39 protein-coding genes and 1 pseudogene are annotated in these 40,905 nt (G+C 37.0%); 26 read left to right on the top strand and 14 right to left on the bottom strand.

The window, feature by feature from the left end:
• The 4 genes and pseudogenes from VJJ03_RS10750 to VJJ03_RS10765 all read right to left on the bottom strand — a co-directional run.
• A pseudogene (locus VJJ03_RS10750) lies at positions 1-1,027 on the bottom strand (DNA-binding protein); the annotation flags it as partial.
• Positions 1,028-1,215: 188 nt separating this feature from the next.
• Entirely contained in the window at positions 1,216-2,778 is a 1,563-nt protein-coding gene (locus VJJ03_RS10755) for a DNA-binding protein (RefSeq protein ID WP_323975562.1), read from the bottom strand.
• 11 nt (positions 2,779-2,789) lie between these two features.
• Positions 2,790-3,620: a DUF5689 domain-containing protein gene (locus VJJ03_RS10760; protein WP_009744533.1), complete on the bottom strand. Its 831-nt coding sequence runs from the start codon at positions 3,618-3,620 to the stop codon at positions 2,790-2,792.
• Positions 3,621-3,635: 15 nt separating this feature from the next.
• Complete coding sequence (locus VJJ03_RS10765) at positions 3,636-6,383, bottom strand: carboxypeptidase-like regulatory domain-containing protein (RefSeq protein ID WP_323975564.1); 2,748 nt, start codon at positions 6,381-6,383, stop codon at positions 3,636-3,638.
• A 320-nt stretch (positions 6,384-6,703) separates the two neighbouring features.
• On the opposite strand from VJJ03_RS10765, the gene VJJ03_RS10770 reads away from it, so the two are divergent.
• The 3 genes from VJJ03_RS10770 (at position 6,704) to VJJ03_RS10780 (ending at position 9,035) form a co-directional block, all read left to right on the top strand.
• Entirely contained in the window at positions 6,704-7,240 is a 537-nt protein-coding gene (locus VJJ03_RS10770) for a GNAT family N-acetyltransferase (protein ID WP_323975566.1), read from the top strand.
• 122 nt (positions 7,241-7,362) lie between these two features.
• A complete protein-coding gene (locus VJJ03_RS10775; protein ID WP_323975568.1) occupies positions 7,363-8,049 on the top strand; it encodes a hypothetical protein in 687 nt (228 codons plus the stop codon).
• Between the two features lie 38 nt (positions 8,050-8,087).
• Positions 8,088-9,035 carry a DUF4300 family protein gene (locus VJJ03_RS10780; protein WP_323975570.1) on the top strand — a complete coding sequence of 316 codons (948 nt, stop codon included), beginning with the start codon at positions 8,088-8,090 and terminating at the stop codon, positions 9,033-9,035.
• Between the two features lie 59 nt (positions 9,036-9,094).
• Here the strand turns inward: VJJ03_RS10780 and VJJ03_RS10785 are convergent, their stop codons facing one another.
• The 4 genes from VJJ03_RS10785 to VJJ03_RS10800 form a co-directional block, all read right to left on the bottom strand.
• The gene (locus tag VJJ03_RS10785) at positions 9,095-9,379 is read right to left on the bottom strand and encodes a winged helix-turn-helix domain-containing protein (protein WP_009744528.1); all 285 of its coding nucleotides are present in this window, start codon (positions 9,377-9,379) and stop codon (positions 9,095-9,097) included.
• Complete coding sequence (locus VJJ03_RS10790) at positions 9,369-9,968, bottom strand: hypothetical protein (protein ID WP_009744527.1); 600 nt, start codon at positions 9,966-9,968, stop codon at positions 9,369-9,371. The genes VJJ03_RS10785 and VJJ03_RS10790 overlap by 11 nt, the downstream gene beginning before the upstream one ends.
• A 110-nt stretch (positions 9,969-10,078) precedes the next feature.
• Positions 10,079-10,699 carry a sodium:proton antiporter gene (locus VJJ03_RS10795; protein WP_323975572.1) on the bottom strand — a complete coding sequence of 207 codons (621 nt, stop codon included), beginning with the start codon at positions 10,697-10,699 and terminating at the stop codon, positions 10,079-10,081.
• Between the two features lie 95 nt (positions 10,700-10,794).
• A complete protein-coding gene (locus VJJ03_RS10800) occupies positions 10,795-11,220 on the bottom strand; it encodes a cation:proton antiporter (RefSeq protein ID WP_323975574.1) in 426 nt (141 codons plus the stop codon).
• A gap of 365 nt (positions 11,221-11,585) precedes the next feature.
• On the opposite strand from VJJ03_RS10800, the gene aspA reads away from it, so the two are divergent.
• The 23 genes from aspA to VJJ03_RS10915 all read left to right on the top strand — a co-directional run bounded on the left by aspA (position 11,586) and on the right by VJJ03_RS10915 (position 35,073).
• Positions 11,586-12,980: an aspartate ammonia-lyase gene (aspA, locus tag VJJ03_RS10805; RefSeq protein ID WP_323975576.1), complete on the top strand. Its 1,395-nt coding sequence runs from the start codon at positions 11,586-11,588 to the stop codon at positions 12,978-12,980.
• A gap of 441 nt (positions 12,981-13,421) precedes the next feature.
• Positions 13,422-13,652, top strand: coding sequence for a DUF2007 domain-containing protein (locus tag VJJ03_RS10810; RefSeq protein ID WP_009744523.1), 231 nt, complete (start codon positions 13,422-13,424; stop codon positions 13,650-13,652).
• The gene (locus VJJ03_RS10815) at positions 13,649-14,452 is read left to right on the top strand and encodes an HAD family hydrolase (RefSeq protein WP_009744522.1); all 804 of its coding nucleotides are present in this window, start codon (positions 13,649-13,651) and stop codon (positions 14,450-14,452) included. Before VJJ03_RS10810 ends, VJJ03_RS10815 begins: the two co-directional genes overlap by 4 nt.
• Before the next feature lie 198 nt (positions 14,453-14,650).
• Positions 14,651-15,316 carry a hypothetical protein gene (locus VJJ03_RS10820; protein WP_009744521.1) on the top strand — a complete coding sequence of 222 codons (666 nt, stop codon included), beginning with the start codon at positions 14,651-14,653 and terminating at the stop codon, positions 15,314-15,316.
• A gap of 294 nt (positions 15,317-15,610) precedes the next feature.
• The gene (locus VJJ03_RS10825) at positions 15,611-16,633 is read left to right on the top strand and encodes a DUF4434 domain-containing protein (protein ID WP_009744520.1); all 1,023 of its coding nucleotides are present in this window, start codon (positions 15,611-15,613) and stop codon (positions 16,631-16,633) included.
• A 209-nt stretch (positions 16,634-16,842) separates the two neighbouring features.
• Positions 16,843-17,358, top strand: coding sequence for a PAS domain-containing protein (locus tag VJJ03_RS10830; protein ID WP_009744519.1), 516 nt, complete (start codon positions 16,843-16,845; stop codon positions 17,356-17,358).
• 347 nt (positions 17,359-17,705) lie between these two features.
• Positions 17,706-19,091 (top strand): gliding motility lipoprotein GldK, encoded by a 1,386-nt coding sequence (gene gldK / locus VJJ03_RS10835; protein WP_009744518.1) that lies wholly within the window; start codon positions 17,706-17,708, stop codon positions 19,089-19,091.
• Between the two features lie 50 nt (positions 19,092-19,141).
• The gene (gldL, locus tag VJJ03_RS10840; protein ID WP_009744517.1) at positions 19,142-19,840 is read left to right on the top strand and encodes a gliding motility protein GldL; all 699 of its coding nucleotides are present in this window, start codon (positions 19,142-19,144) and stop codon (positions 19,838-19,840) included.
• Positions 19,841-19,877: 37 nt separating this feature from the next.
• Positions 19,878-21,437, top strand: a complete 1,560-nt coding sequence (gene gldM / locus VJJ03_RS10845) for a gliding motility protein GldM (RefSeq protein ID WP_009744516.1) — start codon at positions 19,878-19,880, stop codon at positions 21,435-21,437.
• Positions 21,438-21,451: 14 nt separating this feature from the next.
• Positions 21,452-22,354 carry a gliding motility protein GldN gene (gldN, locus tag VJJ03_RS10850; protein ID WP_009744515.1) on the top strand — a complete coding sequence of 301 codons (903 nt, stop codon included), beginning with the start codon at positions 21,452-21,454 and terminating at the stop codon, positions 22,352-22,354.
• A gap of 45 nt (positions 22,355-22,399) precedes the next feature.
• Entirely contained in the window at positions 22,400-22,960 is a 561-nt protein-coding gene (locus tag VJJ03_RS10855) for a Crp/Fnr family transcriptional regulator (protein WP_009744514.1), read from the top strand.
• 76 nt (positions 22,961-23,036) lie between these two features.
• Positions 23,037-23,732, top strand: coding sequence for an L-2-amino-thiazoline-4-carboxylic acid hydrolase (locus VJJ03_RS10860; RefSeq protein WP_009401265.1), 696 nt, complete (start codon positions 23,037-23,039; stop codon positions 23,730-23,732).
• 108 nt (positions 23,733-23,840) lie between these two features.
• Positions 23,841-25,130, top strand: coding sequence for a hypothetical protein (locus VJJ03_RS10865; RefSeq protein ID WP_323975578.1), 1,290 nt, complete (start codon positions 23,841-23,843; stop codon positions 25,128-25,130).
• A 518-nt stretch (positions 25,131-25,648) separates the two neighbouring features.
• Positions 25,649-26,176 carry a Crp/Fnr family transcriptional regulator gene (locus tag VJJ03_RS10870; RefSeq protein WP_009401262.1) on the top strand — a complete coding sequence of 176 codons (528 nt, stop codon included), beginning with the start codon at positions 25,649-25,651 and terminating at the stop codon, positions 26,174-26,176.
• Between the two features lie 82 nt (positions 26,177-26,258).
• On the top strand, positions 26,259-27,329 hold the full coding sequence (locus VJJ03_RS10875; RefSeq protein ID WP_323975580.1) for an Acg family FMN-binding oxidoreductase: 1,071 nt from the start codon (positions 26,259-26,261) through the stop codon (positions 27,327-27,329).
• A gap of 21 nt (positions 27,330-27,350) precedes the next feature.
• Positions 27,351-28,211: a DUF6268 family outer membrane beta-barrel protein gene (locus VJJ03_RS10880; RefSeq protein ID WP_323975582.1), complete on the top strand. Its 861-nt coding sequence runs from the start codon at positions 27,351-27,353 to the stop codon at positions 28,209-28,211.
• Positions 28,212-28,582: 371 nt separating this feature from the next.
• A complete protein-coding gene (locus VJJ03_RS10885) occupies positions 28,583-29,365 on the top strand; it encodes a hypothetical protein (RefSeq protein WP_323975584.1) in 783 nt (260 codons plus the stop codon).
• A gap of 57 nt (positions 29,366-29,422) precedes the next feature.
• Positions 29,423-30,124 carry a peptide chain release factor H gene (gene prfH / locus VJJ03_RS10890; protein WP_323975586.1) on the top strand — a complete coding sequence of 234 codons (702 nt, stop codon included), beginning with the start codon at positions 29,423-29,425 and terminating at the stop codon, positions 30,122-30,124.
• 48 nt (positions 30,125-30,172) lie between these two features.
• On the top strand, positions 30,173-31,564 hold the full coding sequence (locus VJJ03_RS10895; protein ID WP_323975588.1) for an RtcB family protein: 1,392 nt from the start codon (positions 30,173-30,175) through the stop codon (positions 31,562-31,564).
• A 123-nt stretch (positions 31,565-31,687) separates the two neighbouring features.
• The gene (locus tag VJJ03_RS10900) at positions 31,688-32,545 is read left to right on the top strand and encodes an ankyrin repeat domain-containing protein (protein ID WP_323975590.1); all 858 of its coding nucleotides are present in this window, start codon (positions 31,688-31,690) and stop codon (positions 32,543-32,545) included.
• A gap of 47 nt (positions 32,546-32,592) precedes the next feature.
• The gene (locus VJJ03_RS10905) at positions 32,593-33,327 is read left to right on the top strand and encodes a hypothetical protein (protein WP_323975592.1); all 735 of its coding nucleotides are present in this window, start codon (positions 32,593-32,595) and stop codon (positions 33,325-33,327) included.
• A gap of 11 nt (positions 33,328-33,338) precedes the next feature.
• On the top strand, positions 33,339-34,049 hold the full coding sequence (locus tag VJJ03_RS10910; RefSeq protein ID WP_323975594.1) for a DUF4272 domain-containing protein: 711 nt from the start codon (positions 33,339-33,341) through the stop codon (positions 34,047-34,049).
• A 499-nt stretch (positions 34,050-34,548) separates the two neighbouring features.
• Positions 34,549-35,073: a hypothetical protein gene (locus VJJ03_RS10915; RefSeq protein WP_323975596.1), complete on the top strand. Its 525-nt coding sequence runs from the start codon at positions 34,549-34,551 to the stop codon at positions 35,071-35,073.
• Between the two features lie 37 nt (positions 35,074-35,110).
• On the opposite strand, the gene VJJ03_RS10920 is transcribed toward VJJ03_RS10915, so the two are convergent.
• Genes VJJ03_RS10920 through VJJ03_RS10945 form a run of 6 tightly spaced genes read right to left on the bottom strand, consistent with a single transcriptional unit; the run spans position 35,111 to position 40,709 of the window.
• Complete coding sequence (locus VJJ03_RS10920) at positions 35,111-35,953, bottom strand: ChaN family lipoprotein (RefSeq protein ID WP_323975597.1); 843 nt, start codon at positions 35,951-35,953, stop codon at positions 35,111-35,113.
• Between the two features lie 13 nt (positions 35,954-35,966).
• On the bottom strand, positions 35,967-36,851 hold the full coding sequence (locus tag VJJ03_RS10925; protein WP_323975599.1) for a DUF4835 family protein: 885 nt from the start codon (positions 36,849-36,851) through the stop codon (positions 35,967-35,969).
• Between the two features lie 23 nt (positions 36,852-36,874).
• Positions 36,875-38,086 (bottom strand): bifunctional phosphopantothenoylcysteine decarboxylase/phosphopantothenate--cysteine ligase CoaBC, encoded by a 1,212-nt coding sequence (gene coaBC / locus VJJ03_RS10930; RefSeq protein WP_009401249.1) that lies wholly within the window; start codon positions 38,084-38,086, stop codon positions 36,875-36,877.
• Positions 38,067-38,414: a DNA-directed RNA polymerase subunit omega gene (locus VJJ03_RS10935; RefSeq protein ID WP_009401248.1), complete on the bottom strand. Its 348-nt coding sequence runs from the start codon at positions 38,412-38,414 to the stop codon at positions 38,067-38,069. Before VJJ03_RS10935 ends, coaBC begins: the two co-directional genes overlap by 20 nt.
• Positions 38,411-39,211 (bottom strand): outer membrane protein assembly factor BamD, encoded by an 801-nt coding sequence (locus tag VJJ03_RS10940; protein WP_009401247.1) that lies wholly within the window; start codon positions 39,209-39,211, stop codon positions 38,411-38,413. The genes VJJ03_RS10935 and VJJ03_RS10940 overlap by 4 nt, the downstream gene beginning before the upstream one ends.
• Positions 39,212-39,248: 37 nt before the next feature.
• Positions 39,249-40,709: an aminoacyl-histidine dipeptidase gene (locus VJJ03_RS10945; protein ID WP_009401246.1), complete on the bottom strand. Its 1,461-nt coding sequence runs from the start codon at positions 40,707-40,709 to the stop codon at positions 39,249-39,251.
• Positions 40,710-40,905: the final 196 nt, after the last annotated feature.

Below are 40,905 nucleotides of genomic sequence, written 5' to 3' on the forward strand. Positions count from 1 at the left end.
CGTCTTTTTTGTAGTCAGTAAATACCCCTGTTACGGTCACCTCTTGACCGACTGTTTTAAGTTTATCACTTATTTCAACAGGGAGTTCTTTGAACTTAGGCGTGAATATTTGTATGAGTGTATTGTCAGAGAGTTTGAAGAAGGATTTGTTTCCTTGTATTTCAGCTATATTTCCATGTAGTTTCACCTTTTTACCGAGATGAGCGGTATAATCAGCTATTTTAGCTGTAGAGGTTTCTAAGGTAGGAATTTCTTCTGGGGTAGGAGGGGTTATATTTCCGAAAAGTAAGTCCTCTGTAGCATTTTGGTAGATAATTTGTCGTACTACAGGGGAGGATTCATCTTTTTTATAGTCAGTAAATACCCCTGTTACGGTCACCTCTTGACCGACTGTTTTAAGTTTATCACTTATTTCAGCAGGGAGTTCTTTGAACTTAGGCGTGAATATTTGTATGAGTGTATTGTCAGAGAGTTTGAAGAAGGATTTATTTCCTTGTATTTCAGCTATATTTCCATGTAGCTTTACCTTTTTACCGAGATGAGCGGTATAGTCAGCTACTTTGGATGTAGAGGCTTCTAAGGTAAGAATTTCTTCTGTCTCAGGAGATTTCCCGAAATTGAGGTCTTCCTTGCCTTCGTAAACAATTTCCTTAATAGTTTGTCCATTCTTTAGCTTATAATTGGTAAAGGTTCCTGTTACACTTACTTCTTGTCCTTCTGTGTTGAGCTTAGTGATTATCTCTTGAGGGAAGCTCTGAGTGTTATATGAGAAAATCTTTATAAGAGTACCATCAGAGAATTTGAAGTAAGGAATGTTGTTTTGCAGTGTGATATTCCCGTGTACAATGAGTTTTTTCCCTTCTACAAAATCAGCCTCCTTGGCAGTAGAAGCCTCTAATGTAGGGAGTTCTTGAATTTTTGGAATTTGTCCTTTTTTTACAGGAGGAACTCCATCTTGTTCTTCTTTTTCGCAAGAGACCCATAATAGGCCTATCAACATAAAACTGAGTAAAAGTAATCTTTTCATAAATATAGTATTTAAATTCTTGGTTGATAGAATAGTTTTTTGTTTTCTGATAGGAAATTTTGATACCTGTTCAGTGCTACAAAATTAACAATATTTTCGTTATTTTCAAAATATTTTTATTGGAAAATATAAATTAAAAAAGGTCTACTCCCTAAGAAAGTAGACCTTTAGATTATGATACTAAGAAATTAGTTTGTCCATTTGATATTATCAAAAATAACTTGTTTACTAGGGTTAGAAAGTTTTATAGTAATTGTATAACTACCAGTTTTGTTAAACTCTTTAGAGTAAGTAGCTTTAGGCGTATCGTAAGCAAATTTTTTCTTATCAAGTTCTGTTGTACTGTTCTCATCTCCCTCGTAGATAATGAATTCCCTACTCTTTGTATTGGTGTAGAAAGGCTTGTAATCAAAAGAGAAATTCTTTACTCCATTAGGGAAAGTTATTTTAATGTAGCCTTTTTTATACCCATTAAGTACCAATCCCTTACCATCAATAGCATAATCTATATCTTCTTTTGTTTCTGTACGACCTTGAGCTTCCAATTTTACCCCATCAGAACTTTCTTTTTCAACAGCGTTTCCATAACTCTTGGAGATATTAGTGATCCATTCAAAATCAAATATCCCTGATGGTGAAGGATTAGGATTAGGTTGAGGGGTGGTACCTTGTCCGAATTTTAAAGCATCTTCACTTTCATAAACAAGTTGCTTAATTACAGTGGTAGAATTCTTAGGAGTAAAATCCTTGAAAGTACCTGTTGCAGTGAGTTCCTGACCGTTTGTTTTGAGTTTTGTTTTGGTATCTGCAGAGAGTGCATCAAATACACTTTTTGGTGAATAGAGTAGGATTTTTGTTCCATCTTTGAATACAAAGTAGGACTTTGTTCCATCCACACTAATGTTTCCGTGCACAGTAGCTTTCTTCCCTACAACATAATCACTTGCAGTTGCATTGGCAGCCTCGATGGTGTCTGAAGGTTGAGGTTGAGGGGTGGTACCTTGTCCGAATTTTAGATCATTTTCACTTTCATAAACAAGTTGCTTAACTACAGTGGTGGAATTCTTAGGAGTAAAATCTTTGAAAGTACCTGTTGCAGTGAGTTCCTGACCGTTTGTTTTGAGTTTTGTTTTGGTATCTGCAGAGAGCGCATCGAATACACTTTTTGGTGAATAAAGCAGGATTTTTGTTCCATCTTTGAATACAAAGTAGGACTTTGTTCCATCCACACTAATGTTTCCGTGCACAGTAGCTTTCTTCCCTACAACATAATCACTTGCAGTTGCATTGGCAGCCTCGATGGTGTCTGAAGGTTGAGGTTGAGGGGTGGTACCTTGTCCGAATTTTAGATCATTTTCACTTTCATAAACAAGTTGCTTAACTACAGTGGTGGAATTCTTAGGAGTAAAATCTTTGAAAGTACCTGTTGCAGTGAGTTCATGTCCATTTGTTTTGAGTTTTGTTTTGGTATCTGCAGAGAGCGCATCGAATACACTTTTTGGTGAATAGAGTAGGATTTTTGTCCCATCTTTGAATACAAAGTAGGACTTTGTTCCATCCACACTAATATTACCGTGTACAGTAGCTTTCTTCCCTGATACATAATCACTTGCAGTTGCATTGGCTGCCTCAATAGTATTTGAAGGTTGGGGTTGAGGCTGAGGAGTTATAGGAGGAATACTCTCTGGATCTTTTGCACAAGAGCCTATAAGTAAGCCAAGTGCAAGACTAAATAATAATAACTTTTTCATAAGAATAGTTTTTAATTTGTTGTTTGTATGTCATTAATAGCATTAATATAAAATTGATAATTGTTTCCGTACTTGGTCAGTACACCTGTAATACGTAATTTCCCTGCAGGGACAAGGTCTTTGATGTAAGAAGCATAACTACTGGTTAAAAAAGGAAGAGTACCACTTGCACCATCTGTAAGAGTATAGGTAGTATTATACTGATCACGAGGATTGTGAAAAGGTTTTCCTACATCAGCGGATTGGAAAGAAACATTGTTTAGAATAAGTAGTTTATTCTCTTGCGTAGACTTGTCAAAACTTAGATTATCAAAGCTTGTAGCAAGTTGTGACATAGGAGCCTTTTCAGTGGTAGGTATGATGATATCTTCATACATAGCTGAAGGGAGATTACTTATCTTAGTGTTTCCTCCAGCAGTTTTTCCATGTCCATAGCCTACTTCAAGTAAGGAATAGCGACTGCTGAACCATACGGTAGTTCCCTGAAGGCGAACTTGTACCTTAGTACCTATAGGATATTCGCCATAAAGCCCTTTTTTATCAATGGCTACAGCTATTGTTCCTGATTTGTCAGGAGCTTGTACATAGACCTTTTTATAAAAATTTCCTGCTTCGTCACTGGAAATTACATATCCTTCAAAAGCTTCATTATCATTATATTGAGTAAAAGAAGTGCTGACTTTTGCTCTTAGCTGTGCATAAGTAATTAAGGTGCCTGTGAAGGCTTTGGCTTTGGCATCTTGTTCTTTGGCAAGGTCTCCTGTATTAGGCTTGTCATAATTGGAAACCTTACTACAAGAAGTAAGGAGGCTGAGCCCTATAAGAAATATTATTTTTTTCATGCTGTTATTTTTTAATTAAAGACTTAAGGTTAGATTCAGATAGTAGGTAGTACCATAACCAATGAAATACTTGTTACCAAAAGTAGGATAACCGCTTTTGCGATCCTTAAGCATTGCTTGATAATCTCCCTTACGAGCCTGTTCAAAACCATTGGTTTTGTATTGAGTATTGAGTAAATTGTTTACACTGATAAAGGCATTAAGGAAGTGTCCCTTTATTCTCCATGATTTTCCTGCGGAAGCATTCATAAGAAATAGAGTAGGCAATTTTTCTTGTCGTAACAATCCTCGAACAGCATTCTCATCAACATTAGTATAGCGACTACCTGTATTAGGATCAAGATAGATATTCTCTGTACGAAGACTTGGAGCAATACCAATATAATTATTGTTGAACAAGTTGGCAGTAACTCCTATCCACCAGTAGTGAGGGCTCTGGTATTCTAATCCTAAGGAGTATACTTGCTCAGGTGCTTGTCCAGCATGGTAATCTTTCAAGTATGCTACTAAAGGATCTCCTACAAGTCTCTTGTCGGAGGATTGGAAAAGAATGGGATTATTTGTGTAAGTATATTGATTGATAGAAACGACTCCTGTAGCTTTCCATGAGGCAGTGATTTGCACTTCTGCTCCTAATTCTCCTCCAAAGTGGAGTTTTTCAATATCTGCCATCGTTTGAGTGAGGAACCCTGCGGACTCATCACCAAGACGAGACTGAGTAAAGAAATAGCTTTTTTCAGTAGCATTTTCGAACTTAGTTACATATCCTGTAAGGCGAGCCTTTATATAAGGCATGCGTATAATATAGCTCCCATCGGCAGTAATTTGGGTTTCTGGTTTTAATCGGAAAGGAATAATAGAGTTGGAATTACGGATATTCACAAAAACATTATTCAAAGGTTGTGCTTCTTCAAAGTAACCAGTGTTAAATTGTAAAATATGACGACCAGTGATACTATAGGTAAGTCCTGCTTTAGAACTGAAAGTATTAAAATATTTTACACCACTCTTACCTTTAGAGTCCACATATACAGAGTTATTAGCAAAGAGTCCTTCTCGCTCATAATTGGTACGATTCACACGACCTGCCACATAGAAGTCCGCCTTTCCGTACTTAAAGCGTAACTGTCCAAATACATTAGCTCTTTGTACAGTAGCTTTATAGTGATATTGATATTTGTCCCCTTCTCCAAGTCGTAGGTTTTCAGTAGTGTCATAATTCTCACCTGAATAATAACTCTTATTAAGGAAATATTGTCCTCCTAGTAGGTCATTGATCTGTTGAAAGTTCTCTGTCCCAATGTGTTGATAAGAAACACCTCCGTTAAAAGTAATGTTTGAGGCTATTTTAGTAGTCCCTATTACATTAGCAGTAAGAGTTTTGGTATCAATAATATCTTCATTAAGAGAGAACATGCTTTCTCCTCCTGTATTTGCATTTATCTGATAGAGCTTATCCCAATTAAGTTGTTTATTGGCTTTGAAATAGTCTATTTGCCTTGCTGCTTTATCCCATGCAAAAGGATCTCCTTCGCCTGTGGATGCATCATACATATTATAATAATAGGTAGGCATATTAGTGTAATAGGAGGGGTCAGGGTTTTGTGATTTTACGTATTGAATACGAGTATCTCCTACTTGTCCAAACTGGTAACCTAAGTGGGCGGTAATTTTGGTGTCTCCTTTATGGTAAGTATTAGAAAGAACAAAAAGAGGTTCTGCAATGCGTTTCATTTTGGAATTACGAACATAGTCTCCTTGCATACCCCAATTAGGATTGTAGTTTCTCCCTCCTAAGGAAATAGTCTCTTGGGTAAGAGGAGCTGATTTTCCACGATTGTTATAGGAGTAAATTCCCATAAGATTAGTGGAGAAGTAAGGACTTGCCTTGTATTCCACTGCAGCAGAAACTCCATAGGACTGATATACCATCCCTTCTATGGAAGGGATGAGCCATGTTTTCCCATTTCCTCCACGATAGGATGCAGATACCATATATCCCCAATTGCTAGGAGTAATCCCTGAATTATAAGTAACCATCGCACGTCCAAAGTAGTTTCGGTTGGTAGTAGTCCCTGAAATACGGAGTCCATTACGAAGCTCAGAAGGGGCAATAGTAATAGAATTACTACCAAAGACTCCCCCAAAGTCATTCTCTGAGGCACCTACCCCAGTAACAATTACTTGACTACGAGTAGCATCATTCAACCCTCCCCAGTTGCTCCATTGAGGGCGACCAGTCTCTACTTTGTTCATATTTACTCCGTTGACAAGTACCGTTGCGGTGCTACTTTGGTAACCGCGAGGTCGGTAGAATACAGGACTGAAATCAAAGGAAGAACGACGAAAATATAAGTCCTGAGAGGATTGTAGGAATCCAGAAATCATTTCTGGACTGCCTTCTTCATCATCCAGTTCTTCATCAGCTATACTAATAGTGGTACCCACTTGTTCTTCAGTGGAGACATTCTCTCTTTGTAGAACAACAGCAGGCAATGAGGTGGGTGCCTGTAAGTCCACTCGTACTTTCTGAAGTTGATATCCATTAGCATGGATACGCAGGATGTAATTTCCCTGTGGAAGGGATAACTCAAAAACTCCTTTTGAGTTCGTTTGTGTGCTCTGCTCCTGTCCTTCTATGGAAACAGTAGCCTCAGATAATGGAGCTTTTCCATCACTGACTTCTCCCTTAAGTGTAATGTTCTGTGCAAGAACAGTCGCACTTCCTAAAAGGAGAAAAAAAGAAAAAATCAAAGATTTCATTGTGCTTTTTTAAAATGAGTTTTGTTTAAAGTATATAAAATTTCCTTCTGCAAATTTACTCTTTTTTTTCTAAAAAAATACTTTTCAAATGTTAAAAAATGAAAGGAAAAAGTTTCTTCTTATAAGAGAGATTTTTATCAATAGGGAGCCTTGATATATCTTTCTAGAAAATTCTTTTGAAGGAGATGGATATATAAATTATAATTAAAAAAATAATGTATATTTGCAAAATAAAAACAGCAATCTTAAGAATCTCTCTTAAATTATGTATAAGGAAGATCTGTATATTACTGTATTGTTAACTATAATAATTCTGTATAATGAGTACAATAGTAATACTTAGAACCCCTCACCTTTTACTCCGTCCTTGGGAAGTTTCCGATGCCGAAGCACTATATACACAAGCACACAACCCTATTATAGGCAAAATGTGCGGTTGGCAGCCTCATAAAAGTGTAACAGAGAGCCGAGAGATTATTGAAATTGTACTTCGCAAGTCTCATTCTTTCGCTATTTGTCTGTCTAACAATACTCCTATAGGAAGTATCGGATTGAATTTGCAAGGAGAAAGCAACCTTCCTGTGGGCGAAAATGAAGCTGAAATAGGCTATTGGCTGGGAGAAGACTTTTGGGGCAGGGGTTATATGACAGAAGTCTCACTATGCATCATACAATATGCCTTTGATAACTTACACCTTACCCAGCTGTGGGCAAGCATATACAAGGAAAATATTGCCTCACAGCGGGTACTTGAAAAATGTGGTTTTCGCTATCATCATACCCTTGAAGATTTCTTGTTTCCGCTTATAGGAGAACGACATACGATTTTGGTGTATACATTAAATAAAGAAAATTGAAGATGAGTACTCAAGAGATCGACGCTCAAAGTCTGCAAAATGCCTATCGTCTTTTTAGGTATAGAACAATCTTATTATGAGAGTCATTAATCATTGAACATTAACCATTAACCACTCACATTATGTACTCTGTAAATACTTGGCATAAAAAATTTAATTTTGTAATCACTCCTGAAGAGTTTGAAGCTATATTCAGTAGAGAAGATTATGAGTTTGTAACTAACAATATGCGAGTTGATATGGATTATATCAGCACAGAAAAGCAGGAAATTTTTACTGCTTATCAGCAATATTATGAAAAAATACTGCTTCGTGAGGAAAAGTATAATCACAAAATCCTGTGCCCTTTTGAAAATAAGATGCGTCAAAGTATGATTGACCAAACTCAGAAACTTATTTTCCCTGAGGTAATACTCAATGGCAAGGTGTCCGATAAGTATAAGTTGGTGCGCTCAAAAGAACCTTTTATGAATATTGACCCATTTCATCTTCTCTACATAAAGGAAAAAAAATTGCTCTCTACCATCTATTTCGAACCTGAAAGTACGTTTGGGTTGAGGCTTACTTATCCTAAAACCATTAGTCTTGCGGATAAAAATAATAACCTAAGAGGTAATTACGATACAGAAAAATATCCTATGTGTGTGATTTTTAACGATATAGTAAATCGGATTAAGAAAATTAGTCATAAAGCAAAGATGGTCAAAGGAGAGCAGTTACTCAAACCTGATTTCTGGATTTCTGACAAGGCAAAGGAGCAAGTAGGAAAGAACTATTATTTACAGCAAATGGGATTGGTGTTTGTTTAAAAATATAGAACAATGTCAAAAGAAGAAAAACATAAAAAATGAAAAAAATTGTATTGACTCTACTTTCTTTAGTCGCAATAGCCTGCCAAGAAAAGAAAACTCCTACTACAGCAGCGACAAATACCTCACAAGTGGCTGAGGAAAAAGCCACGCCAACGCTGACCTACTCTAATTTGGTAGATACTGCTACTCAAGACGAGGTACAAAAAGCCCTTACAGCAGCAGGGATAGCTGAGCAAAATATAACTTCTTTTTTGGAACAAGTAAATCTTTTCAACCAAACAATAGGTGATAAAGCAGGTTTAGTATCCAAAGGTTTTGTTACTATTGATAGCTTACTTCCTAAGTATGACGAGGTAGCTATACAAACCGACTGGACGACCAAATACCCTACTTTTCAGGGGTATAACTGCCGCTTGACTTCCTTTACGCTCTTGCGTGATTTGATCGCCTTTCCCGATAAAAAATTTGCTAATAAAGGAGGGGACGAAGTACTCTTTATAGACCGAGAGTCTTTACGTAATGCTCCTAAGAAGCTTTTTATCACAAAAGAGGAAAATGATTTCTTTGCCCTCTTTACCGAAGTGCCTACTGCCAATACCAAGGATATCAATGCTCATTTGCAAGCCATGCAACGTGCTTGGAAAGAGCGTGGTATCTCTTTCCACTATAAGGGCGACCCTACCAAGGCATCACTTATCTCAGTGGTATTTCACTCTCAAATCACCCTAGAGGAGAATATGCTCTTTGTTGGTCATGTGGGGGTATTGGTGCCTTTTGAGAGCAAACTCCTTTTTGTAGAAAAACTCGCCTTCCAAGAGCCCTATCAGGTGATTATCTTTGCCAATCGTACTGAACTAAGCGATTACCTGATGAACCGCTATGATGTGGAATGGGAGCAGCCCAATGCTATTCCCTTTATCATGGAGAACGATACGTTAATGGATGGCTATCGTCCTAATCCGTATAAGGGAATAGGTAGATAGAAGAAAAGAGGCTGTCCAAAGATTTTTCGGATAGCCTCTTTAATACAAACATCACTATACTAAAGTTTTAGATAGCTTCTTAGAGCTTCTATATAACTTTCAAAGGCAAGAAGTCCTTTATGAGTAAGGGTGACTTCTGTATTGGGATAATTCTCCTTGAAAGACTTGTTAATAGTAACATATCCTGCAGCTTCTAATTTTTGGATTTGAACAGAGATGTTTCCAGAGGTAGCTTGAGTTACCTCCTTAATATGAGTAAAATCTACCTTTTCCTCAGAGATAAGTAAGGACATGATGGCAAGTCTTAATTGGGAATGTAATAAAGGATCTAAATCACTGAACATTTCTTTGCCTTTTATAGTCAGAATAAAACCTAATGCCGGGGACAAGGAATAGTAAGCATGCCAGTATGGAAGAGAGTAAAGGTAGCGTATACTTCTCATAATGGACAAATAGAGTACTATAAATAAGAACAATACCTATCAAAGAACTTACTATCCAAATGGAAATTCTTAAGTGTAAAGCAATTGCCAGAGCGACAAAGGAGAAGGGTAGATAAATTATCAATATGGCAATACGATAATCCTCCCAACTCGTATAAGGAATAAAGAAACAAATAGTTGCACCTAATCCTGATACCAACCAAAGCCAATCTAAACTATCAGAAATTTTCTTCTCTTTTCTACTTTTTATGCCTTCTTTCATTTTTGTAAAGAAGGAAAAGACAAAACCTAAAGGCATAAGTATTACCCATCCCATCCATGAATAATTTGGATAGTAATTCAAGGTAAGCATAGCAAATTGTAGTACCCCAGCTGCTATGATTAATACACTCCAAAAGATTAGAAAGAAACCATTTTCCTCATACTTTTGCTTTCTTTGTTCTATGATAGCTTGGATGAGTTTTAAGCTATCAGAAGGCTGTAGTTCCATGATTAAAAATTTAAATATTAAATACATTGCAAACGTAAATAAGTTTATTATATAAACCAAATTTTTTGTAAAATAGTTATTAACAGGATAACTATTTCATTTTGATTATATTAGTAATTATTTTCCCATTTTTCCTCTTTCAAATTGATTTGTCGTTTAAAGGAACGTATGATTTGTTCATTTAGTTGAGGGTTTTTATTGAGTTGAGCGAGGTATTCTCGCTGATAGTGTAGGATTGCAATATATTTTTTACGTACTTCAGCGGTAGTGCTACATTTAGGGGTATCCAGCTGGAATTGCCATATATCTTTCTGGTTCTGGAGTAAGAAGCTATTGGTAATACCTTCTCTGTAATGTGTTTCCATGTATTCCAATGCTATACGTGCAAGTTCTTTACGGATAAATGTCTTAGCTTCTGTATTAGGGAGATGTTCATTATAGTTAGGGAAGGTTATTTGCTTGATGAGAAAAGGCAGGGTGAGTCCCTGTACTATAAGAGTTACCAGTATTACAATAAAAGTCATATATAATACAAGGTTACGATGAGGAAAGGAGAGAGCTACTGCCAAGGAAAGTACTCCGCACATACCAGCCCAACCAAGAATAAGAGGGATGCCTACATTGTTATACCTACGTCCATCAGCTACTTTAATGAAATGTTTTATTATCTGGGTAATTACTACTGCACTATAAGCGCAGAGAATATGTATTCCGATAAACACTCCTTTCATGAGTACTCTATAGTAGGTAGCCGTACTTAGAGCGATTCCTTCTTCCTCAATACTTGAAAGGATTTGAGGTAAGCTAAGCCCTATAAGTGAGAAAGCTAAACCATAAAGGATAAAAATAATATTATCCCATATAGTGATTGCTTTATTGCGTAAGGAAGAACCATATTAGCGACCCATGCTATCACTGCTGCTGTGATAAACACTACAATGAAGGCAAAACTAAAAATAATACGACGCCATTTCCATAGTTCCTTTAATGATAGTGCCCATGCATCAGCATAGAGCAAAGGAGGAAGGAAGATAAGAAGTACCCAGTTCGGATCTATTACAATAGTGGGAAGTTTAGGACTGAAACTCAAAGCCAAACCACCCAATACTAACAGTATGGGATAAGCAACTTTTATACGATTAACAAGCATTGTAAGTTCTACAATAACAGTAAGAATGTTAATAAATAAGGAAAAGATACCACCATGATGCCGTCTTATTTTCTTGAAGGGTAAAAATAATAAAAAATACATATTTGATAAAATGGAAAATGAAAATTCTCTAGAACTTAGAGGATAAAAAATAATGGCATTTCCTCTTAAAGAGAATAAAATATCATTAGAAGTTAATAAGTAAATTTACTTTATACCCTATTTTTTTAATAACATGGAATTAATTGAAATATTTTATTAAAAGAAAAACCACAATATTTTTATGATTTGTACATATATTTAACAGTTAGTGGTTATTTTTAAAGAGAATTACATTTGTTTTCTGCGGAAACAAAATTGTATTGTTTTGTGGAAAAAAAGATAGAAAAGAAAGAGGTTGTATAAGAAAAAAAACGTAACTTAGCGCCACTTTTTAGATAATAAGATAATATAAAAATCATTTATATATGAAGGAGTTTAGAATAGAATCCGATCTTTTGGGAGAATTACAAGTTCCCAAAGAAGCTTACTATGGAGTGCAAACACAGCGCGCCTTAGAAAACTTTCACATTTCAGGAAGTAAAATGAGTGACTATCCTGAATTTATTCGTGCTTTTGCTTATGTAAAATTAGCCGCAGCTCAAGCTAATGCAGCTTTAGGAGTACTTCCCAAAGAGATCGGAGCTGCTATAGAAAAAGCCAGTCATGAGGTAATTGAAGGTAAGTTCAACGATCAATTCCCCGTAGATATGTTCCAAGGAGGAGCAGGTACTTCAGTGAATATGAATACCAATGAAGTAATAGCTAATCGCGCTTTGGAAATTTTAGGATATGAAAAAGGAGATTATGTACATTGTTATCCTAATGACCATGTGAATTGTTCTCAATCCACCAATGACTCTTATCCAACAGCTATTAAGTTAGCCGTGTTCAATATGAACAAGATATTGGTAAAACATGCACAAGAACTTGCTAAGGCTTTCCGTGCTAAAGGAAAGGAATTTGCAAGTGTAATCAAGATGGGACGTACTCAATTGCAAGATGCTGTTCCTATGACTCTTGGTCAGGAGTTTGAAGCCTATGCAGCGAGCCTTGAAGCTGAAATTGCTACCTTGAATAAAACAGCCCAATCCTTATTGGAAATTAATATGGGAGGTACTGCAATAGGTACTGGGCTTAATGCTCCTCATGGCTATGCAAAACTTTGTACTGAAAACTTAGCTAAAGCTACAGGAGATGCTTTTGTCCTATCTCACGACCTTATAGAAGCAACTCCTGATACAAGTGCTTATGTTTTCTATTCTTCAGGATTAAAGAAATTTGCTGTAAAACTTTCTAAGATTTGTAATGACTTGCGCTTACTTGCCTCCGGACCTCGTGCAGGATTAAGTGAAATTAATCTTCCTCCTATGCAACCAGGTTCTTCCATTATGCCAGGAAAAGTAAACCCTGTAATTCCTGAAGTAGTGAACCAAGTTTGCTTTAAAGTAATTGGTAATGATCTTACTGTTACCTTTGCTGCTGAAGCAGGACAGTTAGAATTGAATGTAATGGAACCTGTTATTTGCCAAGCAATTATGGAGTCCATAACTCTTTTCCAAAACGCTTTAGATACACTTAAAGACAAATGTGTGGTTGGTATTACTGCTAATAAGGAAGTATGCCTTAATATGGTAAAGAATAGCATAGGAATTGTAACTGCACTTAACCCTCATATAGGATACAAGAATAGTACTAAGATTGCTAAAGAAGCACTTCAAACAGGAAAAGCAGTGTATGACTTAGTACTTGATCATGGATTGCTCTCCAAAGAAAAATTGGATGAAATCCTTGATCCTAAGAATATGATTGTTGCTAAGTAGATTTGAATACATAGCTTATATAGCAAAAACTTTGTGAGGATTTCCTTACAAAGTTTTTTGTTTTTATATAGAAATATTTTTGTACATTTGCCCAAGAAAAACTATAAAAGTAGCAATAGTGGTAGGAGGATGCTTCTGGTGTATGAAGGCTATCTATAAATGATTAAGCGGAATCAGTCAGCTATTTTTTACCTGAATGAAGAGCAACATAGAATAACAGAATATTCTAAGAGGGGCTCTTAGGAATCATCATTATGGGGAGCTGAATATGAAATAGAGACCCTTCCTGTTACAAAGTCTATCCTGCACAGGAAAATTATCATCAAAATTATTATGAGAATAATACCGATAGAGTCTATTGTGTTTTCACTATAGTGTTGAAAATTAATAAAATACATGATCTTTTTACAAATAAAAAACCTCAATATAAAAAATTAGAACATGAAGACAGAACTTAAAAAACTTTATGAAGGGAGTCTCCCTGCAGTAACTTTGCTTAAGGGAGCTTTAGAACAAGAACATATCACCCCTATTATTAAAGATCCTATGGCTTCGGCTACTATTGCAGGATATGGAGCTTTAGGTACTGATCAGCAGGTGTTTGTCTTTGAAGATCAATGGGAAGAAGCTAATAAAATCCTTGAACAACTTAACATAGAGAAAGAAGGATGATAAAACTTATTGTTTCTGATATGGATGGGACGCTTCTGAATAAAAATCATGAGCTTCCCAAGGAGTTTATGCAGGTATTTGATCTGTTGCAAGAACGAAAAATATATTTTTGTGTAGCTAGTGGTCGTCAGTACTTGAGCCTGTTATACTATTTTGAACCTATTAAGAATCAAATAGGATTTATTTCTGAGAATGGGGCTTTTGTACAAATAAATGGAAAAGTAGTCTATGAAAGTTCTATAATTCCCTATCATATCAATCAGGTATTAGCTCTTTGGGAAAAGTTTCCTCAGTTAGCTATAGGTTTGTGTGGTAAGGAGGCAACTTACTTATTACCTACAACGCCTTATGCGGAAGAGCAAGTGAATATCTATCATACTAAGGTTGTGAATATTAAGGATTTTTCTCAAATAGAGGATACTATTTTTCAAATGACTTTATTTGATCCAATAGGAGCTAAAAATCATTCTTTCCCAACTTTCTCTAAACTTTCTCAAGAAGGACTAAAAGTAACACTTTCAGGGGTAAATTGGATAGATATTACAAATGAAGGCGTTAATAAAGGTATAGCTGTTAATGCTTTACAAAAAGAATTGACCATATCTCCAGAGCAAACAATGGTCTTTGGCGACTATATGAATGATTTAGAAATGCTTAGAAGAGCTACTTATAGCTATGCCATGAAGAATGCTGAACCTGAAGTTAAAGAAGTTGCCTCTTATGTAACAGAGGAAGATAATGACAATAATGGGGTGTTAAAAACTATAATAGAAAAGTTAAAAATATCTCTTGTTTCTTAATTGAATAAGATTAATAATTTTATTCAATAGACTATTTCTGCTAATAAATTTTATTTTCCAAATAAAATTAAGAGATTAACTAAACTTTAATCAGAGATATTGACTTTTTATAGATAAAGCGTACTTTTGCCTCGTGGAATTTTAAGCACTCTTTCCTTTTTTAAAAGAAAGAGATAAGTCTTAAAGAAAAAACAGAAAATGCTTAGAGACAAAAAAACGTATCTTAATCTGGTGAGAGATTTACTCTTTTCACTGGGAATAACTGCTTTAATTACTATTTTATTAACTCCTACTTTAGGCACAAGAGATGATTTGCATGCAAGCCTAAGAGTAGATACTCCAAAACAAGTAGGGGTATATCAGAACTTCATTAATTTAGCCAATACTTCTGTCCTTATTAATGATAACAATGATTTTGTCGGTTTCAAAGAAAAGATGGGATACCGAGAGTCACGTAATAACTACTTTATTACCAATCCTTATGGACATATAGGGAAATACCAATTTGGGAAATCAGCTTTAAAATTTTATGGTATTTCTGAAGCAGATTTCTTAAAGAATCCCTCTTTGCAAGAAGATGTATTCTATATGAGTCTGGCTCATAACAAATGGAAACTACAACATGAAATTAATACTTTTGCTGGGAAGAAAGTAGCAGGTGTATTCATCACAGAATCAGGTATCTTAGCAGCAGCTCATTTAGTAGGTGCCAATAGTGTGAAATCTTTCTTCAAGTCCAAAGGAAAGAATTCGTTTGCTGATGCTAATGGAACTTCTATCACTAACTATATGAAAAGTTTCCAGAATTTTGATCTCTCTTCCATTAAAGCTAATAAGTTTGAAGGACAGCGGATTACTACATAAAATATTTCAAACAATATTATTTTCATAGATTATTATTTAATAGGACTATTTAAGATTCTCTGGGCTCTCTTCTGGTTATTATTAATATTGGAGCTGTGTAGTTATAGAGAATCTCTATTGAGATTTAGATATTCCTTTCTTTTAATAAGATAAGAACTTCCCTTGAATAATTATGAGGGAGGTTTTTTTATTTAAGTAAATTATTTGGAATTATGTAAATATATTGTAATTTTGCACTTCATTTAGAAATTATTGGTAAAGATGAAAAGGAGTAGAATATACCTATTATATATAATGTTATTTTCTTTGATCATTCTCTCAGCTTGTGAGAGGGATGGCTCGCAGAATAATGAAATACCTCCTAAAAAAGAAATAAAGAAAATTACAGGTACATTTGTTGATTTTTGGTCAAAAGGAGATTGGACAACAGCTCAATGGGAAGAGCATTTTGAGGAAATGAGGGAAATGGGAATCACCACAGCGATAATACAATTTGTAGCTTTTAAGAATAGCAGTAATAATATTACTTGGTTCAATTCAGCAAATACTTTTGCTCAGAATAAGAAGAGTAATTCTCTTACTTACCTAATGGAAGCTGCTCAAAAAAAGCAGATAGATGTATATATAGGATTGTATTTTGATGATACTTATTGGAATCATCAGACAGATGTAGAATGGTTAAAACAACAAGCAGATAATTGTATTTTCATTGCAGAGGAAATAAATACACTATTCAATAGTAATACAGCTTTTAAAGGTTGGTATATTCCTCATGAACCTGAACCAAATGCTTATAATACAGTTGAAAAAGTAAAGTTATTTAAGGATTATTTTGTGAACCGAATTTCGGATAGGTTACATCAAATAAATAATAAGCCTGTTTCTATTGCTGCCTTTTGGAATAGCAAACTCTCTTCTCCAAATGATTTGCAACACTTTATGAGGGAACTTAGCAAGAGTAACTTACAAATTATTATGTTACAAGACGGAGTAGGGGTGGAGCATGTAACCCTTGATAAGCTCGCAATATATTATCAAAGTGCTGAAAAGGGGCTTTATGGAAAAGATTCCTCTTATAAGGGAGAATTTTGGGCTGATATAGAGACTTTTAAGTACCCTCGTGATGAAAGAGGGCTCACTCCACCAGCCGATTTTGATCGTATCTTCCAACAGATTTCAATAGCTTTTAATACGACTAAGTTAAAAAAAGTAGTCTCTTTTCAGTATTATAATGATATGAGTCCTAAAGGGAGTTTTAAGAATAGTGCTACTAAATTAAGACAAAAATATTATGATTATATTCATAATCTTCTGTAAAAAATATATTTTTTAGGATTTATTTTTAGATATTAGAATAGAAAATTGTTGATAACAGAGAAATATAAATTCCTATTTACATGTTAGGTAATAAGTTAAATAAAAAAAATGGTTAATAAGTTTTTATGAAAAAAAAATAAAAATATTTCTTTTTTTATTTGTTTCTAAAAATATTTTTATATCTTTGCCCCGAATAAATAGTTAGACGTATGAGTACACCAGTTGATAAAGAAGTTGCTTGGGATAAAACCAAGACTATTATGAGTAAGACCGATGCGAAAGGTACTATAGAGTATGTAAATCAAGTATTTGTAGACGTATGTGGTTATTCAGAAGCAGAATTGGTAGGTAAGCCACATAGTATAATTCGTCATCCAGATATGCCCAAAACTATCTTCAAAATTCTTTGGGATAATATTCAGAAAGGAATTAATTTTCATGCAATTGTTAAAAATATGGCAAAATCAGGAGAATATTATTGGGTAATTACTGATTTTGATATTATTCGAGATCCTAGCGGGCAAATTATTAATTATATGGCGAGAAGAACCTCTGTTCCTTCCCAGACAATAGAAAAATATATAGCTCCTTTGTATCAAAAAATATTACAAGTAGAGCAAGCAGGAGGTATTGAAGCTGGTGAAAAATATTTTGGACAATTCCTCAATGAACAAGGAAAAGATTACATTACTTATATAGAGGATGTGATTTTGGAATTTAGATAGAAAGATAATTAAAAAATCATTTGTATATAACTTAATCGTGAAAAATTAAACATCTCAGAGAGTGTCAAATGTATAAAACCTTGGTGTGAGTTTTTATTTTCTTATAATTCCTATTAGGCTTGTTAAAAAAAGTGAAATTTAGGATTAACAAAAAAAGTGTTAATAACTTTTTTAAAGAAAATATATCCTTAGATGCCTTTATAAGAAACTGGAAATAAGGGCATTATCAGTTATTTGTTTTTAGGAAAATTTACAGGAAAGGATAAAAAGTAAAATTATTTTTATAAAATTGCACTGGATAAATAAAAAGTAAGTACATTTGACCCCTGAAAATAATATTGTAGATTATGATATTGAAACTTAAAAAAGCAGTACTTGTTGTAATAGGTTATCTATTGGTGGCCTGTGGTGGAGGTAGTGACCGAGGAGAACTTGTAGGAGTGAAAGGAGGACATTGGAAGCAGCCAAAACCTTATGGAATGGCTTTGGTTCCGGGAGGTGCTTTCGTAATGGGAAGTTCTGACTATGATAAGGCTCATACAGAAGATGCTACCACCAAAACTGTAACAGTAAGCCCCTTCTATATGGATGATACTGAAATTACTAATGGAGAGTATCGCCAGTTTGTGAATTGGGTACGTGATTCCATTGTACGTCGTAAGTTAGCTATTATGGCAGAAGAAAGCGGTCAGTCAGCTGGAGGAGAAGGGATAGGTAAATATGCTTTCTTGGATACAGAGCAAGAAAAGCTCAATGCTTATGATAAGTACATGTATGAGAATTATGGCGATAAGGATAATCCTGAAACTCGTAAAATTAATAGAAAGGTTAAGCTTATATGGGATAAGGAAAAATATCCAGATGAACATTATGTAGAGGTAATGGATTCCATGTATGTGCCTATTGAGGAAACTTATAATGGTAGGCGCCCACTGGATGTAGATAAGCTTGTTTTTAAGTATCAGTGGATGGATATTGAAGCAGCAGCTCGTTCTCATAAGAAAGGTCGTAAGGACTTTATAAAGGAAGAAATTGTAAAGATTTATCCAGATACTACAGTATGGATTAAGGACTTTAATTATTCCTATAATGAGCCTATGCACAATGATTATTTTTGGCACTATGCTTATAGTGAATATCCTGTAGTGGGTGTATCCTGGAGACAGGCAAAAGCTTTCTGTGAATGGCGTACACTATATAAGAACTCTTTCCAGAAAGCAAAGAAGAAAAAGGATGTGAATGCATTCCGTTTGCCAACAGAAGCAGAGTGGGAGTTTGCTGCTCGTGGAGGTTTAGAGGGAGCAACTTATCCTTGGGGAGGTCCCTATACTACCGATAGTAAAGCATGCTTTATGGCTAACTTTAAGCCTTCTCGTGGGGACTATGCGGCTGATAATGCCCTCTATACAGTGGAGGCAAAATCCTACCATCCTAATGGGTACAATCTTTATAATATGGCAGGTAACGTTTCTGAATGGACAAATACCTCTTATGATTCTAATTCTTATGAATATATGTCCTCAATGAACCCTAATGTAAATGACCAACAGAATAAGAGAAAGGTAATTCGTGGAGGTTCTTGGAAAGATGTGGCTTTCTATACACAAGTAGCTACTCGTGATTATGAATATCAAGATTCAGCACGTAGCTACATAGGTTTCCGTACAGTACAAAGTTTTATGGGAGTGCAAAGAGTAGATTCCAAAAAAGGAAATCTTACCAATATGAGATAAGAAAAATTAAAAGTTAATAAATAATCGAAGTATAATTAAAAAGTAAAAAAATGGCAAATTCAACAAGGTCATCAAAAAAAATCATAAACATGGTTTATGGACTTGGAGCTTCTGTAGTAATCCTTGGGGCTCTTTTCAAAATTCTTCACTGGGAACTTCCTTTAGGAGGTGTTAAAGTAGGAGGAGGAACTCTCTTGGCAGTAGGGCTTATTACAGAGGCAATTATCTTTGCAATCTCTGCTTTTGAACCTGTAGATGCAGGATATGATTGGTCTTTAGTATTCCCAGAACTTGCAGGTGGAGAACCTAAACAACTTAATTTTAATGGTGCACCACAGTTGGGAAGTCAAAGAACTGAACAAGAAACACAAATGATAAAAGAATCATTATCTCAAAAATTAGATGATATTCTAAGAGAAGCTCATGTGGATGCTAACTTAATGAACTCATTGGCAGTTAGTATTCGTAATTTTGAAGGAGCAGCTAAGAATATTGGACCTGCAGCTGATGCAGTTGCATCTACTCGTAAATATGGAGAAGAACTTACTACAGCTGCTGTTCAATTAGAGGCTTTGAACTCTCTTTATCGTATCCAATTGGAAAGAACTGAACTTCAAGTAAATGCACAAGAAGGTATGGTGGATAACCTTAATTCATTGAATGCACAAGTTAATTCATTTAAAGAACATTTGAGATCTCTCAACACAGTGTATGGTGGTATGCTTTCTGCAATGGGCAGTGCAAAATAATTCTAAATTAGTTAATAATCATTAAAAAAATTTAGAAATGGCAGCAGCGAATTCACCACGACAGAAGATGATTAACCTGATGTATCTGGTTTTCATCGCGATGATGGCTCTCAATATGGGGAAAGAAGTGTTAAGTGCTTTTGGACTTATGAATGAAAAGTTACAAGCCGCAAACCAACGCTATGAATCCACTAATGAAGCCGCTTTCGCAGAGTTAGAGAGAAAGGAACAAGAAAAACCCGACGAGTATAAGGAAGCCTTAGAGAAATCACGTAGGGTGAGGGAACTATCTAATGAATATTATGCTTATTTGGGCGAGCTCAAGGAAAAAGTGATGTCCCAAACAGTCAATAAAACAGATTACCAAATAATGGATCAATCTGACTTCTTAGATGGCATGTTCTTTAAGACAGAAGGATTAAAACCTGAAGGACAAAAATTCTTAGATAATATTAATAATTATCGCAATGAATTGGTGAGCCTATTGGGGTCAAAAGATGATGAGCTTAAGGCTATCATTGAAGAACGTTTTAGTACAGGTACTAATAATAGAGTAAAGAATCGTGACGGAAATGAACTTGGTTGGGTACAGTATAACTATGAAGGATTCCCATATATTGCAGCCGTTACAAAGTTCTCTCAAATTCAATCCGACGTTCGCCAAACAGAGCAAGATTTCTATAAGGCAATGTTAGGAGAAAAAATGAAGGATGAACTTTCCATGAAACACTATACTACCCTGTTGGAACAATCAAGAGGGGCTTACTATACCAATCAAGAGTTTGACGGAGCTATCGTTCTAGGACGTAAGGATAATTCCACCAAACCTAAGAAAGTAGAACTTACTTTGGATGGACGACCTCTTTCAGATTCTCAAGTAGAGGTAGTTGAAGGAAAGATAAAATTGAAAGTAAGTACAGGAAATATAGGAGAGCACAAAATAGCAGGTACTCTTTACTATGAACAAGATGGTGTAGAAACTCCTGTGGAAGTGTCTCAGACATTCACGACTATTCCAAGACCTAATGAAGCAGTAATTTCTGCAGATAAGATGAACGTGGTATACCGAGGTGTAGTGAACCCAATGACTATCTCAATGCCAGGGGTTCCAGATAGTCAAGTAACAGCTTCAGCTCCAGGACTCTCTCGTAAAAGCGGACCTAATTATATTATGAAACCAAATGCAGGTTCTGCAGAAGTTAATATTGTAGTTACAGGTACTTTTGATGGACAAAAGTTTTCTTCCTCTAAGAAATTCCGTGTGAAAGATATTCCTAAACCTGAAGGAGCTATATTGCGTACTACAGGAGCTGTTAAGTTAGGAAAATCTAATGTATTGGCTGGAGAACTTACAGTAATGTTCAATGATTTTGATTTTGACCTTACTACAAGAGTGAATTCATTCCGTATTTTGGTACCTGGACAGCCTAGTGTAGTGGTACAAGGAAATAGAGTAAGTGCTAGTGCAGCAGCAGCAGCGGCTGTTAATAGAGCAAAGAAAGGAGATATCATTCAAATTTCTGAAATTCGTTACTCTGTATCTGGATATAGTGGAACACCTAAACCTGCTACACCTGTATCTATTGAAATATTGTAATAAATTAAACGATTATGAAACAAGCACTAAAAAAAGTCCTTGCGCTATCTTTTGTGTGGATAGTATCCTCAACTACTTTTGCACAGGTGAACATTCTAAATGCAAAGGTACCTTCTGAGATAGGTGCGAAAACCGCAGCTCAACAGGAATCAGATAATGATGTTCCTCTTCCTTATGGATATGTAGATGATCGAGATATTATGTGGTCTACTACTACATGGGAACTCGTTGACTTGGAAGAAAGAGCCAATTTCCCACTGCTATTCCCTATTGATACGATGGAAATTGGTGCAGATCGTCGCTCCTTATATGATGTACTTCTTAGAGCGATGAAAGAAAAAAGACTTACAGAAACTTATGTAGATTCTTATTTTACTGAAAAAAGAAGCTACGATGACCTTAAGTATAGTCTTTCTAAAGCAGATACATTGGATGCTGGGTATGAGATCCTTAATCAAGGAAAACCCTTACCTCCCGAATACATTGTACGTACCGACCTTACCTCAAGAGACATTGTACAGTACCGTATCAAAGGCTTATGGTACTTTGATAAGCGTCAAGGAGAACTCAAATATCGCTTACTTGGAATTGCTCCAGTAGCTCCTGATGTAAGTGTTTTGGGAACTGATGATGCACAATCCAACTTAGTAGAGCTTTTCTGGGTATGGTATCCTTCTGCAAGAAATATTTTGCATAATGCAAGGGTATTTAACCAGTTGAATTCTGCAAATCGTATCTCCTTTGACCACTTGCTTAATGCACGGCGTTTTGTAGGGGTTATCTATAAGGAAGATAACGTGTATGGAGATAGGGAAATTAAGAAATATCTTCCTGATAATGCTTTATACCAACTCTTAGAAGCAGAGCGTATTAAGGAGCGTATCCGCGATAGAGAACAGGATATGTGGGTTTATTAATATAATAAGGAGGCTGTCTGATAAGGACAGTCTCTTTTTCATTGTATGGAAAAACTTATCACCTATATAGAAAAAGTAATACCGCAAGTACCCATAGATGTTGGGGTAATCTCAAAAGTTTTTCAAAAAGAAAATCTTGCTAAAGATACTTTATTGCTGGATTGGGGACAAGTATGTCAGCATTATTATTTCATAAATAAGGGTACACTTAGGATATTCTTTTATGAGGAAGGAGAGGAGTTCACCAGTTGGATAGCTTTTGAAGATTACTTTTTTACTGAGTTTAATAGCTATATGACTCATTTGCCCTCTCGTTATATTATTGTAGCTCTCGAAGATACAGAGGTGTTAAAAATACATGAGCAAAGGATGAATGAATTGCTGCAGAACTGCTCTTGGTGGCAACAGTTCTTCTTGCTAAATCAACAGCAAATCATATTACAGCTAATGAAAACGATTGAGCTTTTTCAAACTCAACCAGCTAAAAACCGCTATGAAGCCTTATTCAGTTTCCCTGCTTTTATACAAAAGGTTAAGCAGAAAGACCTTGCTACAATGTTAGGAATGACCAAATACTCTATCAGCCGCCTTAAATCTTTTAAATAAGAAAATGAAGTTGCCAAAAAGCAACTTTTTTTTGTGTCATATATACTAATTTTGTATTCGTAAAGATAATACGAATATGAATCAAGAAGAACAATATCGTTTTAGACCACTGGATGCTTATCAGTGGATAAAGGACAAAGCGTTGGTATATATAAGGACAAAGCAATGGATAGATGCTTCACAGTTTGAAGAGTTCTTAATTGTATTTGAAAGTAATTTTGTTGTCTCTTTGGAGAAAGTAGCTCCTCTTATTTGTAATGAATTAGACAAAGGAAATGTACAATTTGCAGTTTTGACAGTAGCCTTATATGAGGCTTTTATAGAATTCCATTACTCCGAAAAGGAAGCCTTTCACTATGTGTGTATTGCTGTAAATGAACCAATTGCTCCTTTTATGGAACAGAACACAGAAGCCTTTTTAACAGCCTCTGAGGATCCTTTTGAAACTATTGTTCAAATATCCAAAACACGAGAACAAAACTATTTTGGTAAGAGTTTCACCTTTGTACACCGTATAGATGATGCTTTCGGTTATGTCTTACAAATTAAGAGTTGTCTATTTCATGAAGTATTGAAAGTTCTTGGATATCCTTTTTTGCAATCGATCATTTGTCAGATAGATTGTGGTTGGATAAAAGGTATTAAGTCCGATAAACATGGTTTACAATTTGTACGTCCCACTACCTTTGCTACAGGGACTACTTGTCAAATGTGGTTTATAAAAAAGGAGCCCACTCCAAAAATAGCTAAAAATATTGATGATTTAATGTAATTTTGATTTATAAATAAGCTCTGTATTGTTATGAAAAACTTTTAAAAAGGTCTTCTATTTTGAAAACTATTTTGTATCTTTGCCATATACTATGAGAAGTATCTTTTTATGAAAAAAATAATTTTCTTTTTTTTGTATTTCTTTTTATCAATTATTACAAAAGCTTTTTCACAGGATATTTATATTGATAATCTTGTATCTATTTTACAAGAATTACGAGAAGCTACTACAAAGCATACTGATTTATGGGACAAAGAACTCTATGGAGGACTTCTTTTTGTTGATCCCAAAACACGTATAGTATATGCCAATGAACCGGACAAAGAAGGGTGTCTCCAACCAACGAAGGGACTGTATATAGGCACACTCCCTACTGAAATTAATATAGCTAATACTGCTATGAAATGGGGTGGTAAAGAATGGGCAATGGTAATGCTTCCCTTACCTGATAAAAAGGAAGAACGAATTACGTTATTAGCTCATGAATTATTTCATAGGCTACAACCTCAATTACATTTCATCAATGAAGAAAGGGATAATGCTCACCTTGATACTCAAGAGGGAAGAATCTATCTAAGGTTGGAACTGGAAGCTCTTAAGAAAGCTCTTTTTGCTAAAACACTTAAGGAGCAAAGGAAGCATCTTATGTATGCACTTGCCTTTCGGACTTATAGGTATCAACTTTTTCCAAAAGCAGTTGAGGATGAAAATGTCATGGAAAAGAATGAAGGATTGGCAGAATATACAGGACTTACAGTTGCTGGATTTCAGAATAACCCATCAGTAGGGAATTATTTTAAGGTACGAATTGAAAATTTTGAAAAAAATCCTACCTTTGTTCGCTCATTTGCTTATACTACGATCCCTATATACGGCTATTTTGCCTTCAAAGAAAAGAAATATTGGAATAAGGATATTACTAATGAAACCAATCTTACAGATTACTTCATTAAGTTTTTTAATATTACTCTACCGGAAAACTTCTCTAAATTCCTAAATAAATGGGTTAATATTTATAATGGAGTCAAAATTACTGAACAGGAAAAAATAAGGGAACAGCAACGGCAGCAACTTCTTACACACTACCGTGCAAAACTCATTGACCGTCCACATCTGAGAATTACTTTTCAAAAAATGAAACTCTCCTTTGATCCTCGTAATGTAATTCCTTTAGAAGGGGCAGGAACGGTTTACCCTCAGATTCGAATTACAGATGTATGGGGTGTCCTTTCTGTTACAGGGGGAGCCCTTATTAGCTCTGACTGGAGAACAGTCACAGTGGAGGCTCCTATCGAAATCAATGGGAACCGTGCGCAAAGTAAGAGTTGGAACTTGATATTAGAAAAAGGCTATACAATTGTAGAACAAGAAGGAAATTACATAGTATGTCCTCAGTAAAGCGGTAATTAGTGAAGAGTATAGGCTAACGAAGATTCTTCAATATTGCATTGATATTTAATGGTATGCTTAATAAACTTGTTTAAGCTTTTTTCAAGCTCTTATTCATGTCCCACTAATAAATGACCAACTGTTTCAAATGTAATGAAAGTACAGTTTGGAAATCTGAAAATTACATCTTTCATTCTTTCATAAGAGGCTATTTTATCATCCATGGCGTAAAAAATAAGAAGAGGGAACTTAATTATTCAAATAGGATAATTATTAAAATTTCTTAACATGTCTGGATTTATCCGAGAACTGTCATTTATAATTTCTTGTTTTCTTTGTTCAATAGATAACTTAGAATGATGACTTGAGGACACACCTAATATTTGTTTAAAATGCCAAAGATGAACAAAAGAGGGCTTGAGACCAAATGTTTATTTCTTCTATGCTTGATGGATAAAAAAGAAGAGAAATGGATAGTAATTTGAAAAAATAAATGTATTTTTGTTATTGTTACCCATTATTAAGAAATGCCGTTTAATTTTGATTTTCTCAGCCAGTATTTTACCGAAGTACACTTCACTAAGGGAGCACTCTTGACCTGTGCAGGCAAGGTAGAAAACTATTTGTATTACCTTAGCGAAGGGATTGTACGTTTCTTTTATTATAATTCCATGACCGACAAGGAGACTACTGTGGATATATTGTTCCCAGAGACCTTTTGCCTCTCTTATGCCTCTTTTGTCAAGCAAGAACCCTCATTGCTTTCTATTGAAGCCCTTAAGGATGTTACTGCCTATAAGATAGGTCGCGAACACCTTGAGCACCTGATACAGAAACAGGAGTATCTCCAAATAAAAGCCGATATATTAGAACATTTGCTTATTGAGAAAATGCAACGAGAAGCCCAATTTCTGCTACAATCCCCCGAAGAAATCTACCGTACCCTATTGGAGAAAGATCCTAAGCTTATTCAGAATATTCCGCTGAAATATATCGCTTCTTATATAGGCATTACCCCTCAGGCGCTTAGTAGAATACGGAAACGGATTTTTTGAGTATTCTCATTTTATTAACCCAAGTTCATTTTTTCTATGGTTTTTCGCCGTTATTTTGCCATGAAAAACAAATACAAATAAAATGAACTTCAAAATGTTATCTATTACTCTTATGATGGCGCTGGTTGCCCTTAAGGGACGCGCTCAAGATTCTGATTTCATGACCCTTATCAAGGCAGCTACTCAGGCGCCTTCAGGTCATAACTCTCAGCCTTGGTGGTTTGAGACTACGACTCATAGCATTGTGATCTCTCCGAATTTGGACAAGGCGCTCCCTGCAGTGGATAGCCAGCACCGCGAACTTTTTATTAGCTTGGGTTGTGCCTTAGAGAACCTCTGTACGAAGGCTACCGAACTGCATTACCAGACTGAGGTAATCCTTAGCGAAGAAGGAGTTATCACCGTAGGACTCCATAAGTCCAATACGGTTGTCTCTGACCCTTTAGCAGCTATGATTGACAAACGGCAAACTAACCGCTCTGTCTATGAAAACCGACAAATAGACCCTATACTATTGCAAAGACTTATAGAAAGGGTCTATCAAGGACAGGCTTCTACCGAGAGGCAAGTAAAACTCTATACCTTTGCCAAGGATACTCCACCTTTTGAGACCCTCACCCAAGCGGTACTACAAGGCAATACCGTGCAGATGGGAGACCCTGCTTTCAAAAGCGAACTCCTCTCATGGATTCGTTTTAATAAGAAACACGCTGAGAGTACCCATGATGGGCTGAGCTATGCAGTATTGGGGGCACCTAACCTACCTCGTTGGGTCACCGAACCTATTGTAAAGGCGAGCCTCAAGGCTAAGACGCAGAACAAGACCGACCTAAAGAAGATACAATCCTCTTCGCACATGGTGCTGCTGACCACCGAGAAGAACGATATTCTCACTTGGATACAGATAGGCCGCACTCTTGAACGCTTTTTACTCTTGCTCACTCAGGAGGGAATCGCTCATGCTTACCTTAACCAGCCATGTGAAGTGCCTGAAATCAGTGCTACACTGAGAGAAAATCTTCCCATAGCTCATGCTTACCCCCAAATACTTCTACGTCTTGGTTATGCGCAACCTATGGCCTACTCCAAAAGGAAAGATATTAGAGAAGTCATAAAAGTGAAAAGTGAAGAAAGAAGAGTATGGAATTTATAACAATTAACGATTAACAATTAGATGAAGAAATATCTTTTACTTTTTACCTTTTACTTTTTCTCTGCCTCTGCTCAGGTTTCTTTTAAAACGGATATATTGGGCAAGGGAGAGCTTGTGAGGGAGGAACTCTCCCTACAGGTGCCCATACGTCTTGATTCACTTGCTAAGGATCCCTATAAGCGTATTAGTGTTTGGGTTGTGGGAGGCAATATGGTTTTCCAACAGATGCACCCTACCGAGTTACTACCTTATCAGACGATGAACCTTAGTGCTAATGTGTTGCATCTGCGCCCATTAGGTACCCGTTGGTCATTACTTACGGCCATAGGGATAGGAATATATACGACTGAAAACCGACTCTCGTCCATTGCAATAGGGGAAAATGTAGTAGCCAATGGAGCCTTGCTTTTTATCTGGCATCAGAACCAACATTTGCAAATAGGGGCAGGAACGCTCGTCAATACCCTCTTGAGTTATCCCATGATTTTTCCTACTGCTTTTGTAGAATATCAAGGGGAGCGATGGACAGGATGGGCTAAAGGTAATTTCTTAGAAGGAGGAAAGGGGGCTATAGGCTATCATTTTAATGACGTCTTTTCACTGCATCTCTTAGCCGACGCTTCTATCTATGCCGCTTTCTTGAGAAAGGAGGGCAAAAAAGCTGTCTTCTTCACCCAGCATAGTATCATTGGTCTACAACCTGATTTTAAGGTAGGCAAATACCTATATATCCCTTTGGTTGTGGGGATAGACCTTATGCGTATGAGCATCTACAAGGAGCGGAAGTTTAATACTTTCTTTACACAAACTTTGGAAGGGACGTCCAAACAAAGCTATAGTCCTGCATTCTATTTCTCAGTAGGGATAAAATTAGTAAATTAGCTCATTGTCAAATTTACTAATTTACTGATTGACTCACGGGTAAAACTGTTAATTATTTGTTATTAATCGTTAATCATTGAATATTAATCATTATCTTTGCCACCGATTTTAAACAACTATTGTTTAACCTTCTAAAACTTTTGAAGAAATGACCTATATCAAGTTACATATTACCATAGAATTACCTTTGCACAAGGTAATGCTTCGTGGCGTATCCGCTTGATTAGAATAATAGTATAATATATAGAAAAGCCCGAAGCGACTGCTTCGGGCTTTTTCCTTACCTCAGTCCTCTCCAAAGGAGAGGAAAATCGCTTGTCATACTACGACATTTCCCGAAGCAATTTGTTAATTATTAATTGTCAATTGAGATGGGAAATCTATATATTACATCCGAAGGAGGAACTCGCCTCCGCAATCTGCGTTCTCGTAAGCGTATTGCTCGAACCGACCATGAAAAGTACTTGCGCGCTTGCAACAAACGACAAGACGTGCTCTTAAAACAACGTCGTGAACTGCCTCTTGTTCCTCTTGACGAACCCTACCAAAGGGGTTATGTGCGTTTCTTTGTTGTCTGTGAAGATGTGAAACGCAGTAAGTCAGGTGAGTTTTTTGAAGATTTGTTGAGGAAAATCAATACCTATCAGTATGCTGATAATCGCAAGTTTCAAAAGAAGAAAAAGCGTAGAGGAAAGCGTACCTATATACCTCTAAAACAAGAACTGCGCTCTTTCAGTCAATGGGAGTGGGAAGAGCGGTGCCGCAAAGGCAGATTTACACCACGAGAGCAGGCACTTTTTGGCAAAGTAGAATGCTACTGTCATCGTTCTAAGCGTTTTGAAACTTATTATGAGTTTATAGACCAATGGCGTTTTGAGCTGCGAGTAAGACCCTATATGATTACACACTACCGCCCTATAGATGTAGCCATAGAGCGAGAACTTGCCGACTTGGAGAAGGTCACAGAAGATTATAAGAACAGGGGTATTATCAGGCATAAAATCTATGGAGGCAGTTATTCGTGGAAGCAATACGAGAAGCGCTATACGCCTAAGGAAAAGTACAAACGCACCCCGCTAAAAGAAGTAGTTGCTCTTAGGTATCACACCTCAGCAATAGAAATCGCTGATTTCCTCTTAGAGGTCAATATTTAACCCTTATCTGAACAGTCTGCCCGTCAGACTTGTCTGATTTACAAAAAAACAAAGAAAATGCAAGAAAAAATCATACAAATCACCGCAGGGCGCGGTCCTTTAGAATGCCAATGGGTAGTGGCCAAAGTGCTGAAAGTCTTTTTGCAAGAAGCCACCCAAGCGGGCATCAGCTATACTATTCTCAGCCGTGAGGAAGGCGATGCCAACCTCACTGTAAAATCGGTTACGGTGCAACTCAAGGGCAAGGAGTTAGCCGCTTTTTTGAAAACTTGGCTCGGCACAGTGTGCTGGGTAGGCAAGAGCACTTTTCGTAAGTTCCACCAGCGCAGCAATTGGTATATAGGCGTTTTTGAGCTTGACCAACTGCAACGACAGCCTTTCTCCGAGCGCGATGTACAGTTCCAAACTACTCGTTCGCAAGGCAATGGCGGACAGAATGTAAACAAGGTAAATTCGGCCGTACGCGCTACCCATCTGCCTACGGGTATCAGCGTATTGGCACAGGATTCGCGTTCGCAATTAGACAATAAGAAACTCGCCCTTACCCGCCTCAAGGAAAAGCTCGCTGAGGTGGAGCTCCAGCAACTTGCCGAGCAAGCGCAGAGCCATTGGAACAATCACACCCAAGTGCAACGAGGCAACCCTGTGCGCACTTTCAAAGGCACTGATTTTAAAAGCACTTATGTAGAAAAGAGCTATAAGAAAGAACGTGCTGCTGCCAAACGCCTCTGTAGGGGCGAATGGCAATTCGCCCATTAACAATGGTAATTCGCTTAGCAAATACCTAAGCCCTAACACCTAAAAAAAATGGCAAATTTAAAACTCAAAGGGAAAGACCTCCTCAAGTTAGGCTTCCCGAATAATCAATCTATTAATGTAGCGTTAGAAGTGATGAAGCGCAATTTCGCTACTAAGAATACCGCTTATGTAAAGTCGGTACTTGAAGATATTTTAAAAAATCCTGTGCAGTACGAGGGGCATCTTACTTTTGGTCAGATAGCCGAAGCGCTGCTTTCATCTACCAAAACCGAAAAACGACAGCTCAATGCCTCACGAGCGCCTTATCATATCTTTGGCGATGACATCACTGAAGAGGCTAAAACGCAACTCTATACAGCGCTCAAGCTCCCTATTTCGGTAGGGGGAGCCTTGATGCCCGATGCACATAGTGGCTATGGCTTGCCTATAGGGGGCGTGCTGGCGGTAGAGAATGCTGTGATTCCTTATGGGGTAGGCTTGGACATTGGTTGCCGTATGTGCCTTAGTATCTTGGATATCCCTGTGTCCTACCTCTCAGGGGCACGTGATAAGTACGAGAAAGCCCTTATGGAGCACACCAAGTTTGGTATGTACGAACATCATAAGTCGCATGTAGAGCACGAGATTTTCGACCGCGATACTTTTTTACTGATTCCTATCCTCAAGCGATTGAAAGACAAGGCAATCAAGCAGATGGGTACTTCGGGCAGTGGCAACCACTTTGTGGAGTTTGGCGAGGTAGAACTCTTAGCCGACGATCCGCAGATAGGTTTGCCCAAAGGAAAATATCTCGGTATACTTTCTCATAGTGGGTCGCGTGGCTTTGGTGCAGAAATTGCTCAGTATTATGTGCGAGTAGCTGCCGAACAGTGTCCGCTCCCGAAAGAAGCCCAACAGTTTGGATGGCTCGACCTCTCTACCCACTTAGGGTTAGAGTATTGGACGGCTATGAACCTTGCTGGCGATTACGCTTCGGCTTGTCATGAGGACATTCATCGTAGGCTTATCCGAGCCGTTGGCGGTCGCCTCAGAGCGCGTATAGAGAACCACCACAATTTTGCATGGAAGGAAATTCACGATGGTAAGGAGGTGATCGTACACCGCAAAGGTGCTACTCCAGCAGGGGAGGGCATATTGGGTATAATCCCTGCCTCTATGACCGATGCTGGTTATATTGTGCGGGGTAAGGGCAATGCCGAGAGTTTCGATTCAGCATCGCATGGCGCAGGACGTGCTTTCTCGCGTAATGAGAGCCGCAGCCGCTTTACCTCCTCCGACATCAAAAAAGCCCTCAAAATCAAGGATATTACTCTTATTGGTGGCAATGCCGAAGAAGCCCCTATGGCTTATAAAAACATAGAAACGGTAATGGCTTCCCAAAGTGATTTGGTGGACATTATTGGTACTTTTCAGCCGAGAATTGTACGTATGGACAGGTAGTTAGTGACTAACGACAAGCGACAAGTAACTAATAACACAGTAGAATCAGTCATTTGTCATTTGTTACTATTTTTACTATCTTTGTCCCCATGATTTTTCACTATTCATTTTTCACTCAAAGAGATGACCAAGAAAAAGAAAACCCTTCCCGCCAACTTCAACGAACTGTTAGAAGCCAAAGATTTAGACGCACTTGAAGCGGTGTTCAACGAATGTGAGTTAAACGCTTACGACCGTCGTTCGTTCAAGACCCCTGCGCTTTCTTTTTATAAGATTCCGCTGGAGCTAATGGACTGGCTGATTGCTCAAGGGGCAGATATCAATGCCAAAGATAATATGGGGGCACAATGTGATAGAGCGTACACTCATAACGGCGGAGGCTATCTGCCTCAAGCTCTCAAGGCTATCAAAATTTATTTGAACGCAGGATTGAAGCCTACTGAATATGCTAGAGAACGACTCACTATCATAGGTGAAGATTTTGAATTTCGCCGTGCTGATACTGATTCTGAATGGTTAGAAGAAGCAGATGCTTCCCTCCAAGAACTATACATACTCTTTGATGTGCCTCCTGTACCACGTCGCATACAGCATGATGGCAAATTGCCTATTGTACTGGCAGGCGATACGTGGGAAGAGCGTTACGAGCAGGCTTGGATACTTTTGATATCTAGCAAAGGCAGTGCATCCACTGTGCAGGGTGAGGTAGTGCGTATTGCAGGTAGAGTGAATGATGAACTTTTGCGTAACGCAATGAGCAACTGGGATAAGGAATACCGCAAGATGATCACAACCATTAGCGGTTACTTGACTCAGGGTAATCCACTTACCGAAGCAGAACTTACCGAAGTAGCCGATATTCAAAAGCACATCTTAGAAGACGATGGTACAGGTACCCAACGCTTGTGTGAATTAACGACCGTTTGGGTGGTGCAGAACCCTCAGCCTATTGCTTTTGGGAAAGTAAATTATAAATACTAAAACAAAAAAATCCTTTACTAAAGACTTTTGAATGTTGACTTTGAGATATGGTAAAACTTACTGAAATAAGAAGTGTACTTGAAAAAGAAGACCTTGATACGATTTATCTGCGACACTTTCAGTGGATAAAAACATTAATCCCTTTTTGGAAAGAGGCTGTTGTCAGAATCGCAGAACTGAAGAATTTTCCTATAGAGAAAAGGGACAAACATCTCAAATCTATTGAAATGTCACTGGAACTGATGCCTGCTTGGCGACTCAAAAAAATAAAATACGTTGATGCCAGAAGAAAAGAAATAGATAGTGCAATTAGTTTTATTCGCCCCTCTTCATTCACACCAGCGATTTTAAAATACGCCTTTGCCCCTTTTTGTATGAATATGATTGGTATTCTTCGTCCTTTTTTGTATGTTTCCAATTCATATTATTCAGATGAGCAAGTACCCACTGTTATTGCACAGAGCATCTATGAGATAGCAATTTTACATACTTCTTTCCCATTTAATACGAGTGATTTTGTATATTTTCTTCCAGCGGAAAAGTCTATTCACACGGATAATCCAGCTGATTTGGATAATTGGCACCTAATGATGGATACAGTGGGGAAAGCTTTACAAATCACCCCTTTAATAGAAGAAGTTTATAAGCAGGCTACCGAAATTTGGAAATCTTATGACCGACCTTTTCAGTGGGAATACAATCAGGATATTTGGCATTTGGAGGAGGAAAATTTATCACAGCAGTTGCACGATTTAACTGTAAAAGCCTTTCATAATAAATAACATCAAAATTTATGGAACATAACAATATTATTACTGCGCAAGAGCGCAAAAACAAGAGTATTGCCATACTTGCCTCGCAAGGTGTGCCTTATATAGAGCATTTGCCCTTGCGTTATGAAACAGAGGAAGTAACCCCTCGTGATAAAAAGGAAGTTATTGAGCGGGTTGCTTGCTCTTTTGCTTCTATCATGTGTGCTTTATCTATCGGTAAAAAGGAATATACTGAGGAGGATAAGGTATATATGACACAAGATTTTCTTTCAGCCAAATACGATGCTCTTGACCTGCTTACCCCTATGGAGAAACAGGTGATTGCAGGTGCTGTAAGCGAAGCAGAAGCTATAAATGCTGCTTGGAAATATGAGTCGATTTGGACATTGCTCTGGGCTTTAGGCATCGTAGAAGAGCTATCGTTTCCCAATGAGATTTGTGATTGTGATTTGGTAATGCATACAATGGATCGTTTTGAAGGACTTAGCGACTTTATGGCACATACTACCTTGCGCCCCATAGATGAAATATTGCAAGCCTTAGACTTGCATTATCGCTATCACTGGGCGGCGGTCAATGCTCGTGTGAATGGATCAGACCCAGCAGGTATAGATGAAGAAGTGATAATGGAACGCCGTGCAGGCTTGGAGTGGCTCTGTTGCAAAGATGAAGAGAACGATAACCTTACTGATACCTATAACGCTTGGGATTACCCTGATTTGAATACTTAGTAGGTGAATAGTTAAAATATCATTTTCATAATATAAAAATCTCAATGATTTTATCTTTGAGAGTAAGGAAGGAAAACAAATTGATTTTATTGTTTATCATTAAGAAAAGAATGGAATGAGAAGAAAGTTTCTTTTATATTTTAATATTTGGTGTTTATTATCAGTGATTCTTGCACCGATAATAATAGTTACTTTTTTCTATAATCAGGATTTTTACCAAAAGAGCATCATAGAGTTTGTTTGTGGAAGTATTTTTGTTTCTGCATATCTCTTATTTCCATCTCTTTTTATATATCAGCTATTCACCAGAATAAGAAATAGAGAAAAAACACGAAATTTCACTATTTCTTTAATAACCTTTTTTGTTATTCTTCTGAGTATTTTGTTCTATATAGGTTTATATTGGATAATAGATGAGGCTGTTACAAATGTTTATAGAAATGATACATAGTTAAAAATGAGACAATAAGAAAGTTCTAATGACCTTAATACAATTATTATGCACTTATATCCTGCTATATCTTTAGAATTAGAGATAGCAATGAAACTTTTGTTTCCTTTGTTAGTCCTTCACTTGATTGTTTTTGTAATAAGAAATACAGAGAATGATTTTTCTACTCTATTAGAAAAAATAATAACATGGGGTACCATCATCTATAACGTAGCAGTAGGTTACTTTCTATGCCAATGTGTATGTCCTGTGTACTATGACTGGGAGTTAAACCTTATAGAATGGACTCTTGTGCCTATCTTTTTTGCATTTTTCCTTTTGCTGTTGAATATCCTCTATTTGATAAGATATAAAAATAAGCGTTATGAAAATGTCTTGTTTGTGCTCAGTGGGGGATTATTGCTGCTAACCCTCTATGAGTTTGTAGTTACCCGACCTTTTGAAGAACAAGAGGAAACTTCTTTATTAAGAGAAAATCTTTTAGAACATGCTCCTCTGATTAATTTTGCAATTAACACAGTGGTAAGTTTGTGCTTTATACTGCTTGTGGGCTATAGAAGAAAATGGCTGTGATTGTAAGCCTCATCTCTTTACCTTATTGACAAATTATCTAATTAGATAAGTCTTCATCAACGACTAAAATAAAATCGGCTTGGTTATAGCTTTCTTTAGCCAGTTTTTTAAGCGCTGCTTGGGAGGTAGTGGAGATGGTCAAGATCCGTAGGTTGGGTCGCTCACGCTTGAGATACCACCAAATGCCTTGATAGAAGTCGGAATGGTAGCTTCCATTGAAATGAACAAAGAGAGTATTAGGCTTTAAGTGTGCTAATATAGACTCGGCCATGGTAGCGTCCTTAATAGCCTGTGCCATGGGGAAGTTCTCCGTATTGTGTCCTAGCATCTTTTTCATCTTCTCATATTGGGAGAGTGTACCGTCATAGGGAAAAGGTAGGCGTACCATCCATTGTTTTTCTGTGCTGGGCAGCGTGTCAAGGGCTTGCAACCCTTTCTTATAGACAAGGTTGGCATATTTACGAGGAATATTGGTCGCCACAAAGGGGAACTGGTGTTTCTTGGCAAAATCTACCAGAGGCTTATAATCCGTCTTATAGTTTTTCCATAGGCGAGCTAAGGAGTCCAAACCCTTTTGGTCAATAGCTCCCTGCAAGTAGTGATCTAAGGCTTCTTGGTTGTCTCGCTCCAGCATCTCCGCCCCTAAGATAAGTGGGTGATTGGGTTGTAGGTCTTTGATAAGTTCCAATTCCAACCAGTGGGCAATAGGGTTGTTATGATACTCGCCAAAGAGTACTACATCGGCTTTTTGGCTTCTTTTCAGGAGCTTCTTATAGGAAGTATGTTTGCCCTTCTTGTCAAAGAAAACAAAGGCTTTTTTATCCTGAGCAAAACCTTCAATAGTTAGTAACAACCCCAAGTAAAACAAAATCGTTCTCATACTCCTTCATTTTTCACTTTATCTGCCCCCATTCTTGTGCATGCGTAGGAGCCAATTTCAAGAGTACAGCACGCACCTCTTCTTTTTTATTTAGAGGCTTTCCACCGGAAAGAATCAAAGCTATTTCGTCGGCTTTAGCATCAAAGAAGAGCTGAGAGATAAACCGATTGATACGGCTGTTATTAATCTGATTGAGTTCTAAGAGAGCAGCTCCTATTTCATTTTTTCCTTTTTGGGCATCTTGTGACATGATATCTAATCCCTTGCGATGATAGGTGTATAGTGCCTTGTGGAAAGGAGTGAAATCCTCTGCTAAGAGATCGGTTGCCATTTGCCAACGGTTATTAGAACCATTCTGTTGCCAGGCACTATCGGAGCTACTTTGGGCATTGAGTACTACTGAAAGAGCTTGTTCAAAATAAGAAACTCCTCCCATAGGAGTAAAAGTATCAGCATCTAAACCAATAATAATCAATACATAATAGGCAATAAAGGAGGACAGATTAGAGGTATAACTACTGGGATTAAAATAGATAGGCTCATTCTCAAGGTAAGAGAAAGAGACCCCTTTCTCTTGATAGTTGAGTAAGGGAGTAGGGTAGGCACTACCGTATACGGGACGAGAGGCTTGTATCTGTATATCCGCGGTGAAATTGTTATTTTCAAAAGAAGTGAAAGTAAAAACAAAAGAACAGTTAATACGCTCATTCTCTCTTGCCTTTATATTAGTCCACTGGTTTTTATTAATAAATTCCTGTAGAGATTTTTGTAATGCGGAGAATACACGTTGATTTGTCTGGTTAATACGTTGTGTATTTATAGTTACTTTACAAGAGAGTTCTTGAGAGTAAACTACTGGGGAGAGTAGAATTAGGAAAATAATAATAAGTTTTTTCATAGAATAAAATTTAGAAAGAAGCTCTATTTTATCAATTCAGTGTGGATTTCTGTAAGAATATCTATAGCTATTTCTGTTTTTGATTTCAGAGGAATAGGAATCTCTCTTCCTTTATTGGTAATAAAAGTTACTTTATTGGTATCTCCTCCGAATCCTGCACCCTTGTCATTGAGGGAGTTTAATACAATAGCATCTAAGTTTTTATGAGTGAGTTTTCCTTTAGCATTTTCTATTTCATTTTCTGTTTCAAGGGCAAAACCTATAAGGATTTGTTTATTTTTCCTTTTCCCTAAGGAAGCTAATATATCTTGGGTTTTTGTCAATTCTAAGGAGAATATTTCTGTTTTCTTTTTGATTTTCTGAGGAGCTTGTATTTGTGGTTTATAGTCAGCAACTGCAGCTGCTAATATGGCTATATCTGATTCTTCAAACTTCTCATTAGTTATTTCATACATCTGTTCAGCACTTACTATATGGTATACTTTTACATTATCTATTATAGGAAGTGAAGATGAGGGACCTAATATCAAAGAGACTTCAGCACCCATTAAGGAGGCTATATTAGCTAAAGCTATTCCCATTTTACCAGAGGAGAAATTTCCTATAAAGCGCACAGGATCAATCATTTCATAAGTAGGGCCTGCTGTAATAAGGATTTTCTTTCCCTTGAAGAGGTCCTTCTTAGTAAAGAAAAACTGAGATAGCGTATCCATTATGACCTTAGGCTCTGCCATACGTCCTTTTCCTATCAAGCCACTGGCAAGTTCTCCTTCTTCAGAAGGAATCAGATGATTTCCGTAGGATTCTAAAAGAGAGATATTATGCTTAGTAGAGGGATGATTGTACATATCAAGATCCATAGCAGGAGCAAAAAATACAGGGCATTTGGCTGAGAGATAAGTGGCTAAGATTAAGTTATCACAGATACCTGTTGCCATTTTAGCCAATGTATTAGCAGTGGTGGGGGCTATAAGAAATACATCCGCCCATTGGGCAAGTTCTACATGGCTATTCCATTCATGTTCATTGGTTTGAAAAGAAGTATATACTTTATTCTTAGAGAGCACAGAGAGAGTAAGAGGTGTTACAAATTGACAGGCGTCTTTACTCATAATAACCTTAACGCTTGCCTGTTCTTTGACAAGCAAGCGTATAAGGTTTGGAATCTTGTAAGCTGCTATTCCAGCAGTAATTCCTATAAGTATCTTTTTTCCTTTAAGCGAAGGAATATTCATGGTTGTGTTCTTCATCGGCATAACGATAATAAATGTCCCCATCCAACCACTCTTTTACAGCAATAGCTTGAGGTTTAGGAAGTTTTTCATAGAATTTGGAAACTTCTATTTGTTCTTTATTTTCAAAAACTTCTTCCAAACTATCATTATTGATAGCAAACTCTTCCAATTTTTCTTCCAATTCTCGCTTAATTTCAGCATTGATTTGCGAAGCACGCTTGGCTATGATGGAAATAGCTTCATAGAGATTACCCGTTTGGGCGTCTATTTTATTCTTATCATAGGTGATGGTACTTTGCGGTGCATCAATGCGTTTCAAATTTATCATAATTCACTTATTTTCTTTAAAATATCTTGATACATTTTATCAGCCCTTCCTTTAAAGTCAGAGTCTGGGAAAATACGTACGAAATTCTCATATTGATTCTTAGCTTCTTCAAAGCGCTGTTTCTCTTTGCTCTTTACACTATTTTTTGCTAATTCATAAGCTGAATGAAAGCGATAGTACAGAGCCTCTTCACGGAATACAGAACCAGGATTTTCAATTAGAAAATTATCAAATGACTTAATAGCAGCCTGATAATCACGAATTTTATCATATCCTTTGGCTATTTCAAAACTCTTACGTTGGAGCTTAGTAAGTAGTTCCAAAACCATATTATTAGCCTCTCGTAGATTTTCACTATTTGGGTATCTGTCAATATACTCTTGGAGTGCATCCAGAGCCTTATAAGTACCTTCTTGGTCTAAGCTATATTTTGGAGATTCCAAAAAGTAACATTTTCCTTGTAGGAAGAGAACTTGTTCAGCCTTTTCACTACGAGGGTAATTCTTAGTGAACCGTTCATACTGATACGCTGCCAACAAATACTTTTTTCGTTTGTAATAACTATCTGCATACATGTATAAAGCCTCTTCTCCCTGAGGGCGACCTATATAAAAACCCACGACCTTCTCCAAAAGGCGCATGCTACGAGCATAATCTCCTTTTTCATAAAGAGACTTAGCTACTTTGTATTTTAGTTCATAATCCTCTGTCTTTAAGGCTTTTTGGTATTCTCCACAAGCTGAAAAAGCAAGAGAAATAATAAGCATTATAGCTATTACTTTTCCTTTCATATTCATTGGGCAAAGATACGTATTTTTTTAATACTTCCTAATTTTATTTTTCAGGGGTATTTTTTAGAATTTCCAAAAGATATTTCCAAAATTTCTGTACGGAGGAGATACTTGCCCTTTCAATAGGTGAGTGAGCTCCGAGAATGGTAGGACCAAAACTGATCATATCAATATGAGGGAAGTGTTCACCCAAAAGACCACACTCCAATCCGGCGTGGATAGCTGCTACATTAGGTTTCTCATGGAAAAGTCGTTCATATACTTCTGTTAGTACATGTAAAATAGGAGAATTAGCATTAGGTTCCCAAGCGGGGTATTCTCCAGAGAACTCTATCTTATACCCTGCCAATTCAAAGGCAGCGGCTAAGCTACTAGCTAGATCATGCTTGCTGCTTTCCACAGAAGAACGAGTCATGCTCAATACGGCTATTTTACCATTTTCTACTTTTACATTAGCAATATTGTTACTTGCTTCTACTAAGCCTTCTACGCTGCGACTCATAGCATATACACCACAAGGAGCTGCTGCAATTGCTCTGAAAAGTGCTATTTGAGATTTTACATCCATTACTTTAGCAGGAGTAGCAACTTCCTTTAGAGTGATGGAGAGATGCTCTTCTACCGGTTGTAATTCTTTGAATATAATAGCGGCATTTTCTTTAAGTTCTTTTTCGAAGGCTACTTTGTGTTCAGTAGGTACTACTATGAGGGCTTCGCTCTCACGAGGAATGGCATTGCGCAAGCCGCCTCCATGTAATTGACTTAGACGTAGACCGTATTTTTCATATTGTTGGAAGAGCAAGCGGTTCATGATTTTGTTTGCATTACCACGTCCCATATGGATATTCTGTCCACTATGTCCACCGATAAGGCCTGTAATACTTAGCTGGAAAGCTACTACATTATTAGGGGTTGCTTCCTCTGTATAGTCATGATAAGCAGAGACATCTACAGCACCAGCACAACCTATCTCTATTTCATTATCTTCTTCAGTATCAAGGTTAAGGAGAATTTTCCCACTAAGAGCATCAGAACTAAGTTCTTTGGCACCAGTCATTCCTGTTTCCTCATCGGTAGTGAAGAGTGCTTCTATGGCAGGGTGTTCTATAGTATTGCTTTCGAGAATAGCCATAATAGCAGCAACTCCCAAACCATTGTCAGCACCAAGGGTAGTCCCTTTAGCACGTACCCAGTCGCCATCTATATAAGTTTCAATGCCTTGATTATCAAAATCAAAAACGGTATCATTGTTTTTTTGGCATACCATGTCCAAGTGAGATTGGAGAATGATAGTTTTTTTGTTCTCATATCCCTTAGTAGCGGGTTTGCGGATAATAACATTTCCTGCATGGTCAGAATGTGTCTCTAAACCGAGTTTCTTACCAAATGCTACCATGAAGGCAGTTACTTTCGCTTCTTTCTTGGAAGGACGTGGTACGCCGTTGAGGTCGGCAAAGCGATTCCATACCTCTTTTGGTTCTAATTCTCTAATGGTTGTACTCATTATAAATAGATTGAAAATTAATACTTAACAAGCTTTTACACTTGTCTTAAAAATAAATGGTGTGCAAAGGTACAAAAATTTATTCAATTAGCATATAGCTGTAGAGCGTTTTTTATCACATGCCAATTCCACCTCCAAGTGAAATTTTTCAGCTTGCCTTTTGGTAGAACAAATCTTTAGGTTTTTTAAAGTTTAA

Source organism: Capnocytophaga sp. G2 (assembly GCF_035282625.1).
In the GTDB taxonomy this organism is placed as follows: Bacteria; Bacteroidota; Bacteroidia; order Flavobacteriales; family Flavobacteriaceae; genus Capnocytophaga.

Excerpts from the sequence above, each read along its gene's own strand:
- VJJ03_RS10755 (WP_323975562.1), bottom strand. The coding sequence starts at position 2,778 with ATGAAAAAGTTATTATTATTTAGTCTTGCACTTGGCTTACTTATAGGC.
- VJJ03_RS10760 (WP_009744533.1), bottom strand. The coding sequence starts at position 3,620 with ATGAAAAAAATAATATTTCTTATAGGGCTCAGCCTCCTTACTTCTTGT.
- VJJ03_RS10765 (WP_323975564.1), bottom strand. The coding sequence starts at position 6,383 with ATGAAATCTTTGATTTTTTCTTTTTTTCTCCTTTTAGGAAGTGCGACT.
- VJJ03_RS10770 (WP_323975566.1), top strand. The coding sequence starts at position 6,704 with ATGAGTACAATAGTAATACTTAGAACCCCTCACCTTTTACTCCGTCCT.
- VJJ03_RS10775 (WP_323975568.1), top strand. The coding sequence starts at position 7,363 with ATGTACTCTGTAAATACTTGGCATAAAAAATTTAATTTTGTAATCACT.
- VJJ03_RS10780 (WP_323975570.1), top strand. The coding sequence starts at position 8,088 with ATGAAAAAAATTGTATTGACTCTACTTTCTTTAGTCGCAATAGCCTGC.
- VJJ03_RS10785 (WP_009744528.1), bottom strand. The coding sequence starts at position 9,379 with ATGTTCAGTGATTTAGATCCTTTATTACATTCCCAATTAAGACTTGCC.
- VJJ03_RS10790 (WP_009744527.1), bottom strand. The coding sequence starts at position 9,968 with ATGGAACTACAGCCTTCTGATAGCTTAAAACTCATCCAAGCTATCATA.
- VJJ03_RS10795 (WP_323975572.1), bottom strand. The coding sequence starts at position 10,699 with ATGAAAGGAGTGTTTATCGGAATACATATTCTCTGCGCTTATAGTGCA.
- VJJ03_RS10800 (WP_323975574.1), bottom strand. The coding sequence starts at position 11,220 with ATGTATTTTTTATTATTTTTACCCTTCAAGAAAATAAGACGGCATCAT.
- aspA (WP_323975576.1), top strand. The coding sequence starts at position 11,586 with ATGAAGGAGTTTAGAATAGAATCCGATCTTTTGGGAGAATTACAAGTT.
- VJJ03_RS10810 (WP_009744523.1), top strand. The coding sequence starts at position 13,422 with ATGAAGACAGAACTTAAAAAACTTTATGAAGGGAGTCTCCCTGCAGTA.
- VJJ03_RS10815 (WP_009744522.1), top strand. The coding sequence starts at position 13,649 with ATGATAAAACTTATTGTTTCTGATATGGATGGGACGCTTCTGAATAAA.
- VJJ03_RS10820 (WP_009744521.1), top strand. The coding sequence starts at position 14,651 with ATGCTTAGAGACAAAAAAACGTATCTTAATCTGGTGAGAGATTTACTC.
- VJJ03_RS10825 (WP_009744520.1), top strand. The coding sequence starts at position 15,611 with ATGTTATTTTCTTTGATCATTCTCTCAGCTTGTGAGAGGGATGGCTCG.
- VJJ03_RS10830 (WP_009744519.1), top strand. The coding sequence starts at position 16,843 with ATGAGTACACCAGTTGATAAAGAAGTTGCTTGGGATAAAACCAAGACT.
- gldK (WP_009744518.1), top strand. The coding sequence starts at position 17,706 with ATGATATTGAAACTTAAAAAAGCAGTACTTGTTGTAATAGGTTATCTA.
- gldL (WP_009744517.1), top strand. The coding sequence starts at position 19,142 with ATGGCAAATTCAACAAGGTCATCAAAAAAAATCATAAACATGGTTTAT.
- gldM (WP_009744516.1), top strand. The coding sequence starts at position 19,878 with ATGGCAGCAGCGAATTCACCACGACAGAAGATGATTAACCTGATGTAT.
- gldN (WP_009744515.1), top strand. The coding sequence starts at position 21,452 with ATGAAACAAGCACTAAAAAAAGTCCTTGCGCTATCTTTTGTGTGGATA.
- VJJ03_RS10855 (WP_009744514.1), top strand. The coding sequence starts at position 22,400 with ATGGAAAAACTTATCACCTATATAGAAAAAGTAATACCGCAAGTACCC.
- VJJ03_RS10860 (WP_009401265.1), top strand. The coding sequence starts at position 23,037 with ATGAATCAAGAAGAACAATATCGTTTTAGACCACTGGATGCTTATCAG.
- VJJ03_RS10865 (WP_323975578.1), top strand. The coding sequence starts at position 23,841 with ATGAAAAAAATAATTTTCTTTTTTTTGTATTTCTTTTTATCAATTATT.
- VJJ03_RS10870 (WP_009401262.1), top strand. The coding sequence starts at position 25,649 with ATGCCGTTTAATTTTGATTTTCTCAGCCAGTATTTTACCGAAGTACAC.
- VJJ03_RS10875 (WP_323975580.1), top strand. The coding sequence starts at position 26,259 with ATGAACTTCAAAATGTTATCTATTACTCTTATGATGGCGCTGGTTGCC.
- VJJ03_RS10880 (WP_323975582.1), top strand. The coding sequence starts at position 27,351 with ATGAAGAAATATCTTTTACTTTTTACCTTTTACTTTTTCTCTGCCTCT.
- VJJ03_RS10885 (WP_323975584.1), top strand. The coding sequence starts at position 28,583 with ATGGGAAATCTATATATTACATCCGAAGGAGGAACTCGCCTCCGCAAT.
- prfH (WP_323975586.1), top strand. The coding sequence starts at position 29,423 with ATGCAAGAAAAAATCATACAAATCACCGCAGGGCGCGGTCCTTTAGAA.
- VJJ03_RS10895 (WP_323975588.1), top strand. The coding sequence starts at position 30,173 with ATGGCAAATTTAAAACTCAAAGGGAAAGACCTCCTCAAGTTAGGCTTC.
- VJJ03_RS10900 (WP_323975590.1), top strand. The coding sequence starts at position 31,688 with ATGACCAAGAAAAAGAAAACCCTTCCCGCCAACTTCAACGAACTGTTA.
- VJJ03_RS10905 (WP_323975592.1), top strand. The coding sequence starts at position 32,593 with ATGGTAAAACTTACTGAAATAAGAAGTGTACTTGAAAAAGAAGACCTT.
- VJJ03_RS10910 (WP_323975594.1), top strand. The coding sequence starts at position 33,339 with ATGGAACATAACAATATTATTACTGCGCAAGAGCGCAAAAACAAGAGT.
- VJJ03_RS10915 (WP_323975596.1), top strand. The coding sequence starts at position 34,549 with ATGCACTTATATCCTGCTATATCTTTAGAATTAGAGATAGCAATGAAA.
- VJJ03_RS10920 (WP_323975597.1), bottom strand. The coding sequence starts at position 35,953 with ATGAGAACGATTTTGTTTTACTTGGGGTTGTTACTAACTATTGAAGGT.
- VJJ03_RS10925 (WP_323975599.1), bottom strand. The coding sequence starts at position 36,851 with ATGAAAAAACTTATTATTATTTTCCTAATTCTACTCTCCCCAGTAGTT.
- coaBC (WP_009401249.1), bottom strand. The coding sequence starts at position 38,086 with ATGAATATTCCTTCGCTTAAAGGAAAAAAGATACTTATAGGAATTACT.
- VJJ03_RS10935 (WP_009401248.1), bottom strand. The coding sequence starts at position 38,414 with ATGATAAATTTGAAACGCATTGATGCACCGCAAAGTACCATCACCTAT.
- VJJ03_RS10940 (WP_009401247.1), bottom strand. The coding sequence starts at position 39,211 with ATGAATATGAAAGGAAAAGTAATAGCTATAATGCTTATTATTTCTCTT.
- VJJ03_RS10945 (WP_009401246.1), bottom strand. The coding sequence starts at position 40,709 with ATGAGTACAACCATTAGAGAATTAGAACCAAAAGAGGTATGGAATCGC.